This is a genomic window from Segatella copri, assembly GCF_009495355.1.
Taxonomy (GTDB): Bacteria; Bacteroidota; Bacteroidia; order Bacteroidales; family Bacteroidaceae; genus Prevotella.
Genome location: NZ_VZAD01000057.1, coordinates 1 through 57,671, shown reverse-complemented (window position 1 = coordinate 57,671; position 57,671 = coordinate 1). Strand labels below are relative to the sequence as shown.

34 protein-coding genes (1 of these 34 running past the window's edge) are annotated in these 57,671 nt (G+C 48.0%); 3 read left to right on the top strand and 31 right to left on the bottom strand.

Going from position 1 to position 57,671, the window contains the following annotated elements; genetic code table 11:
• The 5 genes in view from nqrE to F7D20_RS06760 are tightly spaced (at most 20 nt apart) and all read right to left on the bottom strand, a layout consistent with a single transcriptional unit that may run on beyond the window.
• On the bottom strand, positions 1–125 hold the beginning of the coding sequence (gene nqrE, locus F7D20_RS06780; RefSeq protein WP_022251844.1) for an NADH:ubiquinone reductase (Na(+)-transporting) subunit E. The gene continues 499 nt to the left of window position 1, outside the view; only the first 125 of its 624 coding nucleotides appear in the window; the start codon lies at positions 123–125; its stop codon lies off the left edge, out of view.
• A gap of 1 nt (position 126) precedes the next feature.
• Positions 127–753, bottom strand: a complete 627-nt coding sequence (locus F7D20_RS06775; protein WP_158463376.1) for an NADH:ubiquinone reductase (Na(+)-transporting) subunit D — start codon at positions 751–753, stop codon at positions 127–129.
• A gap of 12 nt (positions 754–765) precedes the next feature.
• Positions 766–1,368, bottom strand: a complete 603-nt coding sequence (locus F7D20_RS06770) for an FMN-binding protein (protein ID WP_158463375.1) — start codon at positions 1,366–1,368, stop codon at positions 766–768.
• Between the two features lie 19 nt (positions 1,369–1,387).
• The gene (locus tag F7D20_RS06765) at positions 1,388–2,545 is read right to left on the bottom strand and encodes an NADH:ubiquinone reductase (Na(+)-transporting) subunit B (RefSeq protein WP_158463374.1); all 1,158 of its coding nucleotides are present in this window, start codon (positions 2,543–2,545) and stop codon (positions 1,388–1,390) included.
• Positions 2,546–2,565: 20 nt separating this feature from the next.
• Positions 2,566–3,921 carry a Na(+)-translocating NADH-quinone reductase subunit A gene (locus F7D20_RS06760; protein WP_158463373.1) on the bottom strand — a complete coding sequence of 452 codons (1,356 nt, stop codon included), beginning with the start codon at positions 3,919–3,921 and terminating at the stop codon, positions 2,566–2,568.
• Between the two features lie 258 nt (positions 3,922–4,179).
• Here F7D20_RS06760 and F7D20_RS06755 point away from each other — a divergent pair, with 258 nt between their 5' ends.
• Complete coding sequence (locus F7D20_RS06755; RefSeq protein WP_228114126.1) at positions 4,180–8,505, top strand: translocation/assembly module TamB domain-containing protein; 4,326 nt, start codon at positions 4,180–4,182, stop codon at positions 8,503–8,505.
• A gap of 324 nt (positions 8,506–8,829) precedes the next feature.
• On the opposite strand, the gene F7D20_RS06750 is transcribed toward F7D20_RS06755, so the two are convergent.
• From F7D20_RS06750 to F7D20_RS06620, 26 genes are all read right to left on the bottom strand, one after another.
• Positions 8,830–10,041 (bottom strand): porin, encoded by a 1,212-nt coding sequence (locus F7D20_RS06750; protein ID WP_158463372.1) that lies wholly within the window; start codon positions 10,039–10,041, stop codon positions 8,830–8,832.
• Positions 10,042–10,159: 118 nt separating this feature from the next.
• Positions 10,160–11,209, bottom strand: coding sequence for an L-asparaginase 2 (gene ansB, locus F7D20_RS06745; protein ID WP_228114125.1), 1,050 nt, complete (start codon positions 11,207–11,209; stop codon positions 10,160–10,162).
• Between the two features lie 74 nt (positions 11,210–11,283).
• Positions 11,284–12,627 carry an anaerobic C4-dicarboxylate transporter family protein gene (locus F7D20_RS06740; protein WP_158463371.1) on the bottom strand — a complete coding sequence of 448 codons (1,344 nt, stop codon included), beginning with the start codon at positions 12,625–12,627 and terminating at the stop codon, positions 11,284–11,286.
• Between the two features lie 252 nt (positions 12,628–12,879).
• The gene (locus F7D20_RS06735) at positions 12,880–14,907 is read right to left on the bottom strand and encodes a M13 family metallopeptidase (RefSeq protein WP_158463370.1); all 2,028 of its coding nucleotides are present in this window, start codon (positions 14,905–14,907) and stop codon (positions 12,880–12,882) included.
• Positions 14,908–15,045: 138 nt separating this feature from the next.
• Positions 15,046–16,485 carry a sodium:solute symporter gene (locus F7D20_RS06730; RefSeq protein ID WP_158463369.1) on the bottom strand — a complete coding sequence of 480 codons (1,440 nt, stop codon included), beginning with the start codon at positions 16,483–16,485 and terminating at the stop codon, positions 15,046–15,048.
• A gap of 24 nt (positions 16,486–16,509) precedes the next feature.
• Positions 16,510–18,504 carry an NAD(+) synthase gene (locus tag F7D20_RS06725; RefSeq protein ID WP_158463368.1) on the bottom strand — a complete coding sequence of 665 codons (1,995 nt, stop codon included), beginning with the start codon at positions 18,502–18,504 and terminating at the stop codon, positions 16,510–16,512.
• 336 nt (positions 18,505–18,840) lie between these two features.
• Positions 18,841–19,983, bottom strand: coding sequence for a DUF2027 domain-containing protein (locus tag F7D20_RS06720; RefSeq protein ID WP_158463367.1), 1,143 nt, complete (start codon positions 19,981–19,983; stop codon positions 18,841–18,843).
• 194 nt (positions 19,984–20,177) lie between these two features.
• Positions 20,178–23,522 (bottom strand): alpha-amylase family glycosyl hydrolase, encoded by a 3,345-nt coding sequence (locus F7D20_RS06715; RefSeq protein WP_158463366.1) that lies wholly within the window; start codon positions 23,520–23,522, stop codon positions 20,178–20,180.
• A gap of 319 nt (positions 23,523–23,841) precedes the next feature.
• Positions 23,842–27,195 carry an alpha-amylase family glycosyl hydrolase gene (locus F7D20_RS06710; RefSeq protein WP_158463365.1) on the bottom strand — a complete coding sequence of 1,118 codons (3,354 nt, stop codon included), beginning with the start codon at positions 27,193–27,195 and terminating at the stop codon, positions 23,842–23,844.
• A gap of 287 nt (positions 27,196–27,482) precedes the next feature.
• Entirely contained in the window at positions 27,483–30,833 is a 3,351-nt protein-coding gene (locus F7D20_RS06705) for an alpha-amylase family glycosyl hydrolase (RefSeq protein ID WP_158463364.1), read from the bottom strand.
• A gap of 327 nt (positions 30,834–31,160) precedes the next feature.
• Positions 31,161–34,532: an alpha-amylase family glycosyl hydrolase gene (locus F7D20_RS06700; RefSeq protein ID WP_158463363.1), complete on the bottom strand. Its 3,372-nt coding sequence runs from the start codon at positions 34,530–34,532 to the stop codon at positions 31,161–31,163.
• A gap of 323 nt (positions 34,533–34,855) precedes the next feature.
• Positions 34,856–36,433 carry an ATP-binding protein gene (locus F7D20_RS06695; protein ID WP_158463362.1) on the bottom strand — a complete coding sequence of 526 codons (1,578 nt, stop codon included), beginning with the start codon at positions 36,431–36,433 and terminating at the stop codon, positions 34,856–34,858.
• Positions 36,434–36,507: 74 nt separating this feature from the next.
• Positions 36,508–36,696: a hypothetical protein gene (locus tag F7D20_RS06690; RefSeq protein WP_158463361.1), complete on the bottom strand. Its 189-nt coding sequence runs from the start codon at positions 36,694–36,696 to the stop codon at positions 36,508–36,510.
• A 155-nt stretch (positions 36,697–36,851) separates the two neighbouring features.
• A complete protein-coding gene (locus F7D20_RS06685) occupies positions 36,852–37,046 on the bottom strand; it encodes a hypothetical protein (protein WP_158463360.1) in 195 nt (64 codons plus the stop codon).
• Between the two features lie 43 nt (positions 37,047–37,089).
• Positions 37,090–40,110, bottom strand: coding sequence for a hypothetical protein (locus F7D20_RS12905; protein WP_194253511.1), 3,021 nt, complete (start codon positions 40,108–40,110; stop codon positions 37,090–37,092).
• A gap of 425 nt (positions 40,111–40,535) precedes the next feature.
• Complete coding sequence (locus tag F7D20_RS06675) at positions 40,536–41,519, bottom strand: Rpn family recombination-promoting nuclease/putative transposase (protein WP_158463359.1); 984 nt, start codon at positions 41,517–41,519, stop codon at positions 40,536–40,538.
• Positions 41,520–41,724: 205 nt separating this feature from the next.
• Positions 41,725–43,302, bottom strand: coding sequence for an ATP-binding protein (locus F7D20_RS06670; protein WP_158463358.1), 1,578 nt, complete (start codon positions 43,300–43,302; stop codon positions 41,725–41,727).
• A 1,116-nt stretch (positions 43,303–44,418) separates the two neighbouring features.
• Positions 44,419–45,693, bottom strand: a complete 1,275-nt coding sequence (locus F7D20_RS06660) for an S-adenosylmethionine:tRNA ribosyltransferase-isomerase (protein WP_158463356.1) — start codon at positions 45,691–45,693, stop codon at positions 44,419–44,421.
• Between the two features lie 18 nt (positions 45,694–45,711).
• On the bottom strand, positions 45,712–46,446 hold the full coding sequence (locus F7D20_RS06655) for a phosphatase PAP2 family protein (protein ID WP_437182656.1): 735 nt from the start codon (positions 46,444–46,446) through the stop codon (positions 45,712–45,714).
• Positions 46,413–49,019, bottom strand: coding sequence for a BatD family protein (locus F7D20_RS06650; RefSeq protein WP_158463355.1), 2,607 nt, complete (start codon positions 49,017–49,019; stop codon positions 46,413–46,415). Before F7D20_RS06650 ends, F7D20_RS06655 begins: the two co-directional genes overlap by 34 nt.
• Positions 49,020–49,044: 25 nt before the next feature.
• Positions 49,045–49,818: a tetratricopeptide repeat protein gene (locus F7D20_RS06645; protein ID WP_158463354.1), complete on the bottom strand. Its 774-nt coding sequence runs from the start codon at positions 49,816–49,818 to the stop codon at positions 49,045–49,047.
• Positions 49,819–49,830: 12 nt separating this feature from the next.
• Positions 49,831–50,850, bottom strand: coding sequence for a VWA domain-containing protein (locus tag F7D20_RS06640; RefSeq protein ID WP_158463353.1), 1,020 nt, complete (start codon positions 50,848–50,850; stop codon positions 49,831–49,833).
• Between the two features lie 51 nt (positions 50,851–50,901).
• Positions 50,902–51,900 carry a vWA domain-containing protein gene (locus tag F7D20_RS06635; RefSeq protein ID WP_158463352.1) on the bottom strand — a complete coding sequence of 333 codons (999 nt, stop codon included), beginning with the start codon at positions 51,898–51,900 and terminating at the stop codon, positions 50,902–50,904.
• Between the two features lie 35 nt (positions 51,901–51,935).
• Positions 51,936–53,018, bottom strand: a complete 1,083-nt coding sequence (locus tag F7D20_RS06630; RefSeq protein ID WP_194253510.1) for a BatD family protein — start codon at positions 53,016–53,018, stop codon at positions 51,936–51,938.
• Positions 53,019–53,052: 34 nt separating this feature from the next.
• A complete protein-coding gene (locus F7D20_RS06625; protein ID WP_158463351.1) occupies positions 53,053–53,922 on the bottom strand; it encodes a DUF58 domain-containing protein in 870 nt (289 codons plus the stop codon).
• 20 nt (positions 53,923–53,942) lie between these two features.
• On the bottom strand, positions 53,943–54,938 hold the full coding sequence (locus F7D20_RS06620) for an AAA family ATPase (protein WP_022251736.1): 996 nt from the start codon (positions 54,936–54,938) through the stop codon (positions 53,943–53,945).
• Between the two features lie 295 nt (positions 54,939–55,233).
• Between F7D20_RS06620 and F7D20_RS06615 the strand changes: the two genes are divergently transcribed.
• Positions 55,234–56,106 (top strand): nucleoside phosphorylase, encoded by an 873-nt coding sequence (locus F7D20_RS06615; RefSeq protein WP_158463350.1) that lies wholly within the window; start codon positions 55,234–55,236, stop codon positions 56,104–56,106.
• A 73-nt stretch (positions 56,107–56,179) separates the two neighbouring features.
• Positions 56,180–57,613 (top strand): tRNA uridine-5-carboxymethylaminomethyl(34) synthesis GTPase MnmE, encoded by a 1,434-nt coding sequence (gene mnmE / locus F7D20_RS06610; RefSeq protein WP_158463349.1) that lies wholly within the window; start codon positions 56,180–56,182, stop codon positions 57,611–57,613.
• Positions 57,614–57,671: the final 58 nt, after the last annotated feature.

The following is a 57,671-nucleotide window of genomic DNA, read 5'->3' as shown; positions in this document are numbered from 1 at the left end:
CCCAAGCCCAAAGAGGTCTTCACATTCTTGGAAACTGCCAGATAAGAGCACATACCCAAGAAGTAGGCGAAGATCATGTTGTCGACGAAAATCGAACGGAAAAACAAACTAATAGCGTGCTCCATCTTACTTTTCCTCCTTATAAATAAAGGCACGATGTACCCAGATTACACATCCAACGAGAATCAGCGCCATGGCAGGCATGGTCATCATACCGTTGTTAACATATCCGAAGTTGTAAGCTCCCTCAGGAATCAGCTGGAAACCGAGCAATGATCCGCGGCCCAGGAGTTCACGAACTGCACCCACAATCACAAGGATGAGGGCGTAACCCAAACCGTTGCCCACACCATCGAGGAATGAAGGCCAAGGCTTGTTCATCATGGCGAATGCCTCCAAACGACCCATCAGGATACAGTTGGTGATGATCAGACCCACATACACAGAGAGCTGCACGCTCACGTCGTAAGCGAAAGCCTTCAGCACCTGGCTCACGATGGTTACCAGGGCAGCAACCACCACCAGCTGTACGATGATACGTATTCGCTGAGGAATGGTGTTGCGGATGATAGAAATAATCACGTTGGAGAATGCCGTGATAATGGTAACGGCAAGTCCCATCACAATGGCTGGCTTCAACTGTGAAGTGACAGCCAAGGCACTACAGATACCAAGCACCTGAACGAGCACAGGGTTGTCGCCGTTCAATGGCTTGATGAATGCCTCTTTATTTTGTTTACTAAATAATGCCATAATTTCGCTTGATTATTTAATGAATTTAGCAAGTCCTTCCTTGAGCATGGCGTCCACACCATCGGATGTCAATGTAGCACCTGTCACGGCATCCACATTGTTAGGGTCACCGGCAGGAGCATCTTTCTCCACGCCAAGAGCGATGCCCTCTACTCCATCCTTGTGAATCTTCTTGCCTTGGAACTTCTGCTGCCACTTCAGGTTATCCTTGATTTCGGCACCCAGACCGGCAGTCTCGCCCTCATGATTGAAATATACTCCATAGATGGTATTGTTATCGGCATCTACGGCGATAAAGCCTGAAATGCCGCCCCAGAGACCCATACCCTTTACAGAATATACAGTCTTCTTCTGACCATCAATCTCGCACTCGTAATACTTCATGCCGTCCTTCTCCTTCTCAGCCTTTACCACCTCTTTATATTTGGCAGCCGCAGTTGCATTGTCAAGGTCGCGCAGGTTGAGTGAGTTCAGAATCTGCTTCTGAGTATCCAGCGCCACGTTAGCATCCTGTGTTGGCTTCAGCGAAGAAGACACAAACGCGAGCAGGAATGCCACGATTACTACGATGATAACCGAATAGATAATAGTATAGCAATTTGAATTTGTCTTCATATCTACATTCCTCCTTACATTATTTAATAGCACGTTTAGCACGGCGAGAGATGTTGCTCTGTACTACGATGTAGTCGATGAGTGGAGCAAACATATTGCCGAAGAAGATGGCGAGCATCATACCCTCTGGATAACCTGGGTTCATCACACGCACGATGACAGCGATGGCTCCGATGAAGAATCCATAGAAGTACTTGCCCTTCTCGGTACGGGCTGAGGTGACAGGGTCGGTAGCCATGAATACGGCACCGAAGCAGAAACCACCCAGGACGATGTGCTCGTACCAGGCGATAGGAGTCATACCGAGCGCCTGGAAAATAAGCGCCATCACGATACCACCTGCGAATACAGAGCCCATGGTCTTCCAAGATGCAATACCAGTCCAAAGAAGGATAACGGCACCGATGGCGATGGCGATGACGGATGTCTCACCGATACAGCCAGGGATGAAACCTGTGATGGCATCGCTGAGATTAGCTGTAGGCGTAATGTTCTGAGCCAACTGTCCGAGCGGAGTAGCCGCTGTGAATCCGTCTGCCAAGGTGTTGCCGAGGCCAAAGATGGAATCCTTGGCAATCCAAACCTTATCACCACTCATAGCCAATGGATATGAGAAGAAGAGGAACATACGGGCACCTACAGCCACATTGAAGATATTCATACCCGTACCACCGAAGATCTCCTTGCAGAAGATAACAGCAAAGGCGCAAGCCAGGGCGAGCATCCAGAGCGGTGTAGTGACAGGAATGATCAATGGGATGATGATACCGCTGACGAGATAGCCTTCCTGGATTTCCTCGTGCTTCCACTGTGCCCAGGCAAACTCAATGCCGAGACCCACAATGTAGCTGATGAGCAACTTAGGAAGGACAGCCAAGAATCCGAAACCGAAAACCTCGAGGAAACTGGCTGTTGCCAAAGTTCCGGCTGCCTGATAGTTCTGGTAACCCACATTATACATACCGAAGAGCAAAGCAGGAATCAGGGCGATTACCACAAAGCTCATGATGCGCTTCGAGTCAATGGCGTCGTGAATGTGGGCTCCGCTCTTCGCTGTCGTGTTAGGCACGTACAGGAAACTCTCGAAGCCATCAAAGACACTCTCGAAGGCATGAAGCTTACCTCCCTTCTGGAAGTTGGGCTTTATCTTGTTGAGATAATTTCTTAATGCACTCATTTTTTTATTCATTATTACAATTAAGCATTCTCCTTACGCAAGGTGTTCAAGCCATCGCGTACTATCTTCTGGAGCTCGAGCTTAGAACTGTCTACAAACTCAGCTACGGCAAAGTCCTCAGGACTCACCTCATAGATTCCGAGCTGCTCCTGCTTGTCGATGTCGCCGGTAATGATGGCCTTGATGAGGTACTCTCCAAAGATGTCCATTGGCAACACCTTGTCGTACTCACCACTCATGATCATGTGGCGCTCGCCACCCTTCACACGGGCATCCAGGTCGTACTCCTTCTTCTTGCCAAAGAGCCAGGAGAAATAAGAACGTGATGTAGAGAACTGACTGGTACGTGGAAGAATCCAGCCCAGCATCTCGTCTTTGTCGTCGCCCTCAGGGATGGCAGTTATCTCAGATGTATGTCCGCCTACGAAGCCCGCCATATCAGTCTGCACGCCTGTAAGAGGATTGCCATTGATGAGTCGCACATGCTCAGTAGCTTTCAACTGGTCGGCTACAAAAGCGCTCAAAGGTGTTCCTACCAAGACCTCAGCATAACCGGGAGTCTTTATCTCGCTTCCTGCCACAGCCACCTTCTTGCGAAGATCCACCTTGCCAGTAAGGAAAAGACGACCGAAGAAGATGATAGCCGATGGGTCTACTGACCATACCACCTCGCCCTTGTTGACCGGGTCGATATGGTTGACCTGTACTCCTACATTACCAGCAGGACAAGGACCGTCGAACACATTGACCTCCACATTCTTTGCCTCCTCAAGCGCACGGCTGTGCTGATTGATGCCAACACCCAAATAGACTTTAGCCACCTTGCTCAAGGCTGTCAAACCAGCCTGGAAAGCATCCTCATTCCCTTCGAGTTCCTTCTCGAAGTCAGAAGCCAAAGGCATGTCGCGAAGTGCAGAAACAAAAATTGCCTTAGGCTTGGTGTCGGGAGTAGTGGACACAGCATAAGGCAACTGGTTGATGTATCCGAAGAGACCTGCCTCAAGCAAGGCATTCTTTACAGCTTCTCCGTCCAAAACATCCACATTCTTCTTACCGAAATCGGTAGCCTGCTGCTCAGCGTCGGCTTTCACCTTCACACAGAGCACCTTTCTGCGCTCACCTCTTTCTATGGCGGTCACAGTACCGCTCACGGGCGAGGCAAACTTCACCTCAGGACATGCTTTGTTGACAAACAGCGCATCGCCCGAATTGACATGAACACCTTCCTTCACAACCACCTTAGGAGTAACGCCCACGAAAGCATCAGGCACGAGAGCATACTCCTCTGCCTGCTTCACCTGCAGCGTCACATCCATTGAGGCTTTACCTTTCAGGTTGATGTCCAGTCCTTTACGTAACTTGATTACATCTGCCATAACTACATAAACTTTTTATATTTTAATTATTATACTTTATATTCTCACTTTTTTGCATGGTTCGGCAAGCGCGATGATGCCGTCTTTCTATTTCTTATCTGCTGATGGTATTTTTATTACTGATTTTCCTTTAAAAGTGCTGAATAGTGGTGCAAAAATAGCAAAAAAATGTGAGTGGGAAAAGAAATTCTGTAGTTTTATTCGATTTTGACGCAAAAATAATGTAATTTTGTACCAATTTTCAAAAAATATTCACATTTGAAGAAGTTCAAACATATATGTAACGGCATCATCTGGACACTTATCGTCCTCTATTTGCTGCTCATCGTACTGATGCACTTGCCATCAGTACAGACCTTCTTGGGCAAGGAGGTGGCAGAGGCTCTTGCCGACAAATTCGGCACCAAGGTGGAAGTAGGAAAAGTCAACCTGGGCTTCTTCAACCGAATCATCATCGACGACGTGATGATGTACGACCAGCAGGGCGACAGCCTCATTTATGCCAGCCGTCTGTCGGCCAAGATAGACTACATGGCTGCTACACAGGGCAAAATTTCCGTCTCGTCTGCGCAAATCTTCGGTCTGCGTGCCAACCTCTACCGCCAGACAGCCAAAAGCCCAGCCAACTTCCAGTTTGTACTCGACTCGTTGGCTTCCAAGGACACCACCCAGCACAAGCCTCTCGACCTGCACATCGGAAGTCTCATCATCCGCCGAGGCGCCATCGCCTACAACCAGCGCGACGTGGCTCCCCGCAGCGGCGTCTTCTCGCCCCAACACATCAGGGTGAGCGAACTCTCGTCACACATTCTGTTAAATCATGTAACCGACAACAGCATCGACCTGTTGCTCAAGAAGTTATCATTTAAGGACGAATCAGGCTTCAAACTACAGTCACTTCACTTCAAGCTGCAAGCCGACAGGCAGAAAGCCACACTCAAGGAGTTCCGTCTGCTCATGCCACGCTCCGAGTTGGTGCTCGACGACCTGAAGGCCACTTATCGCTTTGAGGGCAAGAGATTCATTCCTGAGAGCCTGCGCTTCGAGGGAGGCATCCAACAGTCGAAGATCACCTTTGCCGACGTGGCAAGTCTGGTGCCGGCTTTGCGCCATTTCGACGATGCGGTGTTTGTAAGTTCCCGTTTCTCGGGCACAGCCAAGTCAATATCCGTCCCCTCGCTCAACCTCCGTACAGGCAGCGGCAGCATCAATCTTCAGGCACGGGGCAGCTACAGCCATGCAAGCAGCCATCCAGCCTGGAATGCCGACATCGCCAATCTGAACCTCAGCCCTGCCGGCGTGGAATTCCTGGCCGAGAACTTAGGCAGCAAGGTGAAAATACCAAAGGAAATCCAGCGTTTGGGTACCATCCACCTTACCGGCAATGCCAAGGGCTACGAAAAGGTCCTCTCTGCCAAGGGCAACATAGAGACCGATGCTGGCAACATAAGCCTGCAGGCCTTCAAAAACGATGACCGCATCAAGGCTTCTGTTGACACCCGTGGCGTAAACTTGGGTCGCATTCTCGACAACCGCAAGTTGGGAACCGTAGTAGCCAAAATCGACGCTCATGGCACCATGAAGCACATCTTTGCCAAGGGCAACATAGCTCGATTTGACTATGGCAACTACGACTTCCACAACATCGAAATAGATGGCGACTACGACATGAAGACCCTCCGCGGAACAGCCTCCATCGCCGACCCTAACGTCAACCTGTCCGTCAAGGGCGACTACCAGTTAGGTTCGCGCTTGTATGCGTTCGATGCAGCTATCAACCATCTCCGTCCCATAGTCTTGGGCATGAAGATGCACGACCCTTCCTACAGTCTCAACAACATCAGCATCAGCGCCAACAACAAGGGCAAGGAAGGTCATCTCGACATAGAAGCGCCCTTCGTAAGTCTCTATGCACGTGGCCAATACGACCTGACCACAATCTATGGAAGCATCATGCGATTAGTGGCCGACAAGCTGCCTACCATTCCCGGAATCAGCAAGCATGCAGCCAAGGGCTACAACGACTTTACCCTGCAGGCCAACATCACATCTGCCGAAGTGCTGCAGCGCATGTTCGGACTGCCCCTGTCGCTCAGCCTGCCCGTACACATCAACGGCAACATCTCAGATGCCGAGAAGAACGTCAATCTTTACATCAATGCGCCCAACTTCAGTTGGGATGGATCAGCATTCCACGATGCCAACATCGAGCTCAACACCATAGGCGACTCACTCAGGATGGAAGCACGCATCAGCCAGGGACTTCCCTACGAGAAAGCTCCAGTCTACAGGCTACGCGCAGCGGCAGCCGACAACAACCTGTCCACCCTGCTCTATTATGCCAACCAGTCGAGCAAACTGCCCATCACGGGAAAGATTGACACCAGGACACAGTTCTTCACTTCCGACAATGGAACTACGGGTGTCCACGTCTCGGTGAACCCATCAGAAATCATGCTCGGAGAGAAAAAATGGCTTCTCAACCCTGCCGACATCATATACAGAAAGAATGAACTGACCGTCGACATGCTGAACTTCTCGCATGGCGACCAGCACATCATCATCAACGGAAAAGCCACACCCCAGGCCACCGACTCCATCGTAGCCGACCTGAAGGATGTCGACGTAGCCTATATCCTCAACCTGGTCAACTTCCACTCGGTCGACTTTGCCGGAAAAGCTTCGGGCAAGGCCGTGGTGAAGTCTATCTTCCAGACTCCGGAGGCCTACGCAAACCTCGACGTCAAGGACTTTGTCTTCGAGAACGGCCCCTTGGGAACCCTTCATGCCAAGGCTGCCTACGACAACCAGGAAGGACAAATCAACATCGACGCAACGGCAGAGGACGGCCCCGAGCACCTCACCGTGATCAACGGATACGTATCGCCCAAGCGCAACTACATAGACCTGGGCATCGAGGCCCACAACACAAGCCTGAAGTTCATGGAGAACTTCTGCGGCAGCTTCCTGAACAATGTGGAGGCATGGTGCAAGGGCAAGCTCAACGTCGTGGGCGATCTGAAGAACATCAACCTCGTGGGCGACGTCGTGGCGCACGGCAGGATGCACATGAAACAGCTCGGCACCGACTACACCTTCAACCATCTGCGCGCTCATGCCATCCCCGACGACATCCAGTTTGAGGGCGACTCCATCTACGACAGCCACTACAACGGCAAACACAGCCACTTTGCGCTCATCAGAGGAGGAATACACCACAAGCACCTCACCCGCCTGAGCTACGACCTTGATATCGATGCCAACAACTTCTTAGGCTTCGACACACACGAGTTTGGCGACGACACGTTCTATGGAACTGTCTTCGCCACCGGCACCGTGGGCATTCACGGCAAGAGCGGTGAGACCATCATCGACATCGATGCAACACCCGAGCCCCACTCCATCTTCGTCTACAATGTGGCAAGCCCCGACGCCATCAGCGCAGGAAGTTTCATCCACTGGAATGACGCCACACCTTATATATATAGACCCAATTCGCCCGACAGCGACAAGGATGAAGACGACAGCCCGGACTTCTCGTCGGATATGCGCATCAACTTCCTCGTCAACACCAACCCCAACCTCACACTCAAGCTGATGATGGACGACCAGACAGGCGACTACATCACCCTCAACGGCAACGGAGTGATCAGAGCCAACTACTACAACAAGGGCGGACTCGACATGTTTGGCAACTACGTGGTGGATCACGGACAGTATAAACTCACCATCCAGAACATCATCAAGAAAGACTTCGACTTCCAGCCCGGAGGCACTATCGCCTTCGGAGGCGACCCCTATAACGCTCCGCTCAATCTGCAGGCCAAATACACCGTAAACGGAGTGCCGCTGAGCGATCTTAACATCGGACGCTCCTTCTCCAGCAACAACATCCGTGTAGACTGCCTCATGGACATCACCGGCACACCAGGCGCTCCGAAGGTAGACTTCTCCATGGACCTGCCAACGGTAAACAGTGACGCCAAACAGATGATTTACTCCGTCATCAACTCGCAGGAAGAGATGAACCAGCAGGTGCTCTACCTCCTCGGCATAGGACGATTCTACACACAGACCAAGAACAACCAGACAAGCGAGGACGCATCTCAACAGAGTCAGACCTCACTGGCGATGCAGAGTTTGCTGAGCGGAACCATCTCTCAGCAGATCAACAACGTGCTGTCGAGCTTCGTCAACAGCAGCAACTGGAACTTCGGAGCCAACATCTCGACAGGCAACGAGGGATTCAACAATGCAGAGTACGAAGGCATCCTGAGCGGACGACTGCTCAACAACCGTCTGCTCTTCAACGGACAGTTTGGTTATCGCGACAACGCCAACGCCACACAGAGCTTCATCGGCGACTTCGACCTGCGTTACCTCATCTTCCCTAACGGCAACCTCTCGATTCACGTCTACAATCAGACCAACGACCGCTACTTCACACGCAACAGTCTGAACACCCAGGGTGTGGGTCTCATCATGAAGAAAGACTTCTTCAATCTTCGCGACCTGCTGGGCATTAAGAAAAAGAGCAAGAACAAGGAAAAAAAGAATAAAAACAAGAAAAAGGGCAAAAAATAAAAATATCTATATAATTGATTAAACCACAACCTATAGTTTCTATCAGAATGCAATAGGCTTCAACTGCTTACGAAGCCGCTTTCATTGCTCTACGAAATAGGCTTCATTGACTATCGAAGCCGCTTTCATTTAGAGCCTTTACTATTCAGCAAACATCGTCGGAAAGAAATTCGACCTGTACGGTCGAAAACTTTTGTTTATACCAAAGAGTTAAGTTTTACCCTGAACATCATAGATAAGAATTAGCCAATAGATTTATACAATAAGGAGCTGGAGGGTTTCCCCTTCAGCTCCCACTGTTTCTAATAAGACTGGAAAAATGATTTAGTAAGCTTTGATGCGATACATGAAACCAAGTTCGATGCGATCGGTATTGTAGTCCTTCAAACCGCACTTTGTGCTGTAATCGTACTTACGGCCTACGTATGCCAAGAAGAGGCGGAAATCCTGCTGCTTAGCTGGATAATATTCGATGCTGCCCATGTAGCCGAAGCTCTTGCGGTAGTTCTTGAACTGCTCCATCTTTGTTACACTTGCTGTCTCGTACATGCCCTTGAGCATTAAGTTCCAGCTTGGAGCAAACTGCCAGTTGGCCTTTGTGATAAAGCTGTTGTAGTGTACTTTGCCCAGATAAACATTACCGGGAGCATCACCGCCACCAAATGCGTCTCTCAACTCATTGGTAGCAATCTTCAGACGGTCGAGGTCGTCGAATGCGCCCATATAGTCGAAGTACCATTGGAACTTAGGCAGATTGAGCTGCTGACCGAGAGTGAGCATACGGCTGTACTTGCCCTTGGCCTGTGTCTGAAGACCCCATGCCCAACGGGTGTTCAACTTGCCATCAAAGAAGCTACCATTCCAGTTGATGATATAGGTAAGAGGATTCTTTGACTTCTGGAGAGCCTGAGCCTCGTCGTTGTTGACAACCACTGCCTCGTCACCATACTCATCTGCGAACTTACCATTGTAAGAATTACTGATCTCGACTGCGATTTCCTGAGTAGGTATTGGCTTGTAGCTCACGGTAACACCGGCCATGAAGTTATCCATGTAGTCTACCATGTCTGAATACTGATAGATGTACATTGGGTTCTCATCAAACTCGAAGCCACCCCAGATCTGGCACATCTTACCTCCCGAGATAGAGAGCTTGTCATTGAAGTTGTAACCTACCATCATAATGTCGGTAGCCTTAGCGAAGTTGTCCTCACCCTTGGCGTCGGTAGCCTTGTTGAGGCGATGACGCAAACGATAGTACAATTTGTCGGTCAAGTTACCCTTGATCTCGATACGCAACTGCTTGTTGGCAAACTTGGTGCCCCATTCATCAGAAAGGCTGTTGTGCTCTGCCTGGAATGAAGCTGCATAGTTGAAATAGAGATTGAACATATCGTTCTTCTTCTCCAACTTGGTTATGCGCTCGTGAATTGACTGAATATCACCGTCGCCACCACCCATGCCGATATTGTTTCCTTGTGCATTAGCTCCCATTGTCATGGCAAGCGCTGCAAACATCATTATAATCTTCTTCATAATCTTTAGGTTTTGTATTAAGGTTTATAATAATAAGATAAATTGTTCCCTCTTGGTAGTTCCTCCCTGCTCTTAGACAGAGGCTCAGGAGGAACTGGAAATCAGAGAGTGTGAAAAATTAATACTTCTGGAAGTACTCCTGGATCTTCTGCCAGTCGTGGGTCTTGGTAAGAGCAAGCATCAAGAGTACGCGAGCCTTCTGTGGGTTGAGAGCCAAAGAAGCAACAAACTGATACTTGGTGTCGTCTACCTCGCCGTTGAGACATGTAGGACCAGTAGGAACGCGGCTTGAACGAACTACGAGAATACCCTTCTGGCGTGCCTTGAGAGCCTCGTCGAATACGTCCTTATAGAAGTTACCGTCACCTACACCTGCCAATACGATACCAGCATACTTGGCGTCAACGAAAGCCTTGAAAGGAAGTGGAGAGCAGTTGGAGTAACCGTAAACGATACCTACCTTTGGCAACTCGGTAAGACCCTCTACGCTGAACTCGCTCTTTGTGGTGTGCAGATTCTCTACCTGGCGATTGTAGATAGCCTCGCCACCATAGATATAACCAATCTTACCATAGTTACCACCCTGGAATGTAGCGCAGTCTGTAGTGTGAGTCTTGATGACATCCTTTGCATCGAGCAAGAGGTTGTTCATACAGCACATCACGCCACGGCCCTTTGAGTTAGGACTTGCAGCTGCAGCAACGGCTCCATAGAGGTTGGCAGGACCATCGGCGCTGATACCTGTACTTGGACGCATAGAACCTACGAGTACTACAGGCTTGTCGCTGTGAACAGTCAGGTTGAGGAAGTAAGCTGTCTCTTCCATGGTGTCGGTTCCGTGAGTAACCACAACGCCGTCGTATCCTTCCTTGTTCAACAACTCGTTGATACGCTTAGCCAACTTGAGCCATACCTGGTCATTCATATCCTGTGAACCGATATTAACAAGCTGCTCGCCTGTTACATCGGCCAAATCAAGCATCTGAGGCACAGCTGCTATCAAGCTCTGAACACCTACCTGACCTGCTGTATATGCTGAACCTGTAGCTGAAGTTCCTGCACCAGCAATGGTTCCACCTGTTGCGATAATACGTACCTTAGGTTTTGCAAACGCACATGCCACTACCAACAAAAGGAGTGTCATTAATGAGAAAAATCTTTTATTCATAATAATCGGTTTTAATTTAGGTTAATATATTTGTTAATAAACTCTCTGATTTACATATATTTATCACTCCCGCATTAAAGCAGTTGGATAATGAGGTATCCTACGCCGATGCTGACAAAGGTTGTGATGAAGCCAGCCAGCTGGAAGGAGTGATTCACAACAAATCTGCCGATACGTGTGGTTCCTGTACGGTCGAAGTTGATGGCTGCCACCTCTGTAGGATAGTTAGGCAAGAAGAAGTAGCCATTGACAGCAGGGAACATTGCCACGAGTGCCAGAGGCGAGATGCCCAGTCCTATACCCAGGGGATAAAGGGTTCTTACTGTTGCCGCCTGCGAGAAGAGCATGATCGACATGAAGAACAGAGCGATGGCGAAGAGGAAAGGATACTGGGTCACCACAGTAGAAATGTGCTCCTTGAAGAAATCCAAATGTCCATTGAAGAAGGTGTCGCCCATCCAGGCAATACCGAAAATGGCTACCATGGCATTCATTCCTGCTCCGAAGACGTTGCCCTTCACTGCATCCTGTACCTTTGCCTTGCCTGCCAGAAGTATCAGGGATGCTGTTGCCATCATGACGATTTCAATGGTCTCGGGCATAGACACGCGGTGTATCTCGTCGCCTACCATGAACGAAGGACGAAGGGATGGGAAACTGCCAAATACGACTACCGCCAGTACACCGAGCAAGAAGGCTATCACGGCATACTTGGAGCGTGGGCTAGGATTCTTGATCATCTCGTCGATAAGACGGCTGTCCTCCTCGGGCTTGATGATTCCCTCGCGTACCTTTTCTTTATATATAGGGTCGTCTACCAATTCTTTTCCTACGTGGTTCTGCACTAAGGCTGCCACCAGGATGGCGATGAAGGAAGCAGGAATACAAACCAGAAGTATGGTACCCAACTCTACTCCCTTGCAACCCAGCAAGTCGGTACTGATGATGGCAGCCGTTGCTGCCGACACCGGACTTCCGGTAATGCCTAAGGAGGCGGCTATGGCTGCCACGCTGAGGGGTCGCTCTGGGCGGATCTTAGAGTTGGTGGCTATCTCGGAGATGATAGGAAGCAGCGAATAGCTGGTGTGTGCGGTTCCTGCTACGAGGCAGAAGAGCCATGTGGTAAGCGGACCGTAGTATGTTATCTTCTCAGGATGCTTGCGCAGGAAACGTGCTGCTACACCTACCAAATAATCCAATCCGCCTGCTGCCTGCAAAGTGGAGGCTGCCGTGATGACTGATACAATAATGAGCATCACGTCAATAGGCAGATTTCCTGGCTTCAGTCCGAAGACAAAGACGAGGATGAAAACGCCCACCATACCATAGATTCCCAGACCTATGCCACCAACACGGGCGCCAATGAAGATCAGGGCCAGTACAAGGGCCAATTGGATGAGTATAATAGCTGTAGCCATAGTTCTAAATTCAGTTAGTTGTAAAAGTTATTAGTTGTTTAGTGATTCGAACGCTGCAAATTTAGTTAATTTTTGTAGTAAGCTATTTTAAAAAATCACTCATTTTTTTGGAAAAAACGATACAAGACCATATTTTTGTAAAATTCAGTACAAACAAATGTGGGAGTGTCACTTTAAAGACATAAAAAAAATATCCTAAGTTACTTGTCATTGTAACTTAGGATACTTTTTATATCAGGAATCAACTCCTTTTTACCAGATATGGGCACGCTTATTCTTTGGCACAAAGAGCTTGTCGCCCTTCTTGATACCGAATGCCTTGTACCATGCGTCAACCATTGGGAGGGCACCGTTCACACGGGCCTCGTTGGGTGAGTGAACATCCACTGTCATGAGATACTGCAGGTACTCAGGACGGGCATTGCCTGCCCATACACGAGCCCATGACAGGAAGAAGCGCTGCTCGGGTGTGAAACTGTCCTTCACGCCAAGGCTTTCTGTCTTCATCACGTTCTGCAGAGCACGGAAAGCAATATTCAGACCACCGTTATCACCGATGTTCTCACCCAATGTCAGCTGGCCGTTTACCTTCTTGCCTGCCAACTCTATCGTGTTGAAATGGTTAACAAGCACCTTGGTACGGGCCTCGAAGTTCTTCTTGTCAGCAGCCGTCCACCAGTTGTGCTGGTTGCCGGTCTTGTCAAACTGACTGCCCTGGTCGTCGAAACCATGACTCATCTCATGTCCTATCACACCACCTATAGCACCATAGTTCATGGCATCGTCAGCTGATGGATCGAAGAAAGGAGGCTGCAGAATAGCAGCAGGGAAGCAGATCTCGTTGGTGGTAGGGTTGTAATAGGCATTGATGGTCTGAGGTGTCATTCCCCACTCCATCTTGTCTACTGGCTTGTTCACCTTACGGGCGATTTCATCCTTGGTGAAGAACTCAGAGATGTTTGCCATATTCTCATAGAGCGACAGACTGTCGTCCACCTGCAGTCCGCTGTAGTCCTTCCACTTGTCTGGATAACCTATCTTGATTATAAAGTTCTCCAACTTATCCTTTGCCTGTGCCTTGGTGGCGGCGCTCATCCATGTAGCCTCGTCGATGCGCTGGGCAAGGGCTGTCTGCAGGTTGTGAACCAACTGGAGCATACGGTTCTTGCTGCTCTCAGGGAAATACTTCTCTACATAGAGCTTACCGATGGCCTCGCCCAAGACACCGCTCACGCTGCTCACAGCACGCTTCCAGCGAGGACGGTCCTGCTGCACACCACTCATCACCTTGCTCAGTTCGAAGGATACGGCACGGAAGTCATCACTCAGCACACTGGTGGCTCCTGAGATGACCTTGAGCTCAGCATAGGTCTTCAGGTCGTCGAGAGAGGTCTCGGCAAGAATCTTCTCCACCTCGTGGATAGGCTCTGGCTGAGCCACGCAGATGTCCTTGAAGGCTGGGAAGCCTGATGCCAGGAACACATTGCCCCAGTCGATACCAGGATAGTCGATAACCAACTGGTTGTAGCTCATCTTGTGATAATTCTTGTCGATGTCACGAAGCTGCACCTGGCTGTAGCTTGCCTTGGCAATACGAGTCTCAATGGCCATCACAGCCTCCATCTTCTTCTCGGCAGTAGCCTCGTCGTTGCCTACCATCTGGAAGAGCTTCTTTATGTATGTCTTGTAAGCCTCACGGATCTTCTTGGTCTGGTCGTCGTCATTGAGATAATAGTCGCGCACTCCCAGTCCAAGACCACCCTGTCCCACTTCTACCAGATTGTTGGCAGCATCACGAAGGTCGGCACCCACACCGATGCCATACATCATGGTACCCTCACCACGGAAGTCAAGCTGAGCAGTAACCAACTGATACTCTCTGCGGTCCTTGATGGCAGCGATGCGGTCGAGAGTAGGCTTGATAGGTGCCCATCCCTCCTTGTTCAGTCGAACGCTGTCCATGCGGAGGTTGTAGAGTGAACCTATCTTTTGTCCGAGCGAACCCTTCTGCTGTGGCTTGGAAGCATATTCGAGGATGATGTCCTGAATGCGCTTCTGGTTCTGTTCGAAGAGATCGGTAAAGGCACCATTGTCAGGGTGCTCTCCGTCGAGTGGATGATTCTTCATCCAGTTGCCGGCGGCATAACGATAGAAATCAGTTCCTGGCTTGATACTCAGGTCCATGTTGGCCTTGTCAATGCCAGAGCCCAACTTGTCTTGCTGGGCGAAAGCAGCTGTTGTTCCTAACAACAAAGCTGCTAATACCATTTTTGTTTTCATCTATATAATAATTAATGTTTAACTCAAGTTTTGCATGTTCAGAAGTTAAAGAAGTTATCACTCCCTTCGGTCGTTAGAAGTTATAGCCAACAGCCTTTTTGGTTGTATACTGAGCCATAAAGCATTTGTCTTAACTCCTTAACATCTTAACTCCTTAACTCCTTGCCCGATACCACTCAGCACCAATCCAGCAAAGGTCAGGGCGCCATTCAGCATCAGTAGCTCATAGCCGAACTTATAGCCCGTAAGCTGCATGGTCAGGGTATCGACGGCAAAGCATATCAGCGGACTGGCGATACATATCCAGGGCACCCACCTGTCGTTCACCTTTCTGTGGGTCATCAGTCCGAAGGCAAAGAGTCCCAACAGCGGACCGTAAGTATAGGAGCACAGGATATAGATGGCATCGATGATACTCGTCGAGTTGAGGGCTCCAAAGCCTATGATGAAGAGCATGAAGACCAATGCCACGGCGAGATGCACCTTTTTGCGGAGATCTTCATCCTCATCGCGCCCGAAGATATCCACGCATACACTGGTGGTAAGGGCGGTAAGAGCAGAGTCGGCACTCGAGAAACTGGCTGCCACCACTCCTATCGTGAAGAACACGGTCACCATAGCTCCCAAGGCTCCCGAGGCAGCAAACATAGGCAACAGGTCGTCGGGCTTTTCGGGAAGGGCCATGCCCTGCGACTTGGCCAGCATCATCAGCAGCACACCGAGGGAGAGGAAGAGCAGATTGGCTGGCACGAAGGCGAAACCATAGCTGCACATGTCTTTCTGGGCTTCACGCAGTGTCTTGCAGGTCAGGTTCTTCTGCATCATGTCCTGGTCGAGACCAGTCATCACGATGACCACGAAGATACCGCTGAGAAACTGTTTCCAGAAGTTCTGTCGCGACACCCAGTCGTCGAAGACAAAGATGCGCGAGTATTCATCCTGGCTGATAGCTGCGATGGCCTCCGTGGGTGTCATTCCGAGTTGTCCTGTCACCTTATATATAATAAGGAGAAGCGCGGCAAACATGCAGAGTGTCTGAAAGGTGTCGGTCCATACCAATGTCTTGATGCCTCCCTTGCGTGTATAGAGCCAGATGAGCACCACCATCGATGGCACGGTGAGCCAGAAGGGAACACCGATGTTGTCGAGTACGAAGTGCTGCAGGATGAAGCACACCACGAAGAAGCGCACGGCTGCTCCTGTCATCTTCGACAACAGAAAGAAGGAAGCTCCCGTCTTGTAGGAACGGTTGCCCAACCTGTGTAGCAGATAGGTATAGATGGTGGTGAGGTTGTACCGATAATATACCGGCAACAGGACGAATGCCACCAGGAAGTAACCCACGATGAAGCCTAAGCACATCTGCTGGTAAGTCATGCCACTCAGCATCGCCATGCCAGGCACACTGACGAAGGTGATGCCCGAGATGGAAGCTCCCACCATTCCGAAAGCCACCATGTACCAGGGCGAACGTCGGTCGCCACGATAGAACGTATTGTTGTTGGCTTGCCTCGATGTGAGGCGGCTGAAGAGCAGCAACACCGCGAAGTAAGCCAATATTGTCAGGATGATAACCATGAAAGTTGTCTGAGTTTATACTGTCTATAGATTCTCGGCATCCTGCAGCCAGATGGTGGAGTTGGCATCCGAAGGCATGCGCCAGTCGCCACGGGGACTCAGACTCACACTTCCCACCTTTGGACCATCGGGCAGACAACTGCGCTTGAACTGCTGGTTGAAGAAGCGGCGCACAAAGGTCTTCAGCCATTTCTTGATGGTTTCCTCATCATAGCTGTCAGGATCGTTGTCGCTGATTTTCACACGCTGCACATCAGTATCTATGAATGCCTTCTTTGCCAAGAGATAGATCTTGGCAGGGCGATAGCCGAAACGCAGGAAGTAATACAGGAAGAAGTCGTGCAACTCGTATGGTCCCACAAGATCCTCGGTCTTCTGCTTGATGTTGCCATTCTCGTCGGCAGGTATCAGCTCCGGACTGATAGGTGTATCAATGATATCGAGCAGGGTGTTGCGGCTCTGCTCGTCTACCCCACTCTCTGCCACATAGTTCACCAAGTGGCGAATCAAGGTCTTGGGTATGCTGGCATTCACACCATACATGCTCATGTGGTCGCCATTGTAGGTGGCCCATCCCAAAGCGAGTTCCGACAGGTCGCCTGTACCTATCACCATTCCTCCCAACTGGTTGGCAAGGTCCATCAGTATCTGTGTACGCTCGCGTGCCTGTGAGTTCTCGTAGGTCACATCGTGCACGGAGGCGTCATGGCCTATGTCCTCAAAATGCTGGGTCACTGCCTTGGCGATGCTGATTTCGCGAATGGTGATGCCTAAGCTCTGCATCAGCGTCAGAGCGTTGTTATAGGTGCGGTCGGTGGTTCCGAAACCAGGCATGGTGACTCCTACGATTCCCTTGCGGTTCATACCCAACTTGTCGAAAGTCTTCACGCAAACCAAGAGGGCCAAAGTCGAGTCAAGACCTCCGCTGATACCCACTACCACTGTCTTGGCGCAGGTGTGCACAATGCGCTTGGCAAGTCCCATCAGCTGGATATTGAATATCTCCTCGCACGATGCCTTCATGTCGGCAGAGGTAGGAATGAAGGGATGAGGGTTGACAGGGCGCTCCAACACAAACTCACGGTCGTTCTCGGCTGGAGATGCCTCGATGTTGCGAATGCCAAACTGATGGTCGAGTATCGAATATTTGATGTTGCGCTGTGCATTGACATAGGTAGAGTTGGTGCGACGCTCTGAGCGGAGTCGCTCCACATCTATCTGTGCTGTAACCATCTGTGAAACAGTGGCAAAACGCTCGCCTTCTTCAAGCATTTGTCCATTCTCGTAGATAAGGGCATTACCGCCATACACCACATCCTGTGTACTCTCGCCGAAGCCGCACGAACTGTATACATATCCTGTCATGGTGCGGGCACTCTGCTGCGACAGCAGACTCTTCAGATAGTTGTGCTTGCCTATCAGCTCGTCCGAGGCTGAGAGGTTGAATATCAGGTCGGCACCTGCCAGCGCCAACTTGTTGCTGGGAGGTGCTGGCGCCCATACGTCCTCGCATATCTCCACACCGAAGCGCACACCGTCGAAAGTACGGAACAGCTGCAGGTCAGGAGTCACCTTCACCGTATGTCCGGCAAACCGAATCTCTGTCTCCAAGAGGTCTTGCGCTGAGGCAAACCATCGTTTCTCATAAAACTCGCTGTAGTTGGGCAGATAGGTCTTGGGCACAATGCCCAATATCTGTCCCTGCTGTATCACTACAGCGCAGTTGAGCAACAGGTCGCCTGCCACTACGGGTGCTCCTACAATGGTGATGATGTCGAGCTTGCGTGTAAAGTCGAGCAGCATCATCACGCCCTGCTCTGCCACCTCCAAGAGGAGGTTCTGGCTGAAGAGGTCCTGACAACTGTAACCTGTGACCGAGAGCTCTGGGAAGACGATGACTTCCACACCCTTGCCCTCTGCCTGTACGGTGAGGTTTTCTATCTGCTCTACATTATATTTTACGTCGCCCACCTTCACCATCGGAACGGCACTGGCAACCTTGATAAATCCGTATTTCATAATTAATATTACCTTATTGAACTTTAGTAAATATGCTCTATACGCCCGAAGGGGCAGAAGCTCACAGAAGCAGCACGCCCTGAAGGGGCAGAAGCTCTTAGCCCAGGGCAGCGCCCTGGGTTGTTTTGGACGCAAATCTGTCGCCCTGTAAGGGCAAAAGCTTTAAAACTCCTGGCAATACATAAAGCTTTTGCCCTTACAGGGCGCATTGCTGATTGCCTTTATACCCAGGGCGATGCCCTGGGCTAAGAGCTTCTGCCCTTTCAGGGCGTGCTGCTTATATGGGCTTTGAGGCCTTCAGCCCGTACTTGAACCATTTGCGAAAGTTAAATTACTTTACTTAATCGTGACCTGCGTAGCACCGTATCCATACTCCTGGAAGGAAGCATCCTGATAGGTGCACGATTTATAGCGATAGTTGAGTTCATGAACGAGGGCATGGCGCAGCACACCCTCTCCCTTGCCATGGATGAAGACTATCTTCTGACCTTTTTTCTTCTTGTTCTCGTCCATGGTCTTCTTGAACACATCGAGCTGATAATGCAGGATGTCGGCAGCATTCATACCCGCTGTCGTTTCCAACAACTCATCGGCATGCAGATCTATCACGAGGGTGCCGTCATCCTTCTGACGTTTTTTCTTGCCCTCGTGGGCAATGATCTTCTCGTCCTTGTACATCTGTTCCTTCAGTCGCTTGGAGTCTACCACCAAGGGGCGTGCCACCTCGTCATTGTCGACAATGGTGAAGAGCAGAGAAGGCTGTTCAAAGAATTCGTTCTCCTCAAAGACATGCAGTTTGTAAAACTTCACGGGGTCTATGCGGAACTGCACGTCGATAGCTGGCTTCAGCAAGAAAGGCTTGTCCTTCTTGTAGGCGGTCAGCTGAACACCAATGCGGCCCATGTCATTGAGCACCTCACGGCCGAACTCCTCAATGAAGAACTTGGTGTTGGGTTCCACCTCTCCTACCGACTTCAGTGTCCAGGCATTGCCCTCAGCCACGAGATATGAATAATGTATATAGTAGTTGCTGTCGTTGACAATATAGGTCTCGAAGCGGGTATGGGTTATCTCCTTGATGTCCACAGGCACAAAGGCGAGGTATGCACTCAGCTTGTTTCCTCCCTCACGTTCCTGCACAGGAGCACGGAAGGTAATCTCTCGGTCTGCAGCGTCATACTCGTCGACATGCATATCGGTCTGCTCATCATGGTCGTTGAGAATCGACTTGATGCTTCTGCTGTCCTGATGCAGTTCGGTGGCAGCATGCTCCTCGGCTTTTTGCTGGGCTTCCATCTTGGCAGATATCATCTTGCCCATGGCATAGTCGTCCTGCTCTACCACTACCACATCGTGCACTGAGGTAGGAATCTCAAATCCGTCCTCATCCTCCACCAATACGATGTCCTTACCCTGGAAGCCAGAGACTCTGCCGCCTCCCACCTCACTCAGGAATCTTACTTTATCTCCTATTTTCATTGCGTTTCAGTTTTTTATTTTCGCTACAAAGTTACACAAAGTTATCGCAATATGAGAAATTATTTACTTTATTTATCCTTTTGAACATAAATATTTATCCTTTTGGACATAAAAAAGGCCCGATACCGCTTCTCACGAAGCAGAATCGGGCTAAAAAAACTTATTACTATTGATGAGTTACTAAAATTTCAATATTACTTGATAACAAACTTCTTGCCATTGCAGATGTAGGCACCTGGAGCCAAGAGGTATTCAGCATCCTGAACGTTTCTTACCTCGGCAACCTTCACACCTGTGAGGGTGTAAATCTTCACTGCGCCTGCCTTCTGAGCTGCTACAGTCTGGTTGATGCCTGTTGAGACAGACTCATTGGTCTTACCGTCACGGTTATAAACTGCACCGTTTTCGAAAACCAAATCCTTGGTCTGCTGACCACTGCCGTTGCTGAAGATGATCATGGTAGGAGCAGTTGTCAAATCACCATCATACTTCCACATCCAGACATCCAAACCATTCTTCTTCACACCAGTCTTGGTACATGCTACACCTGGCCAGTTACCACCGGTAAAGTTTTCTGAATCATTCCAAGCCCAGCAGTCAACCTGACTCCAGTCTGAAGGAGCGAGGAAGTAAGCGTAGATACCTGTTGGAGTAGGAATAACTACTTCCTTCTTCTTGGTGAAGGTTGCAGAACCTGTCTTGGTTTCGTTATCTGCATTGGTTGCACTCCAAGTTACAGTCTTGCTCTCGCCTTCCATCATGTCAGCACCGAGTGTGAAGGTAGCAGCCTTACCAGGGGTAAGAGCTACCTGCTCACCATTACCGATCTTATACCAACCGCTCGTGGCATTGTTGTTCAATGTTGCTGTCACGGTAACAGTCTTCTCGAAGTCACCACCGTTAGGGCTGAAAGTAACCTTGGCTGCAGTATTGACAGGAGCGTCAATCTTCTGAGCATTTGCACCGCCGTCATACTTCAGGTAGATATCACCTGTGATACCAGAGATTTCACCAGACTGTGCACCGCTATTATTATTCAAGATGACATTGAAGTTATCTACGCCATCAAAAGCGTAAGTCCAGTACTTTTCGCCATTGATTTCTTCAGACTCTGTCATCTTTGTACCAGGCCAATCACCTGTCAATTTCTTAACAGAAGAACCTTTTGACCAAGCATAGATAAAAGGAGCATTTTCTGCCTGTACGTAAACCATGATAGTAGCGTTAGGGTCCACCTTCTTGAAGGTCAAGCTACCGCTCTTTACTTTACCGTCCTGGGCCTCTGCGCTCCACTCAATAGTCTTGGTGTCGCCATAGTTCATACCTTCGCCAATGGTAAGGTTCTCACTCACACCAGGAGTCAAGTTCACCTTATCCTGACCTTGTATCTGATACCAACCAGACTTAGCGTCTTCAGAGAGAGTAACTGTCAGGTTAATAGTCTCAGTACGGAATGATCCACCGGCTTGTGAGAATGAAACGCTTGCTGGCTGAATAGGGCCCTGCTCGTTCCAAATTGTACCAGCCTCTTCATTACCATCATAAGCCTGACCGTCCAGAGACTTGGCTGTTGTATCGTAGATGAAAGCACCGTCCTCACCGATCTTACCACCCTTCCAGTCCTTTACGAGAACACGGAGCTGACCCTGAGTAGCAGGAGCTTCTACTTCAATAGTAGAACCTGTATATGTCTTACCAGTTACCACGTCGGTATATGTACCATCAGGGCAATCTGTGAAGGTAGCACCACCATTGAGGGCTACGAGCGCATAGCAATCCTTAGTAGCACGCTTGAAAGCGATACCATTTTTACCTGTTGCCTTACAACCATCTGTTGTCCACTGACCCTTACGGAGAGCAGGAACAGCCTGACGAATCTTGTTCAAACGGATGAGGTGCTGAGCTACATCGTGATTCAAAGAAGCAGCTACGTTACCTGTAGCCTTATACTCACCGAAGTCTGTTGCTGTTACATCACCTGTGATATAACCACCGAAGTAAGCACGACCAGTTTCAGAAAGAGGACCGTTAGGACCTGGGTCGATTCTTACACCACGACGGAAACCAACCTCAGAACCATAGTAGATACATGGAATACCACGGAAGGTAAACAAGAGAGAGAGGTTCTCAGCCCACTGAGCATCTGTACCACCGAAACGGTTGAGATCGTTAGGGCCTGGACTGTAGTCATGGCTGTCAATATATACTACATTGTATGTAGCGTCATTATAGAGTTCATCTTCTTGACCGAGACGGAATGCATCTTTAGCTGTATTGTAGCTATAGTGCATTGGGAAGTCGATGACATTAAAACCACTTGCCTCAGAATAGTCTGGCTCATGCCATGCACCATTGATCATCTTAGCATTTTCGCTCTTCTTGTCACCAAATGTTTCCTTACCGCAGAGTTCCTGAGGACCGACAGGACCAGAACCCTCTGGCAATACCTGACTGTCCCAGAAGCTTTGGCTTCCATCCCACTGGTTCATCAAAGACTCATCCGACTTCCATGTATAGAAGTAGCAAGAAAGATTGGCCTGACCTCTATAGGTTGCTTCGTGACCACGGGTACAAACCTCACCATACATAAAGAAAGGAGCCTTGTTCAATCGCTTATTCTCGTACTGCTTACCGAGGGCTGTAAACTGAGGAATGAACTGATGGTTGAAAGTGAGTCGTGAGATATGACCGGAGGTATCGATACGGAAACCATCCACACCCATCTTGATGAACTGACCATAGCAATCTACGAGATACTTAGCTACCTCGTCGTTCTCTGTATTGAGGTCTACGCAGTCACCGGCAATCTGACCCCACCAACGGGATGGATCATCCCAACCGAACATACCGAAATGATGCCAGTAGTTGTGAATATCCTGGTTCTGACCATTCATATTCTTCATCATGGTAAGACGACGCTGGTATTGATCTTTTGGAAGGATGGTCAGGTAGTCACTACCCAAAGTTTCTGTAGGGGTCATACAAGCATCGATGTAAGCTTGGTTGCGAAGTTGTGTGTCACGATCGAACAGCTTGCAGAGCTTCTCCTCACCGAAGTTACCGGTGTGGTTGAGCACGATGTCAAGAATGATCTTGATACCCTTGGCGTGAGCCTTGTCGATGAGTTCCTGGAACATCACGTCACCGCTCTTACCATCACTGCTCTGATAGCGGCAGTCTACATGCTGGAAATCCATGGCATGATAGCCGTGGTAGTCGTAACCGGATGCGTTCTGTACGACAGGAGTAATCCAGATGGCAGTGAAACCAAGCGCCTTGATGTAGTCGAGCTTGTCGATGACACCCTGGAAGTCGCCTCGCCAGCAAGGGTCTTTTGTTTCAATCTGCGCTGCCTGGTTGTCCCAGCAGAGCACATTGTTTTTAGGATCACCATCGTAGAAACGAGTGGTAATCATGAAATAGATACTTTCGTCTCGGAAGTCAGTACGATTGCTGGTAAACGTATCCGTTGCCATCGTCTGCAAGGAGACCAACATGAGCATAAGGACTGCCCATAGCCTTGTTGTAAATCTCTTCATAAGATTGACTGGTTATTAATTTTTAGTTAGTGATGAAAATGTCATTATCTAAGTTTTGATTGTTAATTTCTCACTTTAAAACTACTGGCAATATTCTTCTGTTAGCTTACTAATGCAAATTTACACATTATTTATATATGAGGGAAAAAAATATGCAGGAAAGAACGAATAAACGTGTGCAAACGATTACACAAAATATTGACAAAGTGAAGGGTTGTAAAACAAAAAAGAGGGTTGCATCACTGCAACCCTCCTTAATAACAATAGCACTTAATAAAACCAAATTTACTAACCCTTAATTATATTTACAATTCTAACATTACTTAATCACAAACTTCTTTCCATTGCATATATATGCACCTGGAGCCAAGATGTATTCAGCATCCTGAGCGTTGCTTACCTCGGCAACCTTCACACCTGAGAGGGTGTAAATCTTCACTGCGCCAGCCTTCTGAGCTGCTACAGTCTGATTGATGCCTGTTGAGATAGACTCATTGGTCTTACCGTTGCGGTCATAAACTGCACCGTTTTCGAAAACCAAATCGTTTGTCTGCTGACCACCGCCGTTGTTGAAGATGATATTGGTAGGAGCAGTTGTCAAATCGCCATCATACTTCCACATCCAGACATCCAAACCATTCTTCTTCACACCGATCTTGGTACATTCTACACCTGGCCAGTTACCACCAGTAAAGTTTTCTGAATCATTCCAAGCCCAGCAGTCTACCTTACTCCAGTCTGAAGGAGCGAGGAAGTAAGCGAAGATACCTGTTGGAGTAGGAACAACTACCTCTTTAATCTTGTTGAAGGTAGCAGAACCTGTCTTGGTGGCGTTATCTGCACTGGTTGCGCTCCAAGTTACAGTCTTGCTCTCGCCTTCCATCATGTCAGCACCGAGAGTGAAGGTAGCAGCCTTACCAGGAGTAAGAGCCACCTGCTCACCATCGCCGATCTTGTACCAACCGCTCTTGGCATTGTTGCTCAATGTTGCTGTTACGGTAACAGTCTTCTGGAAGTCACCACCATTAGGACTCAGAGTAACCTTAGCTGCTGTGTTGACAGGAGCATCAATCTTCTTGGCACTTGAACCACCGTCATATTCCAAGTAGATATCGCCTGTGATACCTGAGATTTCACCAGACTGAGCACCGCTACCATTATTCAAGATGACATTGAACTTCTCTACGTTATCGAAAGAGTAAGTCCAGTAATTATCTCCATCAATCACCTCAGGACCGTCCATTACCTTACCAGGCCATTCACCTGTCAAATTCTTACCGTCAACACCTGTTGTCCAAGCATGGATGTGAGGAGCATTAGTAGCCTTTACATATACGGTGATAGCTGCGTTAGGATCTACCTTAGTATATGTAACCTTACCAGTCTTCTCCTTGCCTTCAGAGCTTGTTGCACCCCAAGTCACAGTCTTGGTGTCCTTGAAGTTCATGCCTTCGCCGATAGTGAAGGTGGCAGCCTGACCAGGAGTCAAATCTACCTTGTCCTGTCCCTCTATCTGGTACCAACCAGATAAAGCATCTTCTGAGAGTTCAGCAGTAACTGTTACCGTATTGGTACGGAAACTTCCGCCAGCTGGAGAAAGTGAAACGCTTACTGGCTGAAGAGGAGCATCGTCAACCCAAGTTGTACCAGCCTCTTCATTACCATCATAGTCCTGACCACTCTTATGCTGAGCAGCAGTTGTGTAGATGAATGGACCATCCTCACCTATTACACCGCCAGTCCAATCCTTTACAAGTACACGTACCTGACCTTGAGTCTGAGGAGCTTCTACGGTGATAGTAGAACCAGTATATGTCTGACCTGTAACAATATCAGTATATGTGCCAGCTGGGCAATCTGTGAATGTAGCACCACCATTGAGGGCTACAAGTGCATAACTGTCCTTATAAGCACGCTTGAAGGCAATACCACCATTGGCTTTGCAACCCTCGTCTGTCCACTGACCCTTACGGAGAGCAGGAACAGCCTGACGAATCTTGTTCAGACGGATGAGGTGCTGAGCCAAATCATGATTCAATGAGGCAGCCGCATTACCAGAAGCCTTGTATACACCGAAGTCTGATGCTTCTACATCACCTGTGATATAACCACCGAAGTAAGCACGACCGGTGTTAGAGAGAGGACCGTTAGGACCTTTGTCAATCACAGAACCACGACGGAAACCTACCTCAGAACCATAATAGAGACATGGGATTCCACGGAAGGTAAACATCAGAGAGAGATTCTCAGCCCACTGAGCATCACTACCAGAGAAACGGATACCATCACTTGGCTGAGGACCGTAGTCATGACTATCTACATATACTACATTATAAGTAGCATCATTGTATTTCATATCACCAGACTTAGCCAAGCCGTATGCACTTCCTGCATTAGAGAAGTTGTAGTGCAATGGGAAGTCGATTACATTGAAACCGCTTGACTGAGAATAGTCTGGCTCATGCCATGCACCATTCAGCATAAAGGTATTATTGCTTTCAGGAGAATCAGCATTATCTTTCTCGCAGAGAGGCATCAGCTTAGCATCATAACCTGTACCACTGTCATAGATTTCCTGAGTGTCCCAATATGACTGGCTGCCATCAAAGCTATCCATCAAGTTCTGTGGAGCCTTCCATGTATAATAATAAGGTGAAAGGTTGTCCTGACCACGGTACTGCACACTACCGAAACGGGCACAAACCTCACCATACATGAAGAAAGGAGCCTTGTTCAATCGCTTGTCCGCGTACTTCTTACCGAGGGCAGCAAACTGAGGAATGAACTGCTTGCAGAAGGTAAGACGTGAGATGTGACCGGATGTATCAATACGGAAACCATCTACACCCATCTTGATGAAATTGCCATAGCACTTGACAAGATAATCAGCCACTGTATTATTCTCAGTATTCAGATCGACACAGTCACCTGCAATCTGAGCCCACCAACGATTAGGTAAGTCCCAGTTGAAGTTACCGAAATGGTGCCAGTAGTTGTGAGGATCATGATTCTGACCATCGGTATTCTTCATCATGGCAAGACGACGCTGATACTGATAACCTGGCTGAAGACTTGGATAGTCATTACCCAATGTTTCGAAATTAGGAATCATACAAGCATTGATGTCTGCCTGGTTACGAAGACGAGTATCACGGTCGAACTCCTTGCAAAAATGCTCCTCACCGAAGTTACCGGTGTGGTTGAGCACGATATCGAGGATAATCTTGATACCCTTGTCGTGAGCCTTGTCAATGAGTTCCTGGAACATCACGTCACCGCTCTTTTTGCCGTCACCGCTCTGATAACGGCAATCAACCTTGGAGAAATCCGAAGCATGATAGCCGTGGTAGTCATAACCGGATGCATTCTGTACGACAGGAGTAATCCAGATGGCAGTGAAACCTAACGCCTTGATGTAGTCGAGCTTGTCGATAACACCCTGGAAGTCACCTCGCCAGCAAGGGTCCTTGGTACTCTTCTGTGCTTCCTGGTTATCCCAGCAGAGCACGTTATTAGATGGATCACCATCGTAGAAACGAGTGGTCATCATGAAATAGATACTTTCGTCTCGGAAGTCAGTACGATTCGATGTAAACACATCGGTAGCCATCGTCTGCAAGGAGACCAACATGAGCATAAGGACTGCCCATAGCCTTGTGGTAAATCTTTTCATAAGATTGACTGGTTATTTAATTTTTAGTTAGTGATGAAAATGTCATTATCTAAGTTTTGTTAGCTTTCTAATGCAAAATTACACATTATATATATATCTGGGGAAATATGATGCAAAAAAGAATGAATAATTATGTGCAAACGTTTACACGCAAATCTTGACAAACAGCAGACAGAAAAACAAAAAAAGAGGACTGCATCACTGCAATCCCCTTTTTAATAATAGCACTTAATAAAACCTAATTAACTAAACCTTCATTTATATTGACAATTTGCAATCATCAAAAGTTACTTAATCACAAACTTCTTACCATTGCAGATATAAGCACCTGGAGCCAAGATGTACTCAGCATCCTGAGCGTTGCTTACCTCGGCAACCTTCACACCTGAGAGGGTGTAAATCTTCACTGCGCCAGCCTTCTGAGCTGCTACAGTCTGGTTGATGCCTGTTGAGATAGTCTCATTGGTCTTACCGGCAAGGTTATAAACTGCACCGTTTTCGAATTCCAAATCCTTTGTCTGCGTACCACTGCCGTTGTTGAAGATGATCTTAGTAGGAGCAGTTGTCAAATCGCCATCATACTTCCACATCCAGACATCCAAACCATTCTTCTTCATACCAGTCTTGGTACAAGCTACACCTGGCCAGTTACCACCGGTAAAGTTTTCTGAACCATTCCAAGCCCAGCAGTCAACCTGACTCCAGTCTGAAGGAGCGAGGAAGTAAGCGAAGATACCTGTTGGAGTAGGAACAACTACCTCTTTAATCTTGTTGAAGGTTGCAGAACCTGTCTTAGCCTTATCCTCTGCATTAGTTGCGCTCCAAGTTACAGTCTTGCTCTCGCCTTCCATCATGTCAGCACCGAGAGTGAAGGTAACTGACTTACCAGGAGTCAGATTAACCTGCTCGCCATCGCCAATCTTATACCAACCGCTCTTGGCATTGTTGCTGAGGGTTGCTGTTACGGAGATAGTCTTCTCAAAGTCACCACCATTAGGACTCAAAGTAACCTTAGCTGCAGCATTGACAGGAGCATCAATCTTCTTGGCACTTTTAGCACCATCATACTCCAAGTAGATATCGCTTGTGATACCAGTGATATTACCAGACTGAGCACCGCTACCATTATTCAAGATGACATTGAAGTTCTCTACGCCATCGAAAGAGTAAGACCAGTATTTAGCACCATCAATCTCCTCAGGACCTTTCATTACCTTACCAGGCCATGCACCTGTCAAATTCTTACCGTCAACACCTGTTGTCCAAGCGTGGATGTAAGGAGCCTTGTCTGCCTTTACATATACGGTGATAGCTGCGTTAGGATCTACCTTGGTATATGTAACCTTACCAGTCTTCTCCTTGCCTTCAGAGCTTGTTACACTCCAAGTCACTGTCTTGGTGTCATTGAAGTTCATGTCTTCACCGATAGTGAAGGTAACAGGCTTACCAGGGGTCAAATCAACCTTGTCCTGTCCCTCTATCTGATACCAAGCAGACGTAGCATCTTCTGAGACCTCAGCGGTAACAGTTACCGTATTGGTGCGGAAATTACCACCAGCTGGAGAAAGAGAAACGCTTACAGGCATAAGAGGAGCCTCGTCAACCCAAGTTGTACCAGCCTCTTCATTACCATCATAGGTCTGGTCACCCAGAGACTTGGCTGTTGTATCGTAGATGAAAGCACCATCATCAATGAGCTTGCCATCAGTCCAGTCTTTCACGAGTACGCGAACCTGACCCTGATTATTAGGAGCATCAACAGTGATAGTAGAACCTGTGTAAGTCTTGCCTGTTACCAAGTCTGTATAAGTACCAGCTGGGCAATCTGTGAAAGTAGCACCACCATTGAGGGCTACGAGTGCATAACTGTCCTTATAAGCACGCTTGAAGGCGATACCACCATTGGCAGGAGTACAACCATCGCTAGTCCACTGACCCTTACGGAGAGCAGGAACAGCCTGACGAATCTTGTTCAGACGGATGAGGTGCTGAGCCACATCATGATTCAATGAGGCAGCCGCATTACCAGAAGCCTTGTATACACCGAAGTCTGATGCTTCTACATCACCTGTGATATAACCACCGAAGTAAGCACGACCAGTTTCAGAAAGAGGACCATTAGGACCTCTGTCAATCACAACATCGCGACGGAAACCTACCTCAGAACCATAATAGAGACATGGGATTCCACGGAAGGTGAACATCAGAGAGAGATTCTCTGCCCACTGAGCGTCAGAGCCGCCAAAACGAGACCCTGACCCAGGACCATAGTCGTGACTGTCTACATATACCACATTATAGGTAGCGTCATTATATTTCATATCACCAGACTTTGCCAAGCCGTATGCGGTGGCAGCATTACCGAAGTTGTAGTGCAATGGGAAGTCGATCACATTGAAACCGCTTGACTGAGAATAGTCTGGCTCATGCCATGCGCCATTCAGCATAAAGGTATTGTTGCTTTCTGGAGAATTCGCATTATCTTTCTCGCAGAGAGGCATCAGCTTATCATCATAACCTGAACCTGTGTCATAAATTTCCTGAGTGTCCCAGTATGACTGGCTGCCATCAAAGCTATCCAACAAGTTCTGTGGAGCCTGCCATGTATAATAAAAAGGTGAAAGGTTGTCCTGACCACGGTACTGCACACCACTGTAACGGGAACAAACCTCACCATACATGAAGAATGGAGCCTTGTTCAATCGCTTGTCCTCATACTTCTTACCGAGGGCAGTAAACTGAGGAATGAACTGCTTGCAGAAGGTAAGACGAGAGATGTGACCGGATGTATCAATACGGAAACCATCTACACCCATCTCGATAAATTTGCCATAGCATTTGACAAGATATTCAGCCACTGTATTATTCTCAGTATTGAAGTCCACACAGTCACCTGCAATCTGAGCCCACCAACGATTAGGAAAGTCCCAGTTGAAGCTACCCAAATGGTGCCAATAGTTGTGTGAATCATGATTCTGTCCATCGGTATTCTTCATCAGGGCAAGACGACGCTGATACTGTGCCGCAGGCAAAAGACTTGGATAGTCACTACCCAATGTTTCGAAATTAGGAATCATACAAGCATTGATGTCTGCCTGGTTACGAAGACGGGTATCACGGTCGAACTCCTTGCAAAAATGCTCCTCACCGAAGTTACCGGAGTGGTTGAGCACGATATCGAGGATAATCTTGATACCCTTGGCGTGAGCCTTGTCGATGAGTTCCTGGAACATCACGTCACCGCTCTTTTTGCCGTCACCGCTCTGATAACGGCAATCTACCTTGGAGAAATCCGAAGCATGATAGCCGTGGTAGTCATAACCGGATGCATTCTGTACGACAGGAGTAATCCAGATGGCTGTGAAACCTAACGCCTTGATGTAGTCGAGCTTGTCGATGACACCCTGGAAGTCACCTCGCCAACAAGGGTCCTTGGTACTCATCTGTGCTTCCTGGTTGTCCCAGCAGAGCACATTGTTTTTAGGATCTCCATCGTAGAAACGGGTGGTGATCATGAAATAGATACTTTCGTCTCGGAAGTCAGTACGATTCGATGTAAACACATCGGTAGCCATCGTCTGCAAGGAGACCAACATGAGCATAAGGACTGCCCATAGCCTTGTAGTAAATCTCTTCATAAGATTGACTGGTTATTAATTTTTAGTTAGTGATGAATATCTATATTAGTTATGTGATTGTTAATTCCTTCACTTTAAAACTCTTGGCAATATTCTTCTGTTAGCTTACTAATGCAAATTTACACATTATATATATATGAGGGGGAAAAATGATGCAAAAAAGAATGAATAAACGTGTGCAAACGATTACACACAAATCTTGACAAACAGCAGACAGAAAAACAAAAAAAGAGGACTGCATCACTGCAATCCCCTTTTATAATAGCACTTAATAAAACCTAATTAACTAAACGTATATTTATATTGACAATTTGCAATCATCAAAAGTTACTTAATCACAAACTTCTTACCGTTGCAGATATAAGCACCTGGAGCCAAGATGTACTCAGCATCCTGAGCGTTGCTTACCTCGGCAACCTTCACACCTGAGAGGGTGTAAATCTTCACTGCGCCTGCCTTCTGAGCTGCTACAGTCTGGTTGATGCCTGTTGAGATAGACTCATTGGTCTTACCGGCAAGGTTATAAACTGCACCGTTTTCGAATTCCAAATCCTTTGTCTGCGTACCACTGCCGTTGTTGAAGATGATCATAGTAGGAGCAGTTGTCAAATCGCCATCATACTTCCACATCCAGACATCCAAACCATTCTTCTTCACACCGATCTTGGTACATGCTACACCTGGCCAGTTACCACCAGTAAAGTTGCCTGCATCACTCCAAGCCCAGCAGTTTACCTTACTCCAGTCTGAAGGAGCGAGGAAGTAAGCGAAGATACCTGTTGGAGTAGGAATAACTACCTCTTTGATCTTGTTGAAGGTAGCAGTACCAGTCTTAGCCTTATCCTCTGCATTAGTTGCGCTCCAAGTTACAGTCTTGCTCTCGCCTTCCATCATGTCAGCACCGAGAGTGAAGGTAACTGGCTTGCCAGGAGTCAGATTAACCTGCTCGCCATCGCCAATCTTATACCAACCGCTCTTGGCATTGTCGCTGAGGGTAGCTGTTACAGTAATCGTCTTCTCGAAGTCACCACCGTTAGGACTCAAAGTAACCTTGGCTGTAGTGTTGACAGGAGCATCGAGCGTCTTGACATTTGAACCACCATCGTATTCCAAGTAGATATCGCCTGTGATACCAGTGATGTCACTTGACTGCTTGTCATTACCATTATTCAGAATCACATTGAAGCTCTCTACTCCATCGAAAGTCTTGTACCAGTAGTTGACACCACCAATCTCTTCAGGACCATCCATGGTCCTACCGTGCCATGCACCTGTCAACTCCTTAGCTGGAGTACCAGGAACCCAAGCATAGATAGTTGGAGCCTTGTCTGCCTTTACATATACGGTGATAGATGCGTTAGGATCCACCTTGGTGAAGGATACAGAACCATTCTTCTCACTCTTGTCGTTCTTAGCATACCATGTTACAGTCTTGGTCTGTTTGAAGTTCATGTCTTCACCGATAGTGAATGTCTTGGTCTCACCAGGAGCCAACTCTACCTTGTCCTTACCTTCTACCTGGAACCAACCAGAAGTTGCCTTACCGCTAAGGCTTACCTCTACAGTAACAGTATTGGTGCGGAAAGTACCACCAGCCTGAGAGAATTTCAAACCAAACTCATTAGTCTGTGGCTCAACCCAAGTTGTACCATCTTCCTCATGACCATCGTAAGCCTGTTCAGCCTCTGACTTAGACTTAGGAGTCTCATTATAGATGAAAGGACCATCCTCACCAATCTGACCGCCCTTCCAGTCCTTCACGAGAACACGGAGCTGACCCTGAGTAGCAGGAGCATCAACGGTGATAGTAGTACCTGTGTAAGTCTTGCCTGTTACCACGTCGGTATAAGTACCATCAGGGCAATCTGTGAATGTAGCACCACCATTGATGGCTACGAGTGCATAGCTGTCATTCTTATAAGCACGCTTGAAGGCGATACCACCCTTGGCAGGAGTACAACCATCGTCGGTCCACTGACCCTTACGCAAAGCAGGAACAGCCTGACGAATCTTGTTCAGACGGATGAGGTGCTGAGCGACATCATGATTCAATGTTGCAGCCACATTGCCTGTTGCCTTGTAGTCACCGAAATCAGTTGCTTCTACATCACCAGTGAGGTAACCACCGAAGTAAGCACGACCAGTTTCTGAAAGAGGACCGTGAGGACCTCTGTCAATCGGAGCACCGCGACGGAAACCAACCTCAGAACCATAATAGAGACATGGAATACCACGGAAGGTAAACATCAGAGAGAGATTCTCTGCCCACTGAGCATCATCACCAGAGAAACGGAATTGGTCGTTGGTTTGCTGAGGACCGTAGTCGTGGCTATCAACATATACCACATTATAGGTAGCATCATTATATCTCTTGTCACCTGACTTTGCCAAACCGTATGCGGCGGCAGCATTACCGAAGTTGTAGTGCAATGGGAAGTCGATCACATGGAAACCACTTGCCTGAGAATAGTCTGGCTCATGCCACTTACCATTCACCATAAAGGTATTGTCGCTTGTTGGTGTTGGGGCATTGTCTGACTCACAGAGAGCCATCTGATGGTCATCCACACCTGTACCGCCATTGGCTTTATCAAAGAGTACCTGTGTATCCCAGTATTTCTGGCTGCCATCCCATTTGTCGAGCAAGTCCTGTGGAGCCTGCCATGTGTAATAATAGCAAGAGAGGTTATCCTGACCACGGTATGTGACATCACTGTAACGGGCGCAAACCTCACCATACATAAAGAAAGGTGCCTTGTTCAATCGCTTGTCCTCATACTGCTTACCGAGGACTGTAAACTGAGGAATGAACTGCTTGCAGAAGGTAAGACGTGAGATGTGACCGGATGTATCGATACGGAATCCATCGACACCCATCTTGATGAAACTGCCGTAGCACTTTACGAGATAATCTGCTACGTAGTCGTTTTCGGTGTTCAGATCGACGCAGTCGCCTGCAATCTGAGCCCACCAGCGGTTAGGATAATCCCAGTTGAAGTCACCAAAGTGGTGCCAGTAGTTGTGAACATCCTCGTTCTTACCACGGACGTTCTTCAACAAGCCAAGACGACGCTGATACTGCTCATAAGGGACACTTGTAAGGTAGTCGGAACCCAACTTCTCCTCGTTAGGAATCATACAAGCATTGATGAGTGCCTGAGTTTCCAAGTCGGTATTACGGTCAAACTCCTTGCAGAGTGTCTGCTCACCGAAGTTACCGGTATGGTTGAGCACGATGTCGAGGATAATCTTGATACCCTTTTTATGTGCCTTGTCGACGAGTTCCTGGAACATGGCGTCACCGTCCTTGCTACCATCGCTGCTCTGATAACGGCAGTCAACATGCTGGAAATCCATGGCATGATAACCATGGTAATCATAACCGGACGCGTTCTGCACTACTGGTGTAATCCAGATGGCAGTGAAACCCAATGCCTTGATGTAGTCGAGCTTGTCGATGACACCCTGGAAGTCGCCTCGCCAGCAAGGGTCTTTTGTTTCAATCTGCGCTGACTGGTTGTCCCAGCAGAGCACATTGTTACCTGTATCACCATCGTAGAAACGAGTGGTCATCATGAAATAGATACTTTCGTCTCGGAAGTCAGTACGATTGCTGGTAAACGTATCCGTTGCCATCGTCTGCAAGGAGACCAACATGAGCATAAGGACTGCCCATAGCCTAAATGTAAATTTCCTCATTTGATAGACTGGTTATTTAATTTTTAGTTAGTGATGAATATCTATGTTAGTTAGTTGATTGTTAATATCTTTCGTTGCTACAAAGTTACTCATTATATATATAAGGTGATAGAATATATGCAAAAAAGAACGAATAATTATGTGCAATCGATTGCATCATAACGTAAAATATTATTACGCAATCGATTGCATGGAATATTTCAAAGATTTCTACTAAAAAGCTTGCATAATTCAAAGAGGGTGTGTCATAAAAAAATCCTAAGAAGCTTATGACACACCCTCTAATATTTTAACCGAAAAACTATTGTAACATAGCATTCATGCTAATTAACTTCTTTCCAATCGATGAGTCCCTTACCCATATCATCCAATTCAACAGCCAAAGCTATAACCTTTCGACCATCAGCTTTAAATGGTTCAACATACTGTCTGTCTTTTATCTGATGCTCAGCCGCCTTAACACCACCATTATTAGTAAGTTTAAGCTCAAACACATAAATAATACGACGAGTAAAAACCACCATATCTATCCTGCCAGTAGAGATTTGCTTTTCTACTTCAACCTTGAAACCTATAGCATTAAAAATGGTACTAATGATAAGACGATAACGTTCTTCCATATCCTTGCTTGCCAACTTTTTATTGCTATAGGGCACATCAGCTATCAAAGCCTTCAGGGCTTTCTTGGCTTCATCAAGATTACCATCTTGCATCATCTTTAAAAGAATATTCTGTGTGGTAATAGCCTGAGCTTTTGTCTTCAAAGTCAAAGCCGGTACTACTATTTTGTAGAGCGCTTTCCTTACTTCAAAGTTAGGAATACCTAAAGTATAAACACCCTCATCATAATCCTTGATGGTCAGATAACCGGATTGATAAAGGAAGAGTTCTGTTCCTCCATCAGAAACATCAGAAGTCTCCAAAGTATCACGGTCAATATAGCAATGATCGAAATGCTCCAACTGAATTTCCATATCACTGACAAACTTAGGCAATAAAGACGTAGCACCAGAAGCAGCCCAGTAGTTTTTCAGTTCTTTATCAGCCAAAGCATTGAGCAGACTGAACGGATTGAAAATATCAACAGGACTGTTCTTGCAGAAATGATAACCGTCATAATAAGCCTTCAACTGCAGAATCGTTTCTTCCGGAGTCCAACCATTGTGTTCTCCCATAACCTCAATTTCAGGCATGAAATTGTTCACCACTTCCTCTTTCGTAATACCACAGATAGCAGCATAAGGAGGATCAAAACTGATATTACTCAAATTGTTCAAAACCGAGAACAAGGAGATTTGAGTAAACTTGGTAATACCCGTGATGAAGACAAATTTCTCGTATGCGTCATCAGCTTTGAGAATAGCAAAAACACTACGATAGATAGAGGTACAATCTTCATGATGAGGAGTTTTCCAGGAATGCTGCAAGGGCGAGTCGTATTCGTCGATGAGAATCGCCACCTGAAACCCAGTTTTATTGTATGCACCCTCAATGATATTCTTGAATCTTACAGCAAGAGAACTATCCTGTCGTACAGCAATATCATACTCCGACTCAAGTTGATGGAAGGCATTGTCCAGATAGCTCCGCACACCTTCCGGTGTAGCTCCTGCCTGACTCATATCCAGTCGGATGACAGGACGCTTCACCCATTCCTTTTCCAAATCCATGATTTTCAGTCCTTCGAAAAGTTCCTTTCTACCCTCGAAATAAGCCTGCAAAGTATCCACCAACAATGATTTACCGAAACGTCTTGGACGGCTCAGGTAATTATATGTTTTATTGCTATTAACAAGATTCCAGATAATCTCTGTCTTGTCAACATAGAGCAGACCTTCCTTTCGAATTTTCTCAAAAGACTGTATGCCTACAGGTAATATTCTATTATTAGTTTCTCCCATATATGATTTCTATGAAAATAACTTCACGATGCAAAGTTAAGGAAAAGATTTGGAAAAGGCAAACTTTCAACATGTTATTTTTTTGCAGCATCCAACCATTTATATATTGTCGTTACTAAAGCATAAACTTTTTGAATAGAAAAGCCTCGAAATATGAAAGCGGCTTCGATATTATACTCAAGTTTCGCAAGTTCAGAAGTTAAAGAATTTAAAGAAGTTAGAGAAGTTAAAGCCATATGCTTTACAGCTAAATCTTCAACCAAAAAGGCTGTTGGCTATAACTTCTAACGACCAAAGGGAGTGATAACAGAAAAGAGGACTGCATCTCTGCAGCCCTCTTTATTGATAATAGTGATAAATTTAACTAATCAAACAAACCCTTAAATAATTTTACATTATTCACTTATTTCTTATAGCCTTAGTCCCATGGCGATTTGTCCTTTGGCCAAGTAGTGTCATCGAAGAAATCATCGGTAAAATCATTCTTCTTAGCACAAGAACCACCATCATCATTTTGATCCATAACAAGACCACCAGTAGAGGTAGATTGCAAGATGGGGTCTAAGACTGCAAAACAAACTGAAACACTTGGTTTTATATATATCTTTTTCATTTTCATATTCGATATCACGTTCAACATTCTACAATCTATATTCTTATTTGACTACAAACTTCTTGCCATTGTGGATATAAACACCACTCGTTGTAGGTTTCTCTACCTGCTGACCACTCAGAGTGTAATACTTACCATCATGATTCTTAACTGTGGTGTTCACCACCTCATCGATACCTGTTGTACCATCAACATTGGCAAAGTCGAAGAAGAGTGCTGGAACTTTCTTAGCTCCAGAAGGAGTGTAGTCATTATGGCTTACTCCCAAACAACCCATCTTGTTAACATCAGTCTCAGCGATAGGCAAGTAAGCACTGTTGTTATAGAAAGCGCCTGTGCCCTTAGAAATCCAGAAACCCATGAGGAACTCATTATCTTCATAGCCTGTTGTAACACCCAAACCCTTTTTGGCATTATAGAAACCGAAGAGATAGTTGTGGTAGGTTACACCTTCCTTAACTTCCTTAGTAGGAACCACCTGAGCTGTGATGAGCGGCAACAGAAGATTTGGACCTGTATACTTAGTACCTACATAGTCGGTAGAAGTTGTTTCCGTGTTAGGGTTATACTCTTCCATCGGAATCACCATGGTGTTGTAAGAAGTAAGCGAAGCACGCTCACGCTCTTCAGCGTGACCATCTATATCGGCAGCCGTCTTCTTGGTAGCCAAGATTACACCTGTCTCAGAAGGAATTACGTTATATGTATTTGTAAGATCGGCATTAACCTTCTTGAGAGTGAACTTCGCTTTACCATCTGTACCCTCTGTCTTTCCATCTACTACGAAAATATCTACATCCTTAGAAATCTTCCAAGCCTTAACCGCACTCCAGGTTCTGAAATACTTATAGCTACCTCTATTCTGAATGATACGTTTATTGTCTAAGCTCTTGTAAACCACGTTTTCGAAGTCACGCAACTCCAACTCCGTGTTCGCAGAGATGGTGTAGTAGTAGTCGGTGACAGCGTTTTCATTACCATCATTACGGGTATAGAAGAAGAGACGTACTGTCCAGCGACCTGCAGGACGGTTCCAGATGATATCCCAATCTGCTTCTGAATTTTCGTTCTTCTCAGTATAGTTCACCCTGTTAGGATCGTAAGAAGCTGCTTCATGACCTTCGCCATTACCATCTAAAGGTGTCTTTGCCTTCATTTTAGGATCGGTGGTAGAATCCTCGTGCCAGTTGATTTTCTGAGTGTGGTTACCAACAAATCTGAACTTCTTCTCGCCATCAGCGGCTTTTGTCACGATTGTCACCTTATAGCACTTCTCTGTTTCATCGTATGTCATATCGGCTGCTGTAGATGCATAATCCCAAACTGTTTCGCCTGTTGTTTTATCAACTTTAAAAGTACCAGGGATAGCATCACCTACCATAGATACAGAGATAATTGTCGCACGAGTATTAGAAATAATCACCTGACCACGAATACCAAGGTGCTTCTTTGCCTCATCACCATTACCATTAGAACAGTTATACCGAATGATAAGAGAACCTTGCATATCCGAAGATGGCTTCATTGGTTCTTCGTTAGGAGAGAACTGATTATGATCGTTTGCTTCTTCAAAAACATAACCTCCGTTACCCAACAAGAACAACTTATTAGTGGTAGGACAATGAACAACATTGCCATCAGGGTAATGGGCGTCATATTTAGAACTTAATTCTTCTTTATATAGTTCATTTGTTTTGTTTACATAATCCTTATTCATTATGTAATTGGATATAACGTAATATGAATGTCCAGCAGAGAGATTGACAGAACCAAAGAATGCATTACTAAACTGCTTATCGTTTTTCTTGTATGTATCGTATAATGACATGGCTGTCGCATTCTTAGCATCGCTAATAAAGAAAGCCACACGCTTGTTACCAATATGCTTAAACTCCCACTTAGATGGCTCGCCTGTTGTTTTATCCACAGTGATAGACACCTCATACATACCATCAGAATATTCTGTTTCGCTATGATTACGCGATACTATATCCCAATAGTTGGTACCCTCATTAAATGTTTCAGGATCAGAACCTGCAAGCTTCAACTGGCCTGTTTTAATCGCTTCAATAGTAGTAGGACAAGAATAGCTAATGCCAAAAGCACTACCAGGACCATACACTTTCTTAGGCTTACCAAACTCATCAACACTCATCACCTGAGCATGAGCAGTAAGAGAAGCAGGAATCTCTACCATATATACAGCATTACCGTCTTTATCTTTCTTCTGCTGCTGGAACTTGAACACAGCATCATCATAGGTTACATGTTCCCCGCTGAAGGTGAAGAAGTTTCCTGCAAGATAGTAGCCTTGGGTATAGGTACGTTTAGGGAGAGGATTATTTTTAGTTGTGTCAACACTTGCAACAACAGTCATCTTTCCTTCATCTGTTACAGTGATAGAATAGATAAAACCTGCCTTCAACGTTAAGGCTTTTGTTCCTTCTGTTGTGAAGGCGATATCTGATGTGGTTCCAACTGCATCAATAGTTTTAGCAGTAGTCAAACCATAATCTGCGCCACCGATATTAAGAGTAATTGTTGCATCAGAAGTTGCACTGCTCAAATCGAGAGTGTACTTTCCGTTAGAACCTGTCACCTCAGTAGAACCATTCAATAATTTAATTACCTTAGTAACGACCTCAGAACCACCCTCAGAGTATTTAATCTGCTTATTCGTTAAATCGAAAATCAAAGTATAAGACTTACCCTTTGTCATGGTAAGTTTCCATGCATTACTACTGCCTTTAATCGCGCTTGTTAATTCCGTTCCTACAGAAGCATCGTTAGTTTGAGGTTGATACTGCTGTGATCCAATCTTTACACGAAAATAAAAATCGGCTGATTCTCCAGTAAAAGTGTTTGTGTAGTCGGCATCGAATACATATTCGTAGGTTTTACCATCGGTTGTTGCAAATGGACGACTTGTGCCAGTATCCCATGTACCAGTAAGTCCACCTATGAGGTACAGCTTTTCATAAGTCCCAGTCTGTGCCATCATTTTTAGTGGTATGCTCATTAAGAAGCACAACACCATCATCATTAATGTAAATCTTTTCTTCATATTTTTATAGTTTTAAACCATTTATTTAGCTTTTAGTTAACTCGTCATTTCCGTTAAGTTTTACTTTCCTTGTTTTCCTAAGCCAAGGAATTCCATCGGTATGGATAACTACATTGTTCTTCATTGAAAGAATAATAAGTTAGTTAGAAACAACAATTTTCCTTTGCTCAATATTTCCGTTTAATGAATTGCAGTCCTTTTCTGCAACGCCCGTAGGCGATTTTATTGGTTCACTTTTCTTTTTCGCTGCAAATATATAAAAAATGTAAAAAGCAAGATACGAATACAAGGTATTTTTTGCGCAAAAAACTGCGCAAACGTTTACACTGGCATTCATATCAAAAGGTTCGCATGTAAGGAAGTTAGTACATCTCGGCAAGTCACAGAGATGTCTCAATGACTTACCGAGAAATCTCTGTTAGTCATTAAGCTTTCAGCTGCTGCATCTGCTCCGCCGACAGACCAGTAATTTCCATCACCGACGCTGCATCCATTCCCTTTGCCAGCATCTTTCTGGCAATCTCAAGGCTTCGCTGCTCAAGACCTTTCTCCATGCCTTGCTTCATGCCTTGCTTCATACCCTTCTCCATGCCTTGCTTCATACCCTTCTCCATGCCTTGCTTCATACCCTTCTCCATGCCTTGCTTCATGCCCTTCTCCATGCCTTCAGCGATTCCTTCGCGCTTGGCTGTATCCACGGAATTCTTAATGTCACGATAAGCCTTTTTACTGGCTTCATACTCCCGCATTTCCAGCGGAGAAAACTTGGCTATCTCTGCTTCCTCGAAGAGGCGGTCGAAAACCTTGTCGCACAGTTCTTTAGGTCGTTGACTAAGCTTATAGAGGTTCTTCAGTGCATAGAGCCACTTCTCGTAAAGCGTCTGCAACTCATCCAGCTTCTTATCGAACTTCGCAATCTCGACATAAATGAACTCAAGCTTGTCATAAAAGACCTTGTGAGTAGCTGTGTCGCACAACTGCACATGATGACGGATTTTTTCCTTGTCGAAGGCATCGTCGTTCATGCTGAAATTGAGCAACGCAACGGTATAGACATGATTCAGTTTGAAATCCCAGTCATCCCCCTTGGGTGCCTGTTCTCGAATAGGAAATGTGGAATAGAACAGGGAGCGGTCCTTGAAATACGTCTGATAAGCGTTCTGCATCTCAACGATGAACTTCTCACCGTTTTCGCCCTCACAATATACATCAAAGATGGCTCTGCGGTCGGTGTAGACATCGCCCACATGCTCCGGGTTAAGATACGACACATCCTTCACAACCTGTTTACCATTAAACAAGCTGTTGAGAAAACAAATCAGCAAATCCTTATTGGGAGCCGATCCAAAAATTCGCTTGAAACCAAAGTCGGTTAGCAAACTAATATATCTTTCTTCTACCTGTTCCATTATCGTTTGTTTTCTAAAATCTTATGCAAAGATAGCACTATCGAGCGCAATGAAAGCTATCTTTCAGATTGCCCAATGCAGGATATCTTATGCAAAATTACGTTTTTATTTTGAAACCAACAAGGATTTATCTAAGAAAGTTGCTTCAAAAATCTGAGGAATCTGCGTGAGAGCTTATCTGTCCCTTCCTTTTAATTCAGTTACCTTAAAACACTTCCTTCCAATCTACCAATCCCTTTCCCCTATCATCCAACTCTATGGCGAGGGCGATGACCTTGCGCTTGTCGGCCTTGAAAGGCTCGGCGTACTGCTTGGCTCTGATTTGCTCTGCTGCAGCATCCACACCACCATTGTCGCTCAACTTCAACTCCAGAACGTAGATGTATTGGGTGGTTTCCACCACCATGTCTATCCTGCCCGTAGCAATCATCTTTTCCACTTCCACCCTGCAACCGATGGCATTGAATATGGTGCTCATAATCAAGCGATAACGCTCCTCCATGTCCATACTGGCGAGCTTCTTGTTGCTGTAGGGCACATCCGCAATGAGGGCTTTCAGGCATTTCATGGCTTCGGGAAGATTGCCAAGCTGAATGGCAAGCAACAAATCTGATTGAATTGATTGGATATCAGAGTTGCCTCGCAGAGTCAGGGCAGGCAACACAGTCTCATAAAGCGCTTGTCTTACCTCACTGTTAGGGAATCCCAGAATATAAACTCCCATCTGGTAACCCTTTATCGTAAGGTAACCGGACTGATAGAGAAACAGTTCTGCTCCACCACCTGTCACATCAGAGGTCTCGATGGTTTGGCGAAGAATGGTACAAGGGTCAAAATTACGTAGTTTGAGTTCCATATTATCCACAAACTTAGGCAACATGGAGGTTGCACCTGATGAAGCCCAGTAGTTCTTCAGGTCAGAATCTGACAGGGCATTGATAAGACTGAAGGGATTGAATACATCCACCATGTTGCGGCGACTGAAATGATAGCCATCATAGTAGGCTGTCAGTTGTGCCACAGCTTCGTCGAAAGTCCAACCTTCGTATTCAGCCAATTTATTGATTTCCGGCTTGAAATCACGCAAGACTTCTTCCTTGGTAATACCGCAAATGGCGGCATAGTTTGGCTCAAAACTGATGTTGCTCAGATTGTTGAGCACAGAGAAGAGAGAGATTTGCGTAAACTTGGTGATACCTGTGATGAAGACAAACTTCTCGTATTTGTCATCTGCCTTGAGGATGGCAAACACCTCACGATAAACAGCAGTACATGCTTCATGCTGCGGAGTTTTCCAGGAATGTTGCAAGGGCGAGTCGTATTCGTCGATGAGAATGGCCACCTGAAGCCCGGTTTTATTGTATGCAGTCTGAATGATAGCATCAAAACGGTCGGCAAGAGAACTGTCCTGTCGTACAGCAATATCATACTCCGACTCAAGTTGATGGAAGGCATTGTCCAGATAGCTCCGCACACTTTCCGGTGCAGCACCTGCACGACTCATATCCAGCCGGATGACAGGACGCTTCACCCATTCCGTCTCCATCTGCATGATCTTCAGTCCCTCGAAGAGTTCCTTCTTGCCTAAGAAATAAGCTTCGAGTGTATCAACGAGGACAGATTTACCAAAGCGGCGTGGGCGGCTCAGGTAATTATACGTTTTCTCTCTGTTGGCAAGCTGCCAGATAATATCTGTCTTGTCAACGTACAGGTAGCCACCCTCTCTGATTTTCTCAAAAGACTGGATGCCTACAGGCAATCTTCTATCGTTTATCTCTACCATCTTCCAGAATCTTTGGTTTACAATTGCAAATTTACGATTATTTTCTCAAATTGCCATCATTTTCTCTCTTTTTTCTGCGAAATTTACATGAGATGATCATCAGAAACACAGCAAATTACTCCCGAAATCTGCCAATTTGCGTTTGCTCAAGCAGAAAATTTGACAAATAAATGGGAAAATATGCAAAAATCATGAAGAAAAACACAAAATCGATGTAAAAGAAAACGAAAAAACATGTGGGCAACATGCCCAAAACCTTGGAACGGAGGCAAAAAACAGGCTTTTTTTGCGGCCCAAATCGGGGGTGGGCAAAAATGGGCACCCTATCTTTTTAGGCTAAAACCCATCTTTTACAAAAATGCGAAAAAACAGAATTTACTACCCTTTTTGAACAGTTATTGCTACCAAAACTGCTGCCGTGCCGATTCATTTCAACATTTATATATAAACAACGCGAGAAAAGTGAGATAAAGTATTGATAATAAGGGGGAACGGATGGGTTTTGCCCGCATTTTTGTCCACATTTATAAGGATTGTTCCAATTGGGTGGCAAAACGGCAGAATGGCAAAATACCTCCCAATGTGTATAAAAACCTTTTATTTTCTTAACGGATTTAACAATAGTGCACGTCATAGAGGTGCACCGAGTATTCCAAAAAAAATACCGAACTTTGCAATCGAAATCTAAACAACTGAACTTTCGCATATCAGGAAGTTAAAGGAGTTAAGGAAGTTAAGGAGTTAAGACGTATGTCTTGCTGCTTAAAAAACTACGCCAAAAAGACTGTTGTCTTAACTCCTCAGCGACCGTAGGGAGCGATAACTCCTTTAACTCCTTTAACTACTGAGCTTGCGAAACTTGAATAAACAACAAACATATGCCCAAAGATGTAGAAATAGAAAGAAGCAGAGAGCCCACTCTGCTAAAGGAATACAGACGATTCTGCCAGAGCGAATCTGACGTTCATGGGAGCGAAACAGAGATTCATGGGAGCGAATGCAAAAAACATGGGAGCGAATGTGGCAATCGTCACATTCGCTCCCACAATCCCCTGTCTCGCTCAGAGAAATCTCCTTTACTCAACTTCAGTCATTAACCATTAACCACGCAATGAATTACGGAATCAACAACGAAGAGTCACCATAACTCAGGAAACGGAAGTCGTGAGCCAGGGCGTAGTCGTACACTTTCTTCCAGTCGCCATGGAGGAAGGCACTGACGAGGAGGAGAAGAGTGCTCTGAGGCTGATGGAAATTGGTGATAAGCATCTTCACTATCTTATACTGATAGCCGGGGGCAATGATGATCTGCGTGCTGGTGTGCAAAGCCTCCAGACCATTGCGGTCGAGATAGTCGATGATGGCCTGTATCGCCTGAGAAGGCTGAATGGCATTCACCAAACCGCCATCTGCCGACAACTCGTAAGGATCCCACTGGTTGACGTGCAGATCGTCTTCTGTCGCCTCGGGGTGAGAGAGCAGATAAACGCCCATATAGTACAGGCTCTCGATGGTTCGCACACTCGTAGTACCCACAGCAATCACCTCGCAATGGTGCTGCAGGAGCTTCTCCAACGTATGACGGTGCACCACGATATACTCGGTGTGCATGCGGTGGCCCTCTATCTCAAGACTCTTCACCGGCTTGAAAGTACCAGCGCCCACATGAAGGGTAACCTCCTCACGCTCAATGCCATGGCGGTCGATGTCCTGCAATACGGCATCGGTGAAATGAAGTCCGGCAGTAGGAGCAGCCACACTGCCCTTTATCTTCGAGTAAACCGTCTGATAGGTAGTCTTGTCGCTCTCCTCGGTGGCACGGTTGAGATAAGGCGGAATAGGCAACTCGCCCACAGTCTCGAGAATCTCGGCAAAGGAGACCTGCGTGTTGTCCCAGTCGAAGTCGACCCAATAGTTGGTACCACCACCCTTCGCCACCATAGAGGCAGCCTCCGAGCCTAAGGCGTCGCCACGGCGCATGGTGGCAGAGAGTGTAAGCTGATGGCCCTTGATCTCGAAGTCGCGCTTCAGACTGCCCTCCTTCCACTTCTTCAGGTTGCCTATCATGCAGAGCCATGAGCAATGTCCAGTCGTCTGGAACATGAGCTCATAGTCGGTAGGATCGGCAGGCTCCATGAGGAAGACCTCTATCAGGGCACCCGTCTCCTTGCGGAAATGCAGACGCGCCTGAATCACCTTGGTATTGTTGTAAACCATCAGTCCGCCCTTGGGCAGGTATTCAGGCAAATGATAGAACACATCCTCGCCTACCTCACCATGACGGTAGAGAAGGAGTTTGGAGTGGTCGCGCTGCGCCAAGGGGAACTTGGCAATGCGCTCATCAGGAAGGGGGTAATTGTAATCGGTAATTTTTATATGTTTTGTATCCATTATGATTGAATTTTAATGTTACACTCCTCCAGCCATGACTATCGCCCGCAAGAAGGCATAGACCAGGGTGAAAGCCAGAATGCAGAGTATCTTGTCGATATCGTCGTGGTCGTAACCCGTGGGGGTGTACTGGTCGGAGATATATGTGATGTGGGGTGACACCTTGTAATACAGTTTCAGATAACCTATGTAGCACACGACACCGATGACAGCACCCACGAGGAGTCCGCAGAGAATGTCGGAGGGATAGTGCATGCCGAGATACAGGCGTGTCCAGCAGTTGAGCAGTGACCACGAGAAGAGGGCGATGGCGAGGCGCTTGCCACGCATGAGGAGCGAGAAGAACATCGCTATCGACATGGTGTTGGCTGCATGAGCCGAGAAGAAGCTGTAGCCACTGCCACGAAGGTTGCCCACCACCTGAATGGAATATTTCAGGATGGGGTCGTTGTTGGGGCGCCATCGTTCCACCAAGGGTTTTACCACGCCATCGGTGATACCCTCGGAAAGAGCCACACAGACGAGTGCTCCCATTACCGCCAGACCAATCTGCGCCATCGTCTCATTGTTGCGCACAATGATGTAGAAGAGGGTGAGATAAAGCGGTATCCAGGTGAGCCCCGACGTAAGGACGAGCGCCAACTGGTCGATGAACAGATTGTCGCTTCCATTGAAGAAGTGGAGCACCTCAAGATCGGTGAGAAGACATGAGACAAACATCATATTTCCTCCAGTTGTTTGGTTTCTATCCATCCATCTCTTCCATCTGCCAGGTGGATGCCACGCCAGCCATCCATAGAGCGGTCGGTGATGTCGACACGCGTTCCCTCATGAATGACAAACTGGTCGGCGCTCTGTCGGGAAGGAGTCTTCTTGACATTGACCGTAGGAGCCACGATGATGGCACCCGTGCGGTTGACGAGTATCTGTTTCTGCTGATAGGCAAAGAGCGAGCTCAAGAGGAAGACGACAAAGAAGAGGATGCCGCCGAAGAAGCAGACCTTGCGCAACAGCAACTGGGGCGCGAAGAGATAGACCAGCACCAATACCAAGGCAAGGATGATGGACAGGATGCCCGTCTTGGCCCAGTTGTCGACACTGGTGAAGTTGACCAGCGCCTTGTACCAGGTGACGAAGAACATCTCGCTGACAGGAGTGATCTTGTCGATGGTCTTGCTGCGAGCAAACTGCAGGTTGAAGTTGATGTCCTCGTCGCCGGGCGACAGCAGATGGGCACGTTCGTAAGCCAGGACAGCCTTGGTGATGTTGTCGGTGCGATAATAGGCATTGCCGAGGTTGTAGTAGACCTCGGGCGAAACTCCGTTCTTGAGCAGGTCCTCATAGTCCTTGATGGCCTGCTGATAGTTGCCCTTGGTGTACTCGGTGTCGGCGTTCTGCTTGGTGACAGCAGAGGCAGAGAGGCTGAAGCCCATGAAGATGAGCAGCAGCACCACACCGAAGGTATAGTCGCCCTGACGGGCAGAAGTCTTCTTGCCCTGCTTGCGGGCAGCCTTGATGGCATTCTCTATTTCCATAATAGCAGTCATGGCTGAATCGAAAGTCTTGTTCATATTGCCGGCAGGGTCGCCAGGAGCATAGCGCTCAAACTCACACTCGTCGAGAGCCTGGGTAAACTTCTCTATGGTGTCGGCATCAACGGAGTGAACCAACAGCTTATCCTGAATATTCTCGCGCGAGAGCTGTTCGACAGGCATATTGAGCTTGTAGCTGACGTAGCCCCACAAGGCTCTGAGCACCTCGTCGTAGAACTCGCCCTGCTTGCAGGCCATCATCAGGGTGCGTGCCTTCTTGAGTCGCTTGGTGGCTATCTTGTTGGCCTTGTTGGAACGCATCTTCACGATGTCGGCATTCTCGATGGCACGGCGGCGGAAGGCGATGAGCAGACCGATGAAGGCGATGAGAGGCACCATCAGACTCGTCCAATAACCAAAGCTGCCATAGAACATATCGTCGATGTCGCAAAGCTTGCTCTTGCCCAACTTCAGGGCATGAATGTCCTTGTCGGCATTGCTGTAGTTGGCCGACGACGAACCGTCTGAGCCGTCGCCCTGCTCCACGGTGAGGGTGAATGGCTGGGTCTTGATGGTGCGGTAGGCATTGGTCTTGGTGTCGTAGTAGGTGAACTCTACCGATGGAATGGTGTACTTGCCCTGATTGCGCGGAACAGCGAGGAAGTCGTAAACCATGTTGCCCTCCACACCGTTCTGGGTGAGCTTGGTCTTGTCGGTGATCTTGGCGTCATACTGGTCGAAGTCTTTCGGCAGGTTGAGCACAGGCTGTTTGAGGAGTTTCAGGTTTCCGATGCCTCCCACTACCACACGGATGTTGATGGGATCGCCAGCCTTCACGTCGTTCTTGTCGAGCGTGGCAGAGATATTGAAGCGGCCTACTCCACCCGAGAAGTTGGCAGGACGTGCAGGCAGCGGGTCCACCTGAATGGTAATGCCAGGCGCCTTGATAGACTTATGCACCTCCACATAACCCGAGCCGCCATTGAAGAAAGCCTCGATGGGGTCGACATTGCGGTTCTGCTGAACCACGATACCCTTGAAGGTGATGGACGGAATCTCGAGCTTGCCCGTCATCTGAGGATACATGACGTACTGACTCCAGGTGACACAACGGTAAGGACGGCCGTTGATGACCTCGGTGTGAAGCACTTTCTGCTGTGGCTGTGGCACCTCCTGAGAGTGGAAGCCCTTCAGATCGGGCATCTTACCGTCGAGTTGGGTAAGGTCGACCTGTGTATAGACCTTATAGGTAAGGAGCACAGGCTCCTGTTCGTGCACACGCTTCTTGTTGGCAGTGACCTTGATGAAGAGGTCTTTGCCCGAGATGGCAGAACCCGCCTGACGCATGCGAGGCTCATCGGCATCATCGTTGTGCATCCTGGGTGCTCCGCCAGAGTTGTGAGCATGGCCCGAGACGGTGATCTTGACAGGATGGGCTGCGAGCTTCTTGCCATAAACCAGTGCATGCGAGGTACCGATGGTATAAGTTCCAGCCTTGCCTGCATAGAGCGTGTAGGTGATGGTGAAAGAGGAAGAAGAGCTGGTGTGGCCGTTGACCACCTGATAGCTCGACTGCGAAGAGGTGTAGGGTCCGGCTATCACCTCCAGTCCATCGGGCACATTGCCCATACGGAACTCCTCCACTTCACGGGCGTTGACCGTATAGGCAACTCTGAAGTTCTCGCCAGCAGCAACATGTGTTGGTGCTGATACCGCTACACGCTGCGCCTTGGCTTCCTCCGCCAGACCCAGCATCACGAATATCATCAATGTGTACCATTCTATTTGCTTCATAATGAAATGATGTTTGCTTATTGTTTTACCAGTTCTTGTCGTACTGCCTGCGTCGTGGCTGACTCATCGCCTTCTGCATCTTCTGCTTGGTGGCCTTCTCCTGCTGCACGGCTGCATTGAGCAACTGCTCGGCATTGTCACGGCTCATCTTGTCCTGCTCGGGCTTCTGTGACTGGTTGTTCTTATCTTTGTTTTGATTATTTTTCTGCTTGTTCTGATCCTTGTTCTTGTTCTGATCCTTGTTCTGATCCTTATTCTTCTTGTTCTGCTTGTCCTTGTTGTTCTTGTCGTTGCCGCTCTTGTTCTTGTTTTGGTTCTGCCGGTTCTTCTGATTCTTCAGCTGATGCTTGCAGAGCGCCAGGTTGTAGCGGGTCTCGTTGTCCTGAGGATTGTTGCGCAGCGCCATCTTGTAACATTCTATCGCCTTGGCAAACTCCTGATGGTTCTGCATGATGACGCCCATGTTGTGGAAACTCTTGGCACGGCGTATCTTGTTGGTGGTCTGCAAGTCGGCAGACTTGGCAAACTGCTGCATGGCGAGCGAGTCTTTCTGCTGCATCATGAGCGCACAGCCCAGGTTGTAGACCGCCTGTGGATTGTTGGCATTGCGGGCTATCGCCTTGCGATACTGCACCTCGGCAGCCGTCCATTTGCGTGCCCTGTACTGGCGGTTGCCCTGACGGATGAAGGTGCGGTCGTTCTGTGCCAGTGCTGCAACCGTACTGACGAGGAGCAGCCCCAACAGCAAGCACAGCCTGCGCAGTCGCAGGGTCGGTATGATATGATAAATTAGATACATTTCGATTAATATTTAATGTGTAAAGAACTTCACGTTGCGGAGAAGTGGATTCTTCACCTCGAGCATGCAGATGTCGAGGATGAGAAGGAGGATGACCAGGATGCCTACAGCCTGGAACTGCTCGTCGTACTCGCTATAGATGACGGTGTCGGTCTCGCCCTTCTGCAACTTGGAGAGGTCGTCGTTGAGTGCCTGTTCCGCATCGCTGGTGTTGTCGACGTGAATATACTGTCCGCTGCCAGCCTGAGCCAGCTGTCGGCACATCTGCTCGTTGAGGGCAGTCTTCACGGTGTTGCCCTCACGGTCTTTGAGATAAGAGCCGTCGCCCATAGGAATGGGGGCTCCCTTGGTGCTTCCTATTCCCAGGATGAAGACATTGATGCCTTTCTGCTTGGCTGCCTTGACAGCATCCTCGGCTCCCGGCTCATGGTTCTCGCCATCGGTGATGACGATGATGGCGCGTCCCACATGGTCTTGCTGGGTGAAGCTCTTGGTAGCCAGGTCGATGGCTGCAGCAAAGTTGGTGCCCTGGGTCTGGATGAGTGACGGCGTGGTGTTCTGCAGGAACATCTTGGCAGACACGTAGTCGCTGGTGATAGGCAACTGCACGAAGGCATCGCCGGCAAAGACGATGAGACCTATCTTGTCGTTGGTGAACTTGTCGACCAGGTTCTCCACCAGCATCTTGCTCTTGTCGAGTCGCGAAGGCGCCACATCCTCTGCCAACATCGAGTTGGAGATGTCGAGACAGATGATGGTCTCTATGCCCTGACGCTTGTCGTGAGAAATCTTGCTGCCCATCTGCGGACGCGCCACCATGAGGATGAGCAGGGCTAAGGCTGCAAGCAGCAAGCCGAACTTCACCGTGGGGCGATAAGATGACACATTGGGCATGAGGGCTTTCAACAGCTCCGGATCGCCAAACTTTCGGAGTTTGGCTCTTCTCCTTCGCCATCCTATGAACCTCACCTGTACGAGTACCGGCAACATCCACAGCAGCCACAAATATATTGGATCTTCAAATCTTAGCATATTCTTTACGATTGAATTCTTTATTGAACGTTAGCTCTTCTCCCCCTCCCACTACGGTATTCTTCTGAGCCAGGTGATGCGAAGCAGTATCTCCACGAGCAGTACCAACAGGGCTGCCAGGGCAAAAGGCTGATAAGCCTCGTAGCGCTTGGCGAAATGGGTGACGTTCATCTTCGTCTTCTCCAACTTGTCGATGTCATGGTAGATGCGCTTCAGCTCGGCGTTGTTGGTGGCGCGATAGAAGTTGCCATCAGTGGTACGGGCAATGTCCCTGAGTGTCTCGGTGTCAATCTCCACAGGCATGTTGACATACTGAACGCCAGCCGCTGTGGGCATAGGGTAAGGAGCCACCTTGTTGGTTCCCACACCGATGGTGTAGACTCTGATGCCAAAGCTCTTGGCTATCTCGGCGGCCGTCATTGGCGAAATGTCACCGGTGTTGTTGCTGCCGTCGGTCAGGAGGATGACCACCTTGCTCTTGGACTTGGAGTCCTTCAGTCGGCTGACAGCATTGGCGAGACCCATACCCACCGCCGTTCCGTCGTCGATGAGTCCACGGGCAGTAATGTCGGTACGGGTGTCCTGCAACAGTCGCAACAGACTGGCGTGGTCGGTGGTCATAGGACACTGGGTGAAGGCCTCACCAGCAAAGATGGTAAGACCGATGTTGTCGTTGGGACGGCCCGAGATAAACTCGTGAGCCACATCCTTGGCAGCCTCCATACGATTGGGTTTCAAGTCTTCTGCCAACATAGAGGTAGAGACGTCCATCGCCATCATGATGTCGATGCCCTCCACCGTCTTGTTGTCCCAGGAGTTGTGGCTCTGCGGACGAGCCATCGCACAGACGATGAGCACGAAGCACAGACATCTGAGCATCATGGGCAAATGGACAAGGCGCTGGCGCAGGCTCTTGGGAGCATAGGCAAACTGCCGGGTGTCGCTCAGCCTCATGGTAGGCTCGTTCTTCTTCCTGTACAGGAAATACCATAATATATAAGGTATCAGCAACAGGAGCAACAGAAAATATGCTTTACTTGCAAATTCCATGTTTTTATAATATTATTCTTTTTTATTCTATACTCCTACATCAGCAGCATGCAGACACCATAGATCACGTAGGCGGTGATGGCTGCCATGACAATCGCTCCACCCCAGAGCAAAGCCTTGATGAGCTTGCGCTGACTGCGCGTCTTGCGATCCTGGTCGGTAAGCTCGGAAGCTACCTTCTCCTCGACGGTCTGCTCGTTGGTCTTCGTCTGGTCGATGAAGTTGATGGCGTTGACCAGATTGGCGTCATTCTCGCCAAGGAAGGTCTCGTACTTGGCAAACTTCACGAGGTCGGCTGTACGGAAGAGCTGTTTCAACTCGTCAATCATCTTCTGGTCGCCAGCCGACTGCAGATGCTCTATAATCTCGCCGCTGGTCATCTCCATGGCACGGAAGCCAAAGCGCTGCTCTATGTACTCGCGCAGCGTGGTGGTGAGGCGGGTGTAGTATTCCTTCTGGGTCTCCTGCGACTCGGTGTGCTGCTGCTTGATGACATTGATCTCGCTGAGCGCCTTCTCGTGGGCTGGCACACGCTTCACGATGCGCATACGAATCACGATAGGTTTGTTCTGACGGAGGCGCTGCCAGAGCCACAGCATGACACCGAAGAGTAAGAGTACCAGAATGCTGAGCCAGAACAGAGGACTCCACTCACTCCATAGGAAGGGATTGTCCTGTACGTCCTTGGGGGGATAGAACTGGTTGGGATGTACCGTATCCACAGGCACCGTGAGCACCTTGAGCGCCAACGGGTTGCCCTGACAGGTCTTGCCGTTGACCTTGACCTGAAGGGCTGGAACAGCGTAGACCTTCTCGTCGAAAGAGGTGAGCGTATAGTCGCGGCTTATCTGTAGCCTGCCGCCGTCGAGCTCGGCGGTGTCGGCATCGCTCTGCTCCACCACCTCGATGCCCGGAGTGAGCATCTGTGACGGCTTGAACGAAGGCAGCACCACCTTGGCACCCTTGGCAGCGGTGACCTTGAGATGAAGCTTCGTCTGCTCGCCTATCAGGATCTGCAGAGAGTCGAGTTTCTGCACCACCTCCTGGGCTGCCGACCCTACTGGCAACAGAGTCAGGAAGGCAAGCATCATGATGATAATATTCTTCTGTTTCGTCATTTTTCTTTTCCCTATTGGTTTACTTCTCCGCTTTTCAGCCCCGCTGCATGAACAGGTTGAGCAGAGCACGTGAGAAGTCTTCGTTGGTGGCGACAGCCGTCCAGTCGACCTTGCTCTTGGCAAAGGTTTCGCGCAACAGCTGCTCGCGCATCATCCAGTGGCGTGTATGCGCCTGACGCAGTTTCCTGGAACTGGTGTCAATATACATCTCGTGACCTGTCTCTGCATCGCACACCTTGAGGAGTCCGATGTCGGGCAACGCCTTGGCACGTGGATCGTACACCTGAATGGCAGCCACATCGTGCTTCTGATTGGCAATCTGAAGGGGATGCTGAAAGTCCTTGTCATCGAAGAAGTCGCTGATGACGAAGGCTGTGCAATGGCGCTTCATCACCCGTGTGAAGTACTCCAAAGCCACACCGATGTCGGTGCGCTGGCTCTGAGGATGAAAATCGAGCATCTCGCGGATGATGTAGAGAATGTGCTTGCGGCCCTTCTTGGGCGGGATGTATTTCTCTATTCGGTCGGAGAAGAAGATGACACCTATCTTATCGTTGTTCTGAATGGCGCTGAAGGCCAGGGTGGCTGCAATCTCGGTAGCCATGTCGCGCTTCATCTGCCGTGTGGTACCGAAGTCGAGCGAGCCACTTACGTCGACCAACAGCATCACGGTAAGCTCGCGCTCCTCCTCGAACACCTTGACAAAGGGACGATGGAAACGGGCGGTCACATTCCAGTCGATGTCTCTCACGTCGTCGCCATACTGGTACTCCCTCACCTCGGCGAAGGCCATACCCCTGCCCTTGAAGGCCGAATGATACTGGCCTGCAAAGACATTCTGGCTGAGACCGCGAGTCTTGATCTCGATCTTGCGTACTTTCTTTAAGATATCTTGTGTGTCCATTTATTACTTATTCCTCAAAATCAAGGTACTTCCACCTTATTAATTATGCGGCTCACGATTTCCTCGCTGGTCACATTGGAAGCCTCTGCCTCGTAGGAGAGTCCCACACGATGGCGGAGCACGTCGTGAGCCACGGCACGTACATCCTCAGGAATCACATAGCCGCGGTGCTTGATGAAAGCATAAGCCCTGGCTGCCTTGGCAAGAGAGATGCTGGCACGTGGACTGCCGCCAAAGGTAATCATATCCTTGATGTCGGACAGACCGTAACGCTCGGGATAACGGGTGGCAAAGACGATGTCGGCAATGTACTGCTCTATCTTCTCGTCGATGTAAACCTCGCCCACTATCTGGCGAGCCTTCAGTATCTCGTCGGCTGTGGTGACGGGATGTACCTCGGGAAGACCTCCGGCGATGTTCTCACGGATGATGAGCTTCTCTTCCTCAAGTGTAGGATAGTCGATGATGACCTTGAGCAGGAAACGGTCCACCTGTGCCTCGGGCAACTGATAGGTTCCCTCCTGCTCTATTGGGTTCTGCGTAGCCATTACAAGGAACGGACTGGGCAGTCGGAAAGTCTCGTCGCCGATGGTGACCTGATGCTCCTGCATCGCCTCGAGCAGCGCACTCTGCACCTTGGCAGGAGCACGGTTGATCTCATCTGCCAATACGAAGTTGGCAAACACTGGACCCTTCTTCACATGGAAGGTCTCGTCCTTCTGAGAATAGATCTGTGTACCCACCACGTCGGCAGGCAACAGGTCGGGAGTAAACTGAATGCGGCTGAAGTCAGCGCTGATAAGCTGAGAGAGGGTCTTGATGGCCAAGGTCTTTGCCAGACCAGGTACGCCTTCGAGCAGGATGTGGCCATCGCTCAGAAGACCTATTAGGAGACAGTCTACAAGATGTTTCTGTCCTACAATCACTTTGTTCATGCCCATCACCAGATTGGTGACAAACTGGCTTTGTTGTTCTATCCGGATGTTGAGCTCGCGGATGTCAATAGATTCTGCCATAATACTATTCTGTTTTTGTTGTATATTCCATTAGTCGGTTTACCTGTTTACTTGCGCCAACAGGTACTGCAGAAAGCCCTTGCCGCGCAAAATCGAACGCAAAAGTAAACATTTAGGGAGAAAAAAACGAATATCACACTCTAAATAATATTAAAAATGGCACTTATTTCCTTTATTTAAGAAACTTTCAATATAAAAAAGCACAAAGGCTTTTGAATTAAAAAAGATTTTATCTATCTTTGCAGTAATAACCGTGAACAATCCAACGTTATTAACGACAAAAAACATGTAGATTATGAGTAAGTATTTTGCAGAATCTGAATTGATTATCAATGAGGACGGAAGTTGTTTCCACCTCCATCTGCGTCCTGAACAGCTCGCTGACAAGGTGATTCTCGTTGGCGACCCTGGCCGTGTAAGCCTCGTGGCATCCCACTTCGAAGAGAAAGAGTGCGAGGTGGAAAGCCGTGAATTCCATGCCATTACCGGCACCTATAAGGGCAAACGCATCACCGTACAGAGCACAGGAATAGGATGCGACAATATTGACATCGTGGTGAACGAGCTCGACGCTCTGAAAAACATCGACTTCAAGACACGTACTGAGAAGCCCGAACACACCACACTCACCCTCGTGCGCATAGGCACCTGTGGAGGCTTGCAGCTCAACTGCCCTGCCGGAACCTTCGTTGCCTCACAGAAAAGTATCGGCTTCGACGGACTCATCAACTTCTATGCACGCCGCAATGAAATCTGCGACCTTGACACAGAGAAGGAATTCAAACGACAGGTGAAATGGAACGACCAGATAGGCAATCCCTACTGCGTGGACAACAATCCGGAACTCCTCGATCGCATTGCCGCCGATGACATGGTGCGAGGAATCACCATCGCCTGCGGCGGATTCTATGGTCCACAGGGCAGAGAACTGCGTGCACCTTTGGCCGACCCTGAGCTGAATGCGAAGATTGAGGCGTTCGAATACAACGGTCTGCGTGTCAACAACTTCGAGATGGAGAGTTCGGCTCTTGCCGGACTGTCACTGCTCCTCGGACACAAGGCGCTCACCTGCTGCATGGTCATCGCCAACCGACGTGCCCTCAGTGCCAATACTGGATACAAGAGTACCATCGACAACCTCATCAAAGTAGTGCTCGATAGAATATAGTTTAAAGGTAAAAAGGTAAAAAAGTAAAAAGGTAAAAATTAAAAAAAAGAAAATATATAAAAAGGATAGATAAATGACAAACTCAGAAGAATGTATCTGTGCCCTGGCAACCCCAGCCGGCGGTGCCATCGGAATCATCCGACTCAGCGGTAACAACGCCATTACCATCACCGACCAGGTTTTCACATCAGCCAGCGGCAAACCTCTGAACGGGGCTAAAGCCAATACCCTACATTATGGCGAAATCAAAGATAAGGACGGAAAAACCATCGACGACGTGCTCGTTAGCGTATTCAGGGCACCCCACAGTTACACGGGAGAAGACTCCACGGAGATTTCCTGTCACGGCAGCAGATACATTCTTCAACAGGTTTTACTACGGCTCACAGAAGTGGGCTGTCGACAGGCTGAACCAGGCGAATACACCCGCCGTGCCTATATGAACGGAAAGATGGACCTGTCGCAAGCTGAAGCCGTGGCCGACCTGATAGCCTCAACCAACAAGGCCACCCACCACATGGCAATGAGCCAGTTGAAGGGACATTTCAGCAACGAGCTGACACGACTACGCGAAAAACTGTTGAAGATGACTTCGCTGCTTGAACTGGAACTCGACTTCAGCGACCACGAGGAACTGGAGTTTGCCGACCGCAGCGACCTGCGAGCTCTTGCCGAAGAGATAGAGCGCCGCATCAATACCCTTGCCCACTCTTTCGAGACGGGAAATGCCATCAAGCAGGGCGTCCCTGTAGCCATCGTGGGCAAGACCAATGTGGGCAAGAGCACCTTGCTCAACCGACTGCTCCACGAAGAAAAAGCCATCGTGAGCGACATCCACGGCACCACGCGTGACGTGATAGAAGACACCACCCTCATCGACGGCATCACCTTCCGCTTCATCGACACTGCCGGAATCCGCAAGACCAACGATGTGGTGGAGAACATCGGCATCGAGCGTACCTTCCAGAAGATGGAAGAGGCCCGCATCATCATCTGGCTCCTCGATGAACTGCCTGCAGAATCAGAAATTGATGAGATGGAGAAAAAGAACCAAGGCAAAAAACTGCTGATGGTATTCAACAAGATCGATGCTCTCTCGTTCGACCCAACCTCACTTCCTTTCCATTATTCTGCCCAGTCGGCAGACAAGAACAGCCTTGCCTCTTCACCCTCGTCTTCGCCAGCAAGCATTAGCATCCTGAGCATCAGCGCCCGCACAGGCGAGAACATCCCCCTCTTGGAGAAAGCTTTGGTAGAAGCAGCCGACATTCCAGAAATATCAGAAAACGATGTCATCGTGACCAGCGCCCGCCACTACGAAGCCCTCATCCGTGCCAACGAATCCCTCTCCCGTGTATTGGAATCGATGGATATGGGCATGAGTGGCGACATCATTGCAGAAGACCTGAAAATCGTATTGGAGGAACTTGGCGAAATCACAGGTGGACAGATCAGTAGTCAGGAAACACTAAACAATATCTTCAAGCACTTCTGCATCGGAAAGTAATAGAATAGAGTAGATGTGGGGAGTTACCCCCAGCACCTCTCATTGCACCGTACGTACG

Bases quoted from the DNA above. Each gene is read 5' to 3' on its own strand.
- F7D20_RS06775 (WP_158463376.1), bottom strand. From the start codon at position 753: ATGGCATTATTTAGTAAACAAAATAAAGAGGCATTCATCAAGCCATTG.
- F7D20_RS06770 (WP_158463375.1), bottom strand. From the start codon at position 1,368: ATGAAGACAAATTCAAATTGCTATACTATTATCTATTCGGTTATCATC.
- F7D20_RS06765 (WP_158463374.1), bottom strand. From the start codon at position 2,545: ATGAGTGCATTAAGAAATTATCTCAACAAGATAAAGCCCAACTTCCAG.
- F7D20_RS06760 (WP_158463373.1), bottom strand. From the start codon at position 3,921: ATGGCAGATGTAATCAAGTTACGTAAAGGACTGGACATCAACCTGAAA.
- F7D20_RS06750 (WP_158463372.1), bottom strand. From the start codon at position 10,041: ATGAAGAAGATTATAATGATGTTTGCAGCGCTTGCCATGACAATGGGA.
- ansB (WP_228114125.1), bottom strand. From the start codon at position 11,209: ATGAATAAAAGATTTTTCTCATTAATGACACTCCTTTTGTTGGTAGTG.
- F7D20_RS06740 (WP_158463371.1), bottom strand. From the start codon at position 12,627: ATGGCTACAGCTATTATACTCATCCAATTGGCCCTTGTACTGGCCCTG.
- F7D20_RS06735 (WP_158463370.1), bottom strand. From the start codon at position 14,907: ATGAAAACAAAAATGGTATTAGCAGCTTTGTTGTTAGGAACAACAGCT.
- F7D20_RS06730 (WP_158463369.1), bottom strand. From the start codon at position 16,485: ATGGTTATCATCCTGACAATATTGGCTTACTTCGCGGTGTTGCTGCTC.
- F7D20_RS06725 (WP_158463368.1), bottom strand. From the start codon at position 18,504: ATGAAATACGGATTTATCAAGGTTGCCAGTGCCGTTCCGATGGTGAAG.
- F7D20_RS06720 (WP_158463367.1), bottom strand. From the start codon at position 19,983: ATGAAAATAGGAGATAAAGTAAGATTCCTGAGTGAGGTGGGAGGCGGC.
- F7D20_RS06715 (WP_158463366.1), bottom strand. From the start codon at position 23,522: ATGAAGAGATTTACAACAAGGCTATGGGCAGTCCTTATGCTCATGTTG.
- F7D20_RS06710 (WP_158463365.1), bottom strand. From the start codon at position 27,195: ATGAAAAGATTTACCACAAGGCTATGGGCAGTCCTTATGCTCATGTTG.
- F7D20_RS06705 (WP_158463364.1), bottom strand. From the start codon at position 30,833: ATGAAGAGATTTACTACAAGGCTATGGGCAGTCCTTATGCTCATGTTG.
- F7D20_RS06700 (WP_158463363.1), bottom strand. From the start codon at position 34,532: ATGAGGAAATTTACATTTAGGCTATGGGCAGTCCTTATGCTCATGTTG.
- F7D20_RS06695 (WP_158463362.1), bottom strand. From the start codon at position 36,433: ATGGGAGAAACTAATAATAGAATATTACCTGTAGGCATACAGTCTTTT.
- F7D20_RS06685 (WP_158463360.1), bottom strand. From the start codon at position 37,046: ATGAAAAAGATATATATAAAACCAAGTGTTTCAGTTTGTTTTGCAGTC.
- F7D20_RS12905 (WP_194253511.1), bottom strand. From the start codon at position 40,110: ATGAAGAAAAGATTTACATTAATGATGATGGTGTTGTGCTTCTTAATG.
- F7D20_RS06675 (WP_158463359.1), bottom strand. From the start codon at position 41,519: ATGGAACAGGTAGAAGAAAGATATATTAGTTTGCTAACCGACTTTGGT.
- F7D20_RS06670 (WP_158463358.1), bottom strand. From the start codon at position 43,302: ATGGTAGAGATAAACGATAGAAGATTGCCTGTAGGCATCCAGTCTTTT.
- F7D20_RS06660 (WP_158463356.1), bottom strand. From the start codon at position 45,693: ATGGATACAAAACATATAAAAATTACCGATTACAATTACCCCCTTCCT.
- F7D20_RS06655 (WP_437182656.1), bottom strand. From the start codon at position 46,446: ATGGATAGAAACCAAACAACTGGAGGAAATATGATGTTTGTCTCATGT.
- F7D20_RS06650 (WP_158463355.1), bottom strand. From the start codon at position 49,019: ATGAAGCAAATAGAATGGTACACATTGATGATATTCGTGATGCTGGGT.
- F7D20_RS06645 (WP_158463354.1), bottom strand. From the start codon at position 49,818: ATGTATCTAATTTATCATATCATACCGACCCTGCGACTGCGCAGGCTG.
- F7D20_RS06640 (WP_158463353.1), bottom strand. From the start codon at position 50,850: ATGCTAAGATTTGAAGATCCAATATATTTGTGGCTGCTGTGGATGTTG.
- F7D20_RS06635 (WP_158463352.1), bottom strand. From the start codon at position 51,900: ATGGAATTTGCAAGTAAAGCATATTTTCTGTTGCTCCTGTTGCTGATA.
- F7D20_RS06630 (WP_194253510.1), bottom strand. From the start codon at position 53,018: ATGACGAAACAGAAGAATATTATCATCATGATGCTTGCCTTCCTGACT.
- F7D20_RS06625 (WP_158463351.1), bottom strand. From the start codon at position 53,922: ATGGACACACAAGATATCTTAAAGAAAGTACGCAAGATCGAGATCAAG.
- F7D20_RS06620 (WP_022251736.1), bottom strand. From the start codon at position 54,938: ATGGCAGAATCTATTGACATCCGCGAGCTCAACATCCGGATAGAACAA.
- F7D20_RS06615 (WP_158463350.1), top strand. From the start codon at position 55,234: ATGAGTAAGTATTTTGCAGAATCTGAATTGATTATCAATGAGGACGGA.
- mnmE (WP_158463349.1), top strand. From the start codon at position 56,180: ATGACAAACTCAGAAGAATGTATCTGTGCCCTGGCAACCCCAGCCGGC.